52 protein-coding genes, 1 pseudogene and 1 riboswitch (2 of these 54 cut by a window edge) are annotated in these 55,904 nt (G+C 66.9%); of the genes and pseudogenes, 23 read left to right on the top strand and 30 right to left on the bottom strand.

Going from position 1 to position 55,904, the window contains the following annotated elements; translation table 11 throughout:
- A protein-coding gene (gene glnE / locus ABTV91_RS17560) for a bifunctional [glutamate--ammonia ligase]-adenylyl-L-tyrosine phosphorylase/[glutamate--ammonia-ligase] adenylyltransferase (RefSeq protein WP_433852593.1) crosses the window boundary here: on the top strand, positions 1–1,066 show its final stretch. It extends 1,724 nt beyond the left edge of the window; the window shows 1,066 of its 2,790 coding nt (coding positions 1,725–2,790); the start codon falls outside the window, past its left edge; its stop codon occupies positions 1,064–1,066.
- Positions 1,067–1,729: 663 nt separating this feature from the next.
- Here glnE and ABTV91_RS17555 read toward each other — a convergent pair.
- Positions 1,730–2,284, bottom strand: a complete 555-nt coding sequence (locus ABTV91_RS17555) for a queuosine precursor transporter (RefSeq protein ID WP_433852592.1) — start codon at positions 2,282–2,284, stop codon at positions 1,730–1,732.
- 218 nt (positions 2,285–2,502) lie between these two features.
- Positions 2,503–3,477 carry a mitochondrial fission ELM1 family protein gene (locus ABTV91_RS17550; RefSeq protein ID WP_433852591.1) on the bottom strand — a complete coding sequence of 325 codons (975 nt, stop codon included), beginning with the start codon at positions 3,475–3,477 and terminating at the stop codon, positions 2,503–2,505.
- Between the two features lie 130 nt (positions 3,478–3,607).
- Here ABTV91_RS17550 and ABTV91_RS17545 point away from each other — a divergent pair, with 130 nt between their 5' ends.
- Both ABTV91_RS17545 and ABTV91_RS17540 read left to right on the top strand, forming a co-directional pair.
- Positions 3,608–4,198, top strand: coding sequence for a malonic semialdehyde reductase (locus ABTV91_RS17545; protein WP_433852590.1), 591 nt, complete (start codon positions 3,608–3,610; stop codon positions 4,196–4,198).
- Positions 4,199–4,288: 90 nt separating this feature from the next.
- A complete protein-coding gene (locus ABTV91_RS17540; RefSeq protein WP_433852589.1) occupies positions 4,289–4,978 on the top strand; it encodes a YceI family protein in 690 nt (229 codons plus the stop codon).
- Between the two features lie 109 nt (positions 4,979–5,087).
- Here the strand turns inward: ABTV91_RS17540 and ABTV91_RS17535 are convergent, their stop codons facing one another.
- Positions 5,088–5,489 (bottom strand): hypothetical protein, encoded by a 402-nt coding sequence (locus tag ABTV91_RS17535; RefSeq protein ID WP_433852588.1) that lies wholly within the window; start codon positions 5,487–5,489, stop codon positions 5,088–5,090.
- A 103-nt stretch (positions 5,490–5,592) separates the two neighbouring features.
- Complete coding sequence (locus ABTV91_RS17530; RefSeq protein WP_433854219.1) at positions 5,593–5,901, bottom strand: I78 family peptidase inhibitor; 309 nt, start codon at positions 5,899–5,901, stop codon at positions 5,593–5,595.
- 178 nt (positions 5,902–6,079) lie between these two features.
- On the opposite strand from ABTV91_RS17530, the gene ABTV91_RS17525 reads away from it, so the two are divergent.
- Positions 6,080–7,144 carry a linear amide C-N hydrolase gene (locus ABTV91_RS17525; protein ID WP_433852587.1) on the top strand — a complete coding sequence of 355 codons (1,065 nt, stop codon included), beginning with the start codon at positions 6,080–6,082 and terminating at the stop codon, positions 7,142–7,144.
- A gap of 62 nt (positions 7,145–7,206) precedes the next feature.
- On the opposite strand, the gene ABTV91_RS17520 is transcribed toward ABTV91_RS17525, so the two are convergent.
- Both ABTV91_RS17520 and ABTV91_RS17515 read right to left on the bottom strand, forming a co-directional pair.
- Complete coding sequence (locus tag ABTV91_RS17520; RefSeq protein WP_433852586.1) at positions 7,207–7,995, bottom strand: siderophore-interacting protein; 789 nt, start codon at positions 7,993–7,995, stop codon at positions 7,207–7,209.
- Between the two features lie 118 nt (positions 7,996–8,113).
- Entirely contained in the window at positions 8,114–8,611 is a 498-nt protein-coding gene (locus tag ABTV91_RS17515) for a PadR family transcriptional regulator (RefSeq protein ID WP_433852585.1), read from the bottom strand.
- A gap of 651 nt (positions 8,612–9,262) precedes the next feature.
- Between ABTV91_RS17515 and aceE the strand changes: the two genes are divergently transcribed.
- From aceE to ABTV91_RS17495, 4 genes are all read left to right on the top strand, one after another.
- Complete coding sequence (aceE, locus tag ABTV91_RS17510; protein ID WP_433852584.1) at positions 9,263–11,950, top strand: pyruvate dehydrogenase (acetyl-transferring), homodimeric type; 2,688 nt, start codon at positions 9,263–9,265, stop codon at positions 11,948–11,950.
- Between the two features lie 159 nt (positions 11,951–12,109).
- Positions 12,110–15,181, top strand: coding sequence for a metallophosphoesterase (locus ABTV91_RS17505; RefSeq protein ID WP_433852583.1), 3,072 nt, complete (start codon positions 12,110–12,112; stop codon positions 15,179–15,181).
- Between the two features lie 363 nt (positions 15,182–15,544).
- Positions 15,545–15,817: an XAC0095 family protein gene (locus ABTV91_RS17500; protein WP_433852582.1), complete on the top strand. Its 273-nt coding sequence runs from the start codon at positions 15,545–15,547 to the stop codon at positions 15,815–15,817.
- Positions 15,814–16,170, top strand: a complete 357-nt coding sequence (locus tag ABTV91_RS17495; RefSeq protein WP_433852581.1) for a SymE family type I addiction module toxin — start codon at positions 15,814–15,816, stop codon at positions 16,168–16,170. Before ABTV91_RS17500 ends, ABTV91_RS17495 begins: the two co-directional genes overlap by 4 nt.
- Before the next feature lie 48 nt (positions 16,171–16,218).
- On the opposite strand, the gene ABTV91_RS17490 is transcribed toward ABTV91_RS17495, so the two are convergent.
- The 3 genes from ABTV91_RS17490 to yjjJ form a co-directional block, all read right to left on the bottom strand.
- Positions 16,219–17,130 (bottom strand): HNH endonuclease, encoded by a 912-nt coding sequence (locus ABTV91_RS17490; RefSeq protein WP_433852580.1) that lies wholly within the window; start codon positions 17,128–17,130, stop codon positions 16,219–16,221.
- 89 nt (positions 17,131–17,219) lie between these two features.
- Positions 17,220–17,429: a hypothetical protein gene (locus tag ABTV91_RS17485; protein WP_433852579.1), complete on the bottom strand. Its 210-nt coding sequence runs from the start codon at positions 17,427–17,429 to the stop codon at positions 17,220–17,222.
- Positions 17,430–17,498: 69 nt separating this feature from the next.
- Positions 17,499–18,893, bottom strand: coding sequence for a type II toxin-antitoxin system HipA family toxin YjjJ (gene yjjJ, locus ABTV91_RS17480; protein ID WP_433852578.1), 1,395 nt, complete (start codon positions 18,891–18,893; stop codon positions 17,499–17,501).
- A gap of 470 nt (positions 18,894–19,363) precedes the next feature.
- Here yjjJ and ABTV91_RS17475 point away from each other — a divergent pair, with 470 nt between their 5' ends.
- The gene (locus ABTV91_RS17475; RefSeq protein ID WP_433852577.1) at positions 19,364–20,521 is read left to right on the top strand and encodes a GGDEF domain-containing protein; all 1,158 of its coding nucleotides are present in this window, start codon (positions 19,364–19,366) and stop codon (positions 20,519–20,521) included.
- A 115-nt stretch (positions 20,522–20,636) separates the two neighbouring features.
- Here the strand turns inward: ABTV91_RS17475 and pnuC are convergent, their stop codons facing one another.
- From pnuC to ABTV91_RS17450, 5 genes are all read right to left on the bottom strand, one after another.
- Positions 20,637–21,230 carry a nicotinamide riboside transporter PnuC gene (gene pnuC, locus ABTV91_RS17470; protein WP_433852576.1) on the bottom strand — a complete coding sequence of 198 codons (594 nt, stop codon included), beginning with the start codon at positions 21,228–21,230 and terminating at the stop codon, positions 20,637–20,639.
- A complete protein-coding gene (locus tag ABTV91_RS17465; protein WP_433852575.1) occupies positions 21,227–23,395 on the bottom strand; it encodes a TonB-dependent siderophore receptor in 2,169 nt (722 codons plus the stop codon). Before ABTV91_RS17465 ends, pnuC begins: the two co-directional genes overlap by 4 nt.
- A 69-nt stretch (positions 23,396–23,464) precedes the next feature.
- Positions 23,465–23,561: riboswitch (TPP riboswitch) on the bottom strand.
- Positions 23,562–23,789: 228 nt separating this feature from the next.
- Positions 23,790–25,310, bottom strand: a complete 1,521-nt coding sequence (locus tag ABTV91_RS17460) for a hypothetical protein (protein WP_433852574.1) — start codon at positions 25,308–25,310, stop codon at positions 23,790–23,792.
- Between the two features lie 348 nt (positions 25,311–25,658).
- A complete protein-coding gene (locus tag ABTV91_RS17455) occupies positions 25,659–26,783 on the bottom strand; it encodes a phosphotransferase enzyme family protein (protein ID WP_433852573.1) in 1,125 nt (374 codons plus the stop codon).
- A 468-nt stretch (positions 26,784–27,251) separates the two neighbouring features.
- On the bottom strand, positions 27,252–27,536 hold the full coding sequence (locus ABTV91_RS17450; protein WP_433852572.1) for a helix-turn-helix domain-containing protein: 285 nt from the start codon (positions 27,534–27,536) through the stop codon (positions 27,252–27,254).
- 322 nt (positions 27,537–27,858) lie between these two features.
- Between ABTV91_RS17450 and ABTV91_RS17445 the strand changes: the two genes are divergently transcribed.
- Positions 27,859–30,282 carry a TonB-dependent receptor plug domain-containing protein gene (locus ABTV91_RS17445; RefSeq protein ID WP_433852571.1) on the top strand — a complete coding sequence of 808 codons (2,424 nt, stop codon included), beginning with the start codon at positions 27,859–27,861 and terminating at the stop codon, positions 30,280–30,282.
- Positions 30,283–30,292: 10 nt separating this feature from the next.
- Positions 30,293–32,467: an Atxe2 family lasso peptide isopeptidase gene (locus ABTV91_RS17440; protein ID WP_433852570.1), complete on the top strand. Its 2,175-nt coding sequence runs from the start codon at positions 30,293–30,295 to the stop codon at positions 32,465–32,467.
- Here the strand turns inward: ABTV91_RS17440 and ABTV91_RS17435 are convergent.
- The 4 genes from ABTV91_RS17435 to ABTV91_RS17420 all read right to left on the bottom strand — a co-directional run bounded on the left by ABTV91_RS17435 (position 32,464) and on the right by ABTV91_RS17420 (position 35,918).
- Positions 32,464–34,191 carry an asparagine synthase-related protein gene (locus ABTV91_RS17435; protein WP_433852569.1) on the bottom strand — a complete coding sequence of 576 codons (1,728 nt, stop codon included), beginning with the start codon at positions 34,189–34,191 and terminating at the stop codon, positions 32,464–32,466. The genes ABTV91_RS17440 and ABTV91_RS17435 overlap by 4 nt on opposite strands.
- The gene (locus tag ABTV91_RS17430; protein WP_433852568.1) at positions 34,191–34,862 is read right to left on the bottom strand and encodes a lasso peptide biosynthesis B2 protein; all 672 of its coding nucleotides are present in this window, start codon (positions 34,860–34,862) and stop codon (positions 34,191–34,193) included. Before ABTV91_RS17430 ends, ABTV91_RS17435 begins: the two co-directional genes overlap by 1 nt.
- Before the next feature lie 46 nt (positions 34,863–34,908).
- On the bottom strand, positions 34,909–35,052 hold the full coding sequence (locus ABTV91_RS17425) for a benenodin family lasso peptide (RefSeq protein WP_433852567.1): 144 nt from the start codon (positions 35,050–35,052) through the stop codon (positions 34,909–34,911).
- Positions 35,053–35,282: 230 nt separating this feature from the next.
- Positions 35,283–35,918, bottom strand: a complete 636-nt coding sequence (locus ABTV91_RS17420; RefSeq protein WP_433852566.1) for a GntR family transcriptional regulator — start codon at positions 35,916–35,918, stop codon at positions 35,283–35,285.
- A 238-nt stretch (positions 35,919–36,156) separates the two neighbouring features.
- Here ABTV91_RS17420 and ABTV91_RS17415 point away from each other — a divergent pair, with 238 nt between their 5' ends.
- The 5 genes from ABTV91_RS17415 to ABTV91_RS17395 all read left to right on the top strand — a co-directional run bounded on the left by ABTV91_RS17415 (position 36,157) and on the right by ABTV91_RS17395 (position 40,110).
- Positions 36,157–36,723: a hypothetical protein gene (locus ABTV91_RS17415; RefSeq protein WP_433852565.1), complete on the top strand. Its 567-nt coding sequence runs from the start codon at positions 36,157–36,159 to the stop codon at positions 36,721–36,723.
- 108 nt (positions 36,724–36,831) lie between these two features.
- Positions 36,832–37,923 (top strand): DNA glycosylase AlkZ-like family protein, encoded by a 1,092-nt coding sequence (locus ABTV91_RS17410; protein WP_433852564.1) that lies wholly within the window; start codon positions 36,832–36,834, stop codon positions 37,921–37,923.
- 121 nt (positions 37,924–38,044) lie between these two features.
- Positions 38,045–38,248 carry a hypothetical protein gene (locus tag ABTV91_RS17405; RefSeq protein WP_433852563.1) on the top strand — a complete coding sequence of 68 codons (204 nt, stop codon included), beginning with the start codon at positions 38,045–38,047 and terminating at the stop codon, positions 38,246–38,248.
- Between the two features lie 67 nt (positions 38,249–38,315).
- The gene (locus ABTV91_RS17400) at positions 38,316–38,813 is read left to right on the top strand and encodes a hypothetical protein (protein ID WP_433852562.1); all 498 of its coding nucleotides are present in this window, start codon (positions 38,316–38,318) and stop codon (positions 38,811–38,813) included.
- Positions 38,814–38,937: 124 nt separating this feature from the next.
- Positions 38,938–40,110: a serine hydrolase domain-containing protein gene (locus tag ABTV91_RS17395; protein WP_433852561.1), complete on the top strand. Its 1,173-nt coding sequence runs from the start codon at positions 38,938–38,940 to the stop codon at positions 40,108–40,110.
- Between the two features lie 126 nt (positions 40,111–40,236).
- Here ABTV91_RS17395 and ABTV91_RS17390 read toward each other — a convergent pair whose 3' ends face one another.
- Positions 40,237–40,554, bottom strand: coding sequence for a hypothetical protein (locus ABTV91_RS17390; protein ID WP_433852560.1), 318 nt, complete (start codon positions 40,552–40,554; stop codon positions 40,237–40,239).
- Between the two features lie 75 nt (positions 40,555–40,629).
- Complete coding sequence (locus ABTV91_RS17385; protein WP_433852559.1) at positions 40,630–41,061, bottom strand: helix-turn-helix domain-containing protein; 432 nt, start codon at positions 41,059–41,061, stop codon at positions 40,630–40,632.
- A gap of 89 nt (positions 41,062–41,150) precedes the next feature.
- Here ABTV91_RS17385 and ABTV91_RS17380 point away from each other — a divergent pair, with 89 nt between their 5' ends.
- The 3 genes from ABTV91_RS17380 (at position 41,151) to ABTV91_RS17370 (ending at position 42,863) form a co-directional block, all read left to right on the top strand.
- The gene (locus tag ABTV91_RS17380) at positions 41,151–41,624 is read left to right on the top strand and encodes a DUF2938 domain-containing protein (RefSeq protein WP_433852558.1); all 474 of its coding nucleotides are present in this window, start codon (positions 41,151–41,153) and stop codon (positions 41,622–41,624) included.
- Between the two features lie 68 nt (positions 41,625–41,692).
- A complete protein-coding gene (map, locus tag ABTV91_RS17375) occupies positions 41,693–42,439 on the top strand; it encodes a type I methionyl aminopeptidase (RefSeq protein WP_433852557.1) in 747 nt (248 codons plus the stop codon).
- Between the two features lie 91 nt (positions 42,440–42,530).
- The gene (locus ABTV91_RS17370) at positions 42,531–42,863 is read left to right on the top strand and encodes a hypothetical protein (protein WP_433852556.1); all 333 of its coding nucleotides are present in this window, start codon (positions 42,531–42,533) and stop codon (positions 42,861–42,863) included.
- A 92-nt stretch (positions 42,864–42,955) separates the two neighbouring features.
- Here ABTV91_RS17370 and ABTV91_RS17365 read toward each other — a convergent pair whose 3' ends face one another.
- The 5 genes from ABTV91_RS17365 to ABTV91_RS17345 form a co-directional block, all read right to left on the bottom strand.
- Positions 42,956–43,444 carry a hypothetical protein gene (locus tag ABTV91_RS17365; RefSeq protein WP_433852555.1) on the bottom strand — a complete coding sequence of 163 codons (489 nt, stop codon included), beginning with the start codon at positions 43,442–43,444 and terminating at the stop codon, positions 42,956–42,958.
- 64 nt (positions 43,445–43,508) lie between these two features.
- A complete protein-coding gene (locus ABTV91_RS17360) occupies positions 43,509–44,150 on the bottom strand; it encodes an ABC-type transport auxiliary lipoprotein family protein (RefSeq protein ID WP_433852554.1) in 642 nt (213 codons plus the stop codon).
- On the bottom strand, positions 44,147–45,073 hold the full coding sequence (locus tag ABTV91_RS17355) for an MlaD family protein (protein ID WP_433852553.1): 927 nt from the start codon (positions 45,071–45,073) through the stop codon (positions 44,147–44,149). The genes ABTV91_RS17360 and ABTV91_RS17355 overlap by 4 nt, the downstream gene beginning before the upstream one ends.
- A gap of 118 nt (positions 45,074–45,191) precedes the next feature.
- Positions 45,192–46,013 (bottom strand): ABC transporter ATP-binding protein, encoded by an 822-nt coding sequence (locus ABTV91_RS17350; RefSeq protein ID WP_433852552.1) that lies wholly within the window; start codon positions 46,011–46,013, stop codon positions 45,192–45,194.
- 12 nt (positions 46,014–46,025) lie between these two features.
- Positions 46,026–47,138 carry an MlaE family ABC transporter permease gene (locus tag ABTV91_RS17345; RefSeq protein ID WP_433852551.1) on the bottom strand — a complete coding sequence of 371 codons (1,113 nt, stop codon included), beginning with the start codon at positions 47,136–47,138 and terminating at the stop codon, positions 46,026–46,028.
- Positions 47,139–47,456: 318 nt separating this feature from the next.
- Here ABTV91_RS17345 and ABTV91_RS17340 point away from each other — a divergent pair, with 318 nt between their 5' ends.
- Entirely contained in the window at positions 47,457–48,716 is a 1,260-nt protein-coding gene (locus tag ABTV91_RS17340; protein WP_433852550.1) for a threonine/serine ThrE exporter family protein, read from the top strand.
- 181 nt (positions 48,717–48,897) lie between these two features.
- Here the strand turns inward: ABTV91_RS17340 and ABTV91_RS17335 are convergent.
- From ABTV91_RS17335 to ABTV91_RS17325, 3 genes and pseudogenes are all read right to left on the bottom strand, one after another.
- A pseudogene (locus tag ABTV91_RS17335) lies at positions 48,898–49,266 on the bottom strand (H-NS family nucleoid-associated regulatory protein); the annotation flags it as partial.
- Positions 49,267–49,422: 156 nt separating this feature from the next.
- Positions 49,423–51,117, bottom strand: coding sequence for a proline--tRNA ligase (locus ABTV91_RS17330; RefSeq protein ID WP_433852549.1), 1,695 nt, complete (start codon positions 51,115–51,117; stop codon positions 49,423–49,425).
- A 170-nt stretch (positions 51,118–51,287) separates the two neighbouring features.
- Positions 51,288–51,668, bottom strand: a complete 381-nt coding sequence (locus ABTV91_RS17325; RefSeq protein ID WP_433852548.1) for a DUF4124 domain-containing protein — start codon at positions 51,666–51,668, stop codon at positions 51,288–51,290.
- An 82-nt stretch (positions 51,669–51,750) separates the two neighbouring features.
- On the opposite strand from ABTV91_RS17325, the gene pssA reads away from it, so the two are divergent.
- The 3 genes from pssA to rimI are packed head-to-tail and all read left to right on the top strand — an operon-like array spanning position 51,751 to position 53,476.
- Positions 51,751–52,530, top strand: coding sequence for a CDP-diacylglycerol--serine O-phosphatidyltransferase (gene pssA, locus ABTV91_RS17320; RefSeq protein ID WP_433852547.1), 780 nt, complete (start codon positions 51,751–51,753; stop codon positions 52,528–52,530).
- A gap of 56 nt (positions 52,531–52,586) precedes the next feature.
- Entirely contained in the window at positions 52,587–52,982 is a 396-nt protein-coding gene (locus tag ABTV91_RS17315; RefSeq protein WP_433854218.1) for an alanine acetyltransferase, read from the top strand.
- Positions 52,979–53,476, top strand: coding sequence for a ribosomal protein S18-alanine N-acetyltransferase (gene rimI, locus ABTV91_RS17310; protein ID WP_433852546.1), 498 nt, complete (start codon positions 52,979–52,981; stop codon positions 53,474–53,476). The genes ABTV91_RS17315 and rimI overlap by 4 nt, the downstream gene beginning before the upstream one ends.
- A gap of 9 nt (positions 53,477–53,485) precedes the next feature.
- Here rimI and ABTV91_RS17305 read toward each other — a convergent pair whose 3' ends face one another.
- Together ABTV91_RS17305 and ABTV91_RS17300 are read right to left on the bottom strand one after the other, a co-directional pair.
- Positions 53,486–54,310, bottom strand: coding sequence for an EamA family transporter (locus tag ABTV91_RS17305; protein ID WP_433852545.1), 825 nt, complete (start codon positions 54,308–54,310; stop codon positions 53,486–53,488).
- 91 nt (positions 54,311–54,401) lie between these two features.
- Positions 54,402–55,904 carry the 3' portion of a valine--tRNA ligase gene (locus ABTV91_RS17300; protein WP_433852544.1) on the bottom strand. 1,323 nt of this gene lie beyond the right edge of the window, so 1,503 of the gene's 2,826 nt are visible here — the last part of the coding sequence; its start codon lies off the right edge, out of view; it ends in the stop codon at positions 54,402–54,404.

Genomic DNA, 55,904 nt, shown 5'->3' with positions numbered 1-55,904 from the left:
GGAGGCGCAGGAGATGCGCCAGGCCTGCGCCGCGGCGCTGGCCATCGACGATCCCGAAGCCGCGCTGCGCGCGCTCAACGAAGTGCGGCTGGCGCTGAGCTTCCGCATGGCGCTGGCCTTCCACGATGGCCGCCAGCGCGCGGTGGACTGCACGCGCCAGCTCGCGCAGCTGGCCGACGCGGTCGTGGACACCGTGCTGGCGATGGCGCACGCCGACCTGGCCGCCGCGCACGGGCAGGTGCCCGGCGGGCGCTTTGCCATCATCGGCTACGGCAGCCTGGGCGGGCTGGAACTGGGCTTCGGTTCGGACCTGGACCTGGTGTTCCTGTACGACCACCCGCGCGATGCCGAGGAAAGCGACGGCGCCCGCCCGCTGGAAAGCAGCCGCTGGTTCGCGCGCCTGGCGCAGAAGGTGATGGCGCTGCTGTCGGCGGTCACCGCCGCCGGCCGCCTGTACGACATCGACGTGCGCCTGCGTCCGGATGGCGGCAAGGGCGCGCTGGTGTCCTCGCTGGCCAGCTATACCGACTACCAGCGCGAGCGCGCCTGGACCTGGGAACACCAGGCGCTGGTGCGCGCCCGCGGCGTCGCCGGCGATGCCGGCCTGCTGGCCGGTTTCGAACAGGTGCGCGCCGCCACGCTGGGCCGCGCGCGCGACGCGGACACCCTGTTCGGCGACGTGCTGAAAATGCGCGCGCGCATGCGCGCCGAGCTGGACCGCAGCGATGCGGCGCGGCTGGATCTCAAGCAGGGCGCCGGCGGGCTGGTGGACCTGGAGTTCCTGCTGCAGACCGGCGTGCTGGCCGGCGCGGCGAGCGATCAGGCGCTATGCGGACCGCGCGAAACCCCGCGCCTGATCGACGCCCTGGCCGCCAGCGGCTGGCTGCCGGCCGCAACCACCAGCGCCCTGCACGCCGCCCATGCCACCCTGCTCGATGCCGGACTGTCCTGCACCCTGGACCGGCGCCCGCGCATCACCGTGCCCACCCCGGAAATCGAAACCGCCTGCGCGGCGATCACCGCCGCGGCGATAGCGCAGGGCCTGCCGTTCGAACCGGGAACCTGAGAGCCCCTCTCCCCATGGGAGAGGGGTTGGGGTGAGGGCAGGGGCGAAGCCCGGCAACACCAGGCCGCATGCGGCTTCGCCCTCGCCCTCATCCGGCGCTTCGCGCCACCTTCTCCCGCAGGGAGAAGGGCGCGGCGAAAGCGCAGTGCCTGCCGTTCGAGCCGGGACCTGAGAGCCCCTCTCCCGTCGGGAGAGGGGTTGGGGTGAGGGCAAGGGCGAAGCCCGGCAACACCAGGCCGCATGCGGCTTCGCCCTCGCCCTCATCCGGCGCTTCGCGCCACCTTCTCCCGCAGGGAGAAGGGCGTGGCGATAGCGCGGGCCTGCCGTTCGAGCCGGGAACCTGAGAGCCCCTCTCCCCACGGGAGAGGGGTTGGGGTGAGGGCAGGGGCGAAGCCCGGCAACACCAGGCCTCATGCGGCTTCGCCCTCGCCCTCATCCGGCGCTTCGCGCCACCTTCTCCCACAGGGAGAAGGGCGCGGCGATAGCGCAGGGCCTGTCGTTCGAGCCCGGAGCCTGAGAGCCCCTCTCCCCGCGGGAGAGGGGTTGGGGTGAGGGGACGGGCGAAGCCTGACGACAACCGGCCGCATGCGGCTCCGCCCTTGCCCTCATCCGGCGCTTCGCGCCACCTTCTCCCGCAGGGAGAAGGGATCATCACGCGCGGGCTTACGACCGCGCCGGCGCCATCTTCCACAGCAGCGCGCGGAACGGCACCAACAGGCACAGGCCGATGCCCAGCTTCACGAGCCAGTCGCCGACCGCCCAGCTCACCCACGGCAGCGACGAGCCGGCGAAGGCGATCGACCAGAAGATCGCCGTGTCCAGTGTCGCGCTGCAGGTGGTGGCCACCGACGGCGCGCGCCACCAGTTGCCGCTGCGCAACCGGTCGAACACGGTGATGTCCAGCAGCTGCGCGCAGATGAAGGCCATGCACGAGGCCACCGCGATGCGCGGCGTGGCGATCCACACCGACAGCACCACCGCCACCGCGAAACCGGCCCAGGCCACGCGCCGGGCGGCCTGCGGGCCGAAGCGGCGGTTGATCAGGTTGCTGACCAGGAACGCGACCGGGTAGCTGAAGGCGCCCCAGGTCAGCCAGTCGTTGATCGGGTACTGCACCAGCACGTTCGAGCCGAGCACCACCGCGCCCATGGCCAGCACGGCCAGCAGCAGCGACAGCGGGGTGAGCGGGGCGAAACGGATCGACGGATGCGGAGACATGGCGGACGGCGGGCGGCAACGCCGGAGGCGCTGCGGGGAGCGGGAAGGGAGGCGGCCCGGCCGGAACCGGCAGGCGCGACGGGCGGCCATTGTAAACGGCGGCCCTGTATGGGGCTTCACCGGCCTTGGCGTCCCCTGTAGGAGCGCACATTTGTGCGCGATGGAGCTTCACCGGGAAATCCCTCGCGCACAAATGTGTGCTTCTGCGGGGACGGGAACTACAGTCCCAGCCGCGCCTTCACCTCGGCGGCGATGCGCGGCGTCTCGCGCAGCGGTTCGATGGCCTGCGGCGGGTCGGCCTGCAGTGCGTCCAGCCCGTCCAGCAGGCGCCCGCGCTCGCGCAGCGCGCGCTGGAACCGCAGCATGCGTCCCTGCGCGCGGTGGCCGAGCAGCACGCCCACCGGCACCCGGGTGGCGCAGGCCTCGGACAGCAGGTTCACCGAATCCGGCGTGCACAGCACCCGGTCGGCCCAGCCCAGCAGGCCGGCGTAGGGGTTGCTGCCGTCGCCGCCGTCGCTCCAGATCACCCCGGGCACGTCGTCGAAGGCGCGCAGCAGCGCCTGCGTCACCGGCCGCGGCGTGCGCCGCGAGGTGGTGGCCAGCACGCTGCCGCCTTCGGCGCGGATGCGCGCGGCCAGTTCGGCCAGCAGCGGCACGATGTCCTCCTGCTGCCACGGCGCGTGGTCGGTGGGGCCGCCCACCAGCAGCGCGGTGCGCGGGCCGGGCAACTGCTCGAAGCTGGCGAAGGCGGCGCGGCCGCAGGCCAGCCAGTCGTCGGTCACCGGGTTCAGGCTGCCCAGCAGGGTCAGCACGTTGCCGCCACGCAGGCGGTCGTGTTCGGGCACCACCACCAGGTCCCAGTGGCGGGCGGCGATGCGCGGGTCGAGGATCTGCACCGTGCGCGTGCCCCGCCGGCCAAGCACGCGCAGCGCGCCGGCCGCCTGGCGGCCGCAGCCGATCGCCAGCGTCGGCGCCGGCCCGGTGGCCAGGCGCTCGAACGTCTCGCCGAAGCCGCGCGCGGCGCCGGGCAGGAGGCGTGGCGCCAGCCAGCGCCACGGCGCGCGCGGCTCCAGCTGCAGCCGCTGCTGCCCGCCCAGGCGCAGCGCCGATGCCAACGCCACGGCCTGGCGCACATTGCCGGCGCGGCCGTCGGTGATCGTCCAGGGAAGCGTCGATCGTTTCGCGTGTGGCATTAATTCGTTTCAGTGAGGCCTGGTGTTGCAACAGTCGCGACGCCCTACACTGCGCCCTCTGTTGCGGTGGCATTGTCCGGGGCTTTCCCGCACAAGGCCATGACCGTAGCCAATCCATCACGGAGTTTCCATGTCTGATGTTCTTGCCGATGCCGCGCTCGATCAGCTGTTCCGCACCGCACGCACCCAGAATGCCTTCCAGGACCGCCCGGTCGAGGACAGCCAGCTGCGCGCGCTGTACGACCTGCTGAAGTGGGGCCCGACCGCGGCCAACGCCACGCCGGCGCGCTTCGTGTTCGTGAAGTCGGCCGAGGCCAAGCAGAAGCTGGCCCCGGCGCTCTCCGAGGGCAACCTGGCCAAGACGATGGCCGCGCCGGTCACGGTGATCGTCGGCTACGACGAGGACTTCCACGAAAAGCTGCCGTACCTGTTCCCGCACACCGACGCCAAGTCCTGGTTCGACGGCCCGCGCGAAGGCCGCCACGAAGCTGCCTTCCGCAACGGCAGCCTGCAGGGCGCCTACCTGATGCTGGCCGCGCGCGCGCTGGGGCTGGATGCCGGCCCCATGTCCGGTTTCGACAACGCCAAGGTCGACGCGGCCTTCTTCGCCGGCACCGCCATCAAGTCCAACTTCCTCGTCAACCTGGGCTACGGCGACCCGGCCGGCGTGTTCCCGCGCCTGCCGCGCCTGTCCTTCGACGAAGCTGCGCGCATCGCCTGACCGTCGTTCCCACCCGGCGTCCGTTCTGCACCGGACGCCGGTAAGCTGAAACCGCTCCAGCCTTCTCATCCGCATCCACAGGAGACACCCATGTCCACCGTCACCAAGCTGCTGCTCCCGCTGGCCCTGGCCGCCGCCATCACCGCCTGCTCCAAGCCGGCCGATACCGCTGCCCCGGCCGCTCCGGCTGAAACCCCCGCCGCCGCCCCGGCCGAAGCCGCGGCCCCGGCCGCCCCGGAAGTGGCGCCGATCGAAGTCGCCTCCGGCACCTACAAGCTCGACCCGACCCACACCGACGTGCTGGTGCAGTGGAGCCACATGGGCTTCTCCAACCCGACCGCGCACTTCGGCCAGGCCGACGGCACCCTGGTCTACGACGCCGCCGACGTGACCAAGTCCAGCGTCGAAGTGACCCTGCCGCTGGCCGGCCTGAACAGCTTCACCGCCAAGTTCGACGAACACCTGCGCAGCGCCGATTTCTTCGACGCCGCCAAGTTCCCCACCGCCACCTTCAAGAGCACCAAGGTCGAAGCGGCCGGCACCAACAAGCTCACCGTCACCGGCGACCTGACCGTCAAGGGCACCACCAAGCCGGTCACCCTGGACGTCACCGTCAACGGCGCCGGCGAGCACCCGATGCTGAAGGTGCCGTCGGTGGGCTTCGACGCCACCACCACCCTCAAGCGCAGCGATTTCGGCGTGGGCGCCTACGCCCCGGCCGTGAGCGACGAGGTCAAGGTGCGCATCACCACCGAAGCCTCGATCCCGAAGGCCGAGTAATCCGCGCGCCGGGCACGCCGCCCGCACGCAACAAGCAGAAGGCCCGCCATTGGCGGGCCTTCTGCGTTTCGTTGGGACTGCGGCAAATCGGCCGTGCCGTGGTCCAGCCTCAGCGCAGCGCCTGCAGCCACGCCGCCACCGCCTCGCTGGGCGACTGTTTCGCCTTCACCGCCAGCCCGCTGGCCTGCACGAAGGTCTGCGCCACCTGCGCCAGCCGCTGCCGCGCGATCAGCATCACCTGCTTCGCCGCGGCCTGCTGCTTGCGCAGTTGCACGATATGGATCGACGGCCGCCCGGCCGGCGCGTACTTCTGGTCGCGGCGTAGCACGTCGGCCACCTGCGCCACCTCGTGCTCGGCCTGCAGCAGCTGCTGCTGCGCCTGCACCAGCGCACGCAGCGGCCCGCGCAGTGCCTGCGGCCGCTCGAAGCCCGCCAGCACCACATCGCAGCGGCCGTCGTCGGTCACGCGTTCGCGCAGGGTTTCCAGCATCGCCATCGTCAGTTTGGCCACGTTGCCGCCTGTTCCGTCTTGATCGGGGCGCGATTGTCGCATCGCCCATGCGCGAAAGCCCGCCATGGGCGGGCCTTCGTCATTCCTTATTGCTGCCGGCAGCTTATTCGCAGCGCACCGCGGTGATGATGTTGTGCGCGTCGAGGAACACACGCAGGCGGTCCTGGCGGATGTCCTGGGTGACGATCGTGGCCGGGCCGATCGGGTTCACCAGCCCCGCGCCGCTCTCGCGCGACAGCCGGCGCATGTTCGCTTCGTCGCCAGGCTGGCCCACCGCCCACTGCAGTTGCGAGGCATCGCAGCGGCCATCGCCGGACACCGTGGGCCCGGGCGTGGTCAGGCAGCCGCCCAGGCCGGTGGCGAGCAGCACGGCGGTGGCGGGAAGACGGAAACGGCGGAAAAGAGAAGGCATCATGGCAGGCGACCGGAGGGACCGCCGAAAGCATAGCAGCCACCATTGCCGGAGGCCGCGCGGGTGATACGGGTCACGTTGCGGGCGTGAGGCCGGCGTTTTCGTCACCGCGCGGCGCAAACGGATTGCTAGGCTTGGCCCGCCATCATCGGCAAGCGAACGGACAAGGAGTCTGGTCATGAACAATCCGGGGAAATCGCTCATCGCCGCCTGCATCGCTCTGGTTGTCGGCGGCCTGGGACTGGCGCGGGAGGCCGACGCCTGCACCCGCTTCGTCTACCACGGCGCCAACGGCGAGGTGATCACCGGCCGCTCGATGGACTACAAGGTCGACACCGGCACCCACCTGTGGATCTTTCCGCGCGGCATCGCGCGCACCGGCGAGGCCGGCCCGCACTCGCTGCAATGGACCTCGCGCTACGGCAGCGTGATCGCCAGCGCCTACGACATCGCCACCACCGACGGCATGAACGAGGCCGGCCTGGTCGCCAACCTGCTGTGGCTGGCCGAATCCGAATACCCCGACCGCGACAGCGGCAAACCGGGCCTGAGCATCTCGGCATGGACGCAGTACATGCTCGACAACTTCGCCAGCGTCGACGAAGCGGTGAAGGCGCTGGCGGAAGAACCGTTCACCCTGATCACCGACAGCCCGCCCGGCGAGCAGCGCCTGGCCACGTTGCACCTGTCGCTCTCCGACGCCAGCGGCGACAGCGCCATCATCGAGTACATCAAGGGCCGGCAGGTCATCCACCACAGCCGCGACTACCAGGTGATGACCAATTCGCCGGTCTTCGAGCAGCAGCTGGCGCTCAATGCGTACTGGCGCGAAATCGGCGGCACGGTGATGCTGCCGGGCACCAACCGCGCCGCCGACCGCTTCGCCCGCGCCTCGTTCTACGTCAGCGCCATCCCCAAGTCCGAGGACCCGGTCGAGGCCATCGCCTCGGCCTTCAGCGTGATCCGCAACGTGTCGGTGCCCTACGGCATCACCACCCCGGGCCAGCCCAATATTTCCTCCACGCGCTGGCGCACCGTGGCCGACCAGAAGCGCGGCCTGTACTTCTTCGAATCGGCGCTGGCGCCCAACGTATTCTGGGTGGACCTGAAGAAGATCGACTTCTCGCCGCAGGGCGGCACCACCCAACGGCTCGACCTGGGCCAGTACCAGCGCACGATCTACGCCGGCGAGGCCAACGCCCGGTTCAAGGCCGCCAAACCGTTCCGCTTCCTCGGCGTGTAGGACCGCGCCGGCCCAGGGGCCGCTTCACCGCATGGCGTTGAAGCGGCCCTCGCGGCCACGGCTCACTCGGCCTCGTCCGGATGCGCCTTCCAGTAACCGGTGGCGCGGATCCAGTCCTTCGGCACCTGCAGGTGGCCTTCGACGAACTTGCGCATCATGCGCGCGCGCCGCGATTCCAGCGCGATCCAGTAGTACGCATCGCCATCGGGCGTTTCGAAATCCACCAGCGCATCCTCCAGCAGCGTGCTGCTGGCCGCGTCGACGCCGTTGCGCTCCAGCCACGACACCCGCACCTGCGCGGCGCTGGGCAGCGGCTGGCGGTCGCCTTCCTCGGGAATCTCGATCAGCACCTCGGCTTGCGCATGTTCCGGCAGCTCGGCCAGGCGCCGCGCGATGGCCGGCAGCGCGGTCTCGTCGCCAATCAGCACGTACGCGTCGTAATCGTCGGCCACCAGATGCGAGCCGCGCGGCCCGGCCACCACCAGCGCATCGCCCACCTGCGCCCTGGCCGCCCAGCTCGAGGCCACGCCATGGCCGTGCAGCACGAAATCCAGCACCAGCTCGCCGGCTTCGGCGTCGTGGTGGCGTGGGGTGTAGTCGCGGGCGGGCGAGGGCGCCTGCCCTTCCGGGTAGCGCGGCCCCTGCTCGGTCAGCTCCGGCAGCACGAACGCGCCGTCGGCGTTGGGGAAGAACAGCTTGACGTGGTCGTCCGGCGACGGGCTTTCGAAGCCTTCCAGCTCGGCGCCGCCCACCACGATGCGCTGCATGTGCGGGGTCAGGCGCTCGCTGCGCAGTACCTGCAGCTGGCGGAAACGCGGGGTGAGGCGGAGGGTGCGGTTTTCATGTGGCATGGGGGACTCCAGGTGGGGGTATCCATCCGTAGGAGCGACTTCAGTCGCGATGTGGCTTTACCGGTGAAGCCCTTTCGCGACTGAAGTCACTCCTACACGACGGACATGGGAATACGGGTTACGTCGGCTGCCGGATCTGCGCCGTGGCCTGGTCCAGCAGGGCGGCGATGCGTTCGGCGTCGGCGTCCTCCCAGCGGCCGTTGCGCAGTACCAGCGCCTGCTTGAGCCGGTGCATGGCCTCCCGCACCGCCGGCGGCTGGTTGGCGCGGGCGATCACCCGCGCGCTGTGGCGGGCGCGCAGCTGCGCCGCTTCCACGTCGGCCTCGCGCAGCTTCAGCTGCGCCTGGCCGATCGCGGTGATGTGGTAGCGCTTGCGGCCGCCGTCCTCCTCGGCCGCCACCCAACGCTGCTTCTCGAAATCGGCCAGCAGCGGGTACACCGAGCCGGCGCTGGGCGTGTACACGCGCAGGAACATGTCGCTCACCAGCTGGATCAGCTCGTAGCCGTGGCGTGGCGCCTGCCCCAGCAGCGACAACAGCAGCAGGCGCAGGTCGCCGCGGCCGAGCGGGCGCGTGGCGGGGCGTTGACGGGAGGTCGGGGGCGGCGCGGGCGTCATGGTTTCGATATATCGAATGTGGGCGAAACGATATATCGAAAAAAGCGCAGGCGCAAACCGGTCAGGCGCCGCCGGGCCGTCATCGCGCTGATCCGCCGCGTTCACGGAGTACGGATGTGCGAGCGCACCCGTAGGTGCCGGGCTTGCCCGGCACGGCTTCGCCGGCAAGGCCTCATGCGGGGCGAGCCCCGCATCTACAAGATGGCTCCATGCGCGCGGCAAGCGCCGCATTCACGGGGTAATTGGGATCGGGTAAAGGCGCCGTAGGTGCCGGGCTTGCCCGGCACGGGCTTCACCGGGCGGCGCGAGTCCCGCATCTACGGCCTGCAGCGCTCCCTGGTGGCCCCCGCATCGGGGAACACGGTGTTCCGTGATGCGGGGTGTCACCGGTGGCGCTTGATCGGCAATGCCTCAACGGCGCGCAGCTCCGCTCCACGGACAGCGCTCCAGAGCAAGGGGGGCAGGGCGCCGCGCCTGTCCGCCGCTGTCCCGCCCGCGGCCATCGGGTTGTCGCGTCCTGTCCGCCAGACACCGCAATCCGCAAGGCCATACGCAGCCGTAGCCAGCTTCGCGGGCGGGCGGGTGCGCTACACTTTGCGGCTCAAAACTACTGAACAAGCGCGCGCGTGCGTGCCGTAACTGGGAGCGCCAATGAACTGGTTGAATGAAGTGCTGAACAACGACCCGAACCCCCTGGAAACCCAGGAGTGGATCGAGTCGTTGAAGGCCGTTATCGATGTCGAGGGCCCCGAGCGCGCGCATCAGTTGCTGGAAGGCATGGTGGAACTGACCCGTCGTTCGGGCGCGTTCCTGCCGTTCTCCCCCACCACCGAATACGTCAACACCATCGAGCCGCAGCTGGAGGCCAAGAGCCCCGGCAACGCCGAACTGGAATGGCGCATCCGTTCCATCATCCGCTGGAACGCCATGGCCACCGTGGTGCGCGCCAACCGCAAGCCGGGCGACCTGGGTGGCCACATCGCCTCCTTCGCCTCCGGCGCCACGCTCTATGACGTGGGCTTCAACCACTTCTGGCGCGCCCCCAGCGACACCCACCCCGGCGACCTGCTGTTCATCCAGGGCCACAGCGCCCCCGGCATCTACTCGCGCGCCTTCCTGGAAGGCCGCATCAGCGAGCAGCAGCTGGACAAGTTCCGCATGGAAGTGGACGGCGGCGGCCTGTCCTCCTACCCGCACCCGTGGCTGATGCCGGACTTCTGGCAGACCCCCACCGTGTCGATGGGCCTGGGCCCGCTGGCGGCCATCTACCAGGCGCAGTTCATGCGCTACCTGGAAAACCGCGGCCTCATCGAAAAGTCCGACCGCAAGGTGTGGTGCTTCATCGGCGACGGCGAGAGCGACGAGCCGGAAACCCTGGGCGCCATTGCCCTGGCCGGCCGCGAAGGTCTGGACAACCTGATCTTCGTGGTCAACTGCAACCTGCAGCGCCTGGACGGCCCGGTGCGCGGCAACGGCAAGATCATCCAGGAACTGGAAGGCGTGTTCCGCGGCGGCGGCTGGAACGTCATCAAGCTGCTGTGGGGCTCCTACTGGGATCCGCTCCTTGCCAAGGACACCAACGGCGTCCTCAAGAAGCTGATGATGGAAACCGTCGACGGCGAATACCAGAACTGCAAGGCCTTCGGCGGCGCGTACACGCGCGAGCATTTCTTCGGCAAGTACCCGGAAACCGCCGCCATGGTGGCCAGCCTGTCCGACGACGACATCTGGCGCCTGAACCGCGGCGGCCATGACCCGCACAAGGTGTACGCCGCCTACCACCAGGCCGTGAACACCAAGGGCATGCCCACCGTCATCCTGGCCAAGACGGTCAAGGGCTACGGCATGGGCAGCGCCGGCGAGGCGCTCAACCCCACCCACCAGACCAAGAAGCTGGACGACGAGGCGGTGCGCCACTTCCGCGACCGCTTCAACATCCCGGTCACCGACGAACAGCTCAAGGACGGCCAGGTGCCGTTCTACCACCCGGGCCCGGATTCGCCGGAAGTGCAGTACCTGCAGGAGCGCCGCGCCGCGCTCGGCGGCTACCTGCCGCAGCGCCGCCAGAAGGCCGACAAATCCTTCAACGCCCCCAAGCTGGAAACCTACGAGCGCCTGCTCAAGGATTCGGGCGAGCGCACCTATTCCACCACCATGGCCTTCGTGCAGACGCTGAACATCAGCCTGCGCGACAAGGAACTGGGCCCGCGCCTGGTGCCCATCGTCGCCGACGAAGCCCGCACCTTCGGCATGGAAGGCCTGTTCCGCCAGATCGGCATCTACGCCCCCTACGGCCAGAAGTACAAGCCGGTGGACGCCGACCAGCTCATGTACTACCGCGAAGACCAGAGCGGCCAGGTGCTGCAGCAGGGCATCAGCGAGCCGGGCGCCATCGCCTCGTGGATGGCCGCCGGCACCAGCTACTCGGTCAGCAACGTGCCCATGCTGCCGTTCTACATCTACTACTCGATGTTCGGCTTCCAGCGCGTGGGCGACCTGGCCTGGCAGGCGGCGGACATGCGTACCCGCGGCTTCCTGCTCGGCGGCACCGCTGGACGCACCACGCTCAACGGCGAAGGCCTGCAGCACGAGGACGGCTTCAGCCACCTGGTGGCCGGCGGCATTCCGAATGTGCGCAGCTATGACCCCACCTTCGGCTACGAGGTCACCGTGATCCTCCAGCATGGCACCAAGGCCATGATGGAAGACCAGATCGACGAGTACTACTACATCACCCTGATGAACGAAAACTACACCCACCCGGCCATGCCGGAAGGTGCAGCCGAGGGCATCATCAAGGGCATGTACCTGCTCACCGACGCCGGCAAGCCCAAGAAGGGCGAACTGCGCGTGCAGCTGCTGGGCAGCGGCACCATCCTGCGCGAAGCCATCGCCGCGGCCGAACTGCTGGACAAGGACTTCGGCGTCACCGCCGACATCTGGTCCTGCCCCAGCTTCAACGAACTGCGCCGCGACGGCTTCGACGCCGAGCGCTGGAACCGCCTCCACCCGGAAGCCGAACAGCGCAAGCCCTACGTCACCCAACTGCTGGAAGGCCGCCAGGGCCCGGCCATCGCCGCAACGGACTACGTGCGCGCCTACGCCGACCAGATCCGCGCCTTCGTGCCGATGACCTACTCGGTACTGGGCACCGACGGCTTCGGCCGCTCCGACACCCGCGCCAACCTGCGCCGCTTCTTCGAAGTGGACCGCTACTACATCGCCCACGCCGCCATCGCGGCGCTGGCGAAGGACGGCAAGATGACCGCGAAGGATGTGGCCCGGGCGATCAAGCAGTACAACATCGATCCGGAGAAGGCGAATCCTGTCGGGGTCTAGCGAATCGTGCTTTTGAGCTAAAGGCCCCGAAAGGGGCCTTTTTTTTAGGGATTTGCATGATAGGCGTCTTATGCAAGTATGTAATGGGGGTGGACGCCAGTCGCATCTCAAATTTAATTAAGTGCAAGAGATGTTCTGCTTTTATAACAGGGATGATATATGTCGCTTTTACTTGTTCATCTTTCAGATATTCATATAAAGACGGATTCCGATCCTATTCTGAAAAGAGGGGATGCGATCGCCGCTGCCCTAAACCCATATTTGCCTAGTGCCAGCCTTATTGTGATTGTCGTATCAGGAGATGTGGCGTTCTCCGGGGCTAAGAAGCAATATGCCGCAGCAAAGAAGTTCTTTGATGGGATTCGTAAAGCAGTTAGAAAAGAGGCTCGGTGTGATGTTGAGTTTCTCATTTGTCCTGGAAATCATGACTGCGACTTTGAAAAGAATAATCAGTCTAGAAAAAATAATATCCTCGGCGTTCAGGGCGGTGGTGGCGTCGACGATTCTGTAATAAAAAGCTGCACTCGAATTCAGGATGAGTTTTTTCGATTTCGCGATAGTTTAGAAACATGGAAAAGTCCGGCTGGGGATCGCCTTTGGCGCACGGTTTCAGTTGAGGCAGAAGGACGAAAAATTGTCTTTGATGCTCTAAATGTTTCTTGGGTTTCAAATATTAAAGAAGACAAAAACCTTTTCTTCCCTTTTTCGCGCTATCAAGATCAGGTGTTGGAGGAAAGTTCGGATATTAGGTTTATTGCGTTTCACCATCCTTTGAATTGGTTCTCGTCTTCTATATATAGGCCGTTCCGCAAATTTTTAAGAGACGTGGGGAGCGTTCTTATCAGCGGGCACGAGCATGAGGGGAATGTGGGACAGTTGGATGAAACGGAATCCGGGAAAAGTATCTATGTTGAGGGTCGTGTTCTTCAGGAAGGGTCCAGCGATCTAAGTGGGACTGGTTTTTTCATCTTGGAAGTCGATCTGCAAGAGATGGTAGTTAGGCACTCGGGATTTGAGTACTTCGCCGATCTCTATCGTCCGCAAGAGGGAGGGCGCACGTGGCAGATGCCAAGCGGAAAAAGCGGGAAGCTGGCGGTTTCACCCGATTTTCGTCGACTGCTGGAAGACGCTGGTGCAATATCTCACCCTGATGCAACCTCACAGATTACCCTTCAGGATATCTACGTTTATCCTGATCTTCGTAAGGTTCATGAAAGAGGGAAGACTCGCAAGTTTGTTGACTCTAAGATTCTCTTGAGTCCCTCGGAAACTCGAGATGGGGTAATACTAAAGGCAGATGAACGGACAGGTAGTACAAGCTTGTTGTACCAGCTGTTCATGTCTTATCTGGAGCAGGGTTTTGTGCCCATTCTTATTCGAGGGAACGAGATAAAGCGAGCCTCGAGTGGTCATATTGATGACCTCGTTTCTTCGGCGATTCGCGCGCAATATATGGACGAGGATCGTTTATCGGTTGCTCAGCGCTCGAGAAGCGAGAAGATCGTGCTGGTAGACGATATAGATGAGTCTAAGGTCTTAGATGCAGCTGGTCGAGCTCAGGTGCTCGGATATTTGCGTAAGATCGCGGATCATATGGTAGTGGTCGTTTCTGGTAATTTTGGTATCGAGGAAATACTAGAGGAAGATAATTCGGAAGAGCTGGTAAGCTTGGAGCACTACGAGATCCAGCCGTTCGGCTATAGCAAGCGGTCTGAGCTTGTTAAGAGGTGGATCGGCATAGGCCACAGTATAAGTGGGGCGGATCTAATTAGTGAATGCGATAAGGCCGAAAGACTAATCGCCTCTGCGATGCATAAGTCGCTAATTCCATCGGCTCCTCTATATCTGCTAACTCTTTTGCAGAGTATAAATGCTGGTAAAAGTGCAGATCTTAAAGAGAGTTCGCTGGGGCACTATTACGAGTTCCTCCTGACGGAGGCGCTTCTGAATGCAGGGGTGAGTCGCGCAAAGCTAACGGAGCATTATCAGTATGCGACTTATTTGGCTTGGGAATTTGGTAGCAGGGGTGTTCAGCGTCTAGAAAAGGCGGATTTGCGTGATTTTAATAAAAGATTCAGTGCGGAATTTTTCAGCATAGAGTTTGAGTCTGAAGTTAGACTTCTATTGAATGCAAGAATACTTATTGAATCGGGTGGGGAGTATGAGTTTAGATACCCGTACATGTATTATCACTTGAAGGGTAGGTACTTAAGCGCCAATCTGCATGAGCCTCATATACGGGACTATGTATCCAGATGCTGTGGGCACCTTTATGTAAGGGATTATGCAAATACAATCCTCTTTCTTGCCCATCATTCCAATAGTGATTGGCTGTTGGATGCAATTAAAGGCTCTATGGCTAAGTTGTTTGATAGCGTTAGCCCGGTGCGGTTCAATGGGGATACGGTAAAAGTTAATGAGCTGATCTCAGATGCACCGGCGTTGGTTTACAAAGGGGGTACCCCTGAGCAGCATCGCGAGAAAAAAAATAAGGACTTGGATGAGTTGGATGAATCTGAGGGTGATAGCGATGGCCTTATGGACAAAGAGGAGTCGTCCGACCACCTAAGCCTTTCTTCTCAGATTGTCATGCTTTTTAAGACTACTGAAATTCTGGGTCAAATACTTAAGAATCAGTATTCCACTATCAGGCGTCCGATGAAACGGGCGTTGTTACAGGCACTTTTTGATGGATCCCTTAGGTCTCTTAGTAGGTTTTATAGTGATATAGGGAGTAATTCGGATAAGTTGGTTGCAAGAGTGAGAAAGGCTATTGTTGATTCGGGCAAGAGTGCTGATCACGCTCAGAGAGATAAATTGGCCAGAAGGTTTCTGGCTGAAATCGTGCAGTCTATTTCTGTTAGCATAATTGGTCATGCGGCTCTCAGTATCAATTCGGATGAACTGTCTGCTGATATTTCTGATGCTGTAAGAGAGGTCCGAGGCGGGGGAGATGTTGGTAGTGAAGGGGCGTTTTCTTACAGGATTATTGAGCTTGCCGTTGTCTTGGATTCTGCAAAACCGATTCCTCGCGCATTGCTGGCTGATCTGTATGCGGAAAAGCGAGCGGACCTTATAGCGAACAGAATTATAAAGCTTCTTGTCTTGACGAGGCTTTATATGTTCCGAACTACAGAGTCTGATATGCAGTGGATAGCATCGACTCTAGATATCCCGCTCAGTCAGCAGCACCAGATTACTTACAGTCACGCAGGAAAGAAGGTCAAGTAAAAAAAGGAGGCCGGAACCGTTATTTCGGGTCCCGGCCTTTTCTTTTTCCTTTACATGGTTGGGGATGTAGGATTTTCCTTACTCCTGGGGATGGTTTATCTCTCTTGACATCGCTTTGCAGCAGTAGCACTCTCGCCCCAAGGAGCGTCGAAACTCCTCTAACAGCGGTACCCACCTCCGACAAACCGGTGGATTTTTTGTGCCCATCCCTGGGCGCAAGCCGACGCGATGCCTGCGTCGGGAGGGCGGCTAATACAACACCCTTCGGGGAAATACGCCCGCCGTCTGTTAGCGGTTTCGAACCTCCCGACATCCCGTCGCCTTCGGGCGGCGGTACTTGGCGTATTCCAGGAGGGCGTTGCCATGTACACCGCACCATCCCCGCCGGCCCACGCGCCGGGCTACCTGTTGCCCGAGGGCGCGCACGCCCTGCTGCTTGAAGTAGGCGACGTCATGCAGCGGCTGGCCGCACTGGCGGCCACCGAGCAGGGCAACCACGATCTCACCGCGCACCTGCTGTGCCAGCCCGGCGTGCTGGCGCAATGCCTGCGCAGCCTGTCCCTGCGTATCAACGTCGCCCTGCGCGAGTGCCGCTGCCCGGCCCAATCCACCTGCGACGCGCAGGAGGCCCCATGAGCCGCCGCCGCGCCTCCGGCGCATCAGCCGGCGAGCAGTCCGTCTGTTACTCGTGGCAGGCAACCGCTCAAGCGCTCCTCGACGCCTTGCCGCCCCTGCCGCCACCCGATCTCCAACCCGATCCGCTCCCCTCCCGCCCCGGCAGCCTGAGTGCACCCCGCCGCCCACGCAGGCCCCGGCAATGCACGGTCAGTTATACCCACTACGCTGGTGCCTACGACCACGGCGGCGACCAGGCCGTGCCGCATCTGCGGCTGAGTGGCCTGTGGCTGGAGCAGCTTGGCTTCGCCATCGGCAGCAAGCTACGGATCACCGCGCAGGAAGGGCGTTTGGTGATTGAGTTACCGGCGTGAGGAGAGGGAAAGCGGAGCGGGAGCCGAAGGTAGGTCGCGCTCCCGCTTTCAGGCCTTGAATCGTTCCCGACGGTGCCACTGGAGATAGATGGGGTGGGGCCGCCATGCGGGGTTGTCGGGAAGGATGAGCTTCTTTTCGGGGCGGATCAGCTTGTCCAGCCCGTCGGGCACACCGTGCGGCGAGAGCAGAATGTCGTAGTTATCGGAGAAGCTCATCAGCCCACGATCAAACAGCCAGTGCGCCGTTCCCGTCAGCGCAATGCCGTTACGCACGGTATCTGGCCCATCGCTCTCGACGGGGCGGATATGCGCGGCCTCCACTTCGGGGCGGCCGCCGCCGTTGATCAGGCGCAGGCCAGTGACCGCGCAGGTCTTGTCATAGGCGCCCCGCACGTGGCGCCTGAAGCGCGCATCGCGGAACTTCCGGTTGATGACGTGTTGGACGATGGCGCGGGGCACGTACTCTGGCGGCGCTTCCTCCGCTAGGTCCACGTCGAACATCGGCTCGTCCGGTGTAGCGGCTTCCCACGGTTCCAACTCGCTCGCGAACCCGGCCTGCACGATGGCGGCGAACTCGTTGAGTGGAATGTTGCGCACGGAGCGCCCGAACGCTCCCTTGTTGGTACTCCCATCCTCCTTCTTGAGCATGGATTCGTAGTAGTGGCCGTTCTCCTTGAAGGGGACGGCACGGTCGAACTCCATGAACTCGGAGATACGCGCGTAGTAGTGGTCAGGTGAGCGCGGATCCGCCTCAACGGCCGTGAGCCGTGCCATGGCGAAGTAGGCTTGGCGCCCCGTGGCGCTCTGCGGCCCCGTGGTTCGGCGTGGTTCGTAGTAGAGAACGAAGTCACCTACCGCGGCTTGTGCCTGCTTCAGGTAAGTGGCCGGGAAGTGGTAACGCTCTTCGATCTGGTCGTCGTAGGCAGAGCTTTCGGATGTGGTGAGTACCGCGTTGGTCATGCCTGCCTCCAATCATTTTGCCCATTCAGGGTAGCAGGCAGGCGTCGCGCCAGACCATCGTGCTATGGCAAGAAATGTTGGCCGGCGCATCACCGCCGCATAGGTGACATCCAGTCAATGTCTATTCGTTGCAGGTCGTAGTCTTCCCCGTACTGCAGAGCGGCATCGTGCGGACGAAGGTCTGCATAGCGGGCTAACTCTGTCTCACCCATGCCAGCTTTTGCATGGTCAATCAGAAAGTAACGCTTCAACGCGGTATCAAAGTCCTGCAGCCAATTTGGATCAACGTTGCATTGCATGTCGGCTTTCCTGTCGGCGATGCAACGATTGTGTCCGTCGTCATCTCGTTGGCTGCGACGCGCTGCAGGCTAGCCGGCAAACCTGCGCGCAAACGTCTCCACGACGGCATGGTTCTCACGCGCGAGCTGGTTGAATTCCGGCGAGGTGATGCGGTCGCTGTCGGCCACGGCACGCCAGAAGTGCAGTGCGGCGTCTGCGGCCCATGCAATGTGGGGCAATTGGCCGCTGTGGGCCGGTGCGGCCAGTGGCAGTGGGCTGGCCGGGCGCACGATGCCGGTGCGCGAAGGGGCCAGGTACATGGGCAGCATGTCGTAGGCGGGGCATAGAGGCAGCGGGCCGTTGTCGGTCAGGTGGAAGCCGAGGTTGCCCAGGTGCATGTCGCTGTTGCCGATGAAGCGGCCAAACCAGTGCAGGCGGGCCATGTCGTCGGCGGTGCTGCGTTCTATCCAGCGTTGTGCCAGCAATTGTTCGCCGGCCGGGCCCCAGTCGCGCGGGCCTTCGCCGATGAACGCGGCGTCCAGTGCCAGCAGCGAGACGAAGCCGCGCCGGCCCAGCGTGCCGGGCATGCGGTCGAAGCGACGCACTTCGAGGAAGGTGTGGCCGTCGGTTTCGATCAGCTCCGATTCGGCGGCATCGAGGCCGGCGGCGCGCAGGCAGTGCAGGGCGAGGTGTTCGCAGGCCAGCAGTTCGGCCCAGCGCCGTGCGGCCTGGCCTTCATCGGGCGGGGCGAACTTCACCAGCGCGGCGTAGCGGCCGTGCCCGGTGCCCACCGTGGCGGTGAACTTGGGTTGCTCGCCGCCCGGGGACGAGCCGATTTCCTCGCCCGCCAGCGCTTCCCGCGCCCACGCCGGGTAGCGCTGGGCGCGTTGCGCGGGGGTAACCGCATCGCTGGGGGCATCTAGCTCGGCAAGGGCGCGCTCGACGGCGAACTGCCCCAGCAACAGGTCGCCCATGCCGGTGCCGCCGTGGAGGATGGCGGTGAGGGTGTCGCGTACCTGCCAGCGGGCCAGGTCTTCCGGCACACCCAGTTGCCGGCCCAGGCGATGGGCGAGGGTGCGGCCAAGGAAGCCCTGCGGGCGCAGGTCGTCGAGGAACCATGGCAGGCCCGGGAAGTGCCCGCCGACGGCATTCACCGGCCGCGTCAGGTTGGGGCACTTGCCCGAGGGCTGGAAGTGGAAGCGGTCGCCGCGCAGGGCGTGCAGCGTGCCGAGTTCTTCCAGCGTCGCATCGGCGCGCATGCGGAACAGCGGCCATGCGTTGGTGTTGCCAGTGGCGCGGGCCACGTAGCTGGTGGCGCGGGCATTGCCGATGCGCAGCACCTGGTTGCCGGCTTCGGCTACCAGTCGGGCCAGCACCGGGCGGGTGATGCCGAGTCGCTCGGTCAGTACGCCTGCGGGCACCGGGTCGCCTTCCCGCAGCAGGGCAAGCAGATCGACGAATGTGGCGGCTGGGGGACGGGGCATGGGATGGGTTTGTTTCTTTACGATTTTCAGACGATAGTGAAGCGTTGGTTGGTTTTCAAGTTATTGTTCTGAAAAAGAATGCTGGTGGGTATCAGGGGTTTAGGTGGGTGGGTTTCTTTACGATTCCTGGGTTGATTCAGAAGCAACGACACCCCTTCTGGCGATTCGGGACCGGCCGGCTGGCGTGGTCACCGGCGTTCCAGCGTGTGTGAACCCGTGATGCCCGCGTCCATGCCCAGCTCGCATGTCGGTGTTCGCAGAAACCCGCCTCTGACCCGGTTTTTCCCGCGGGCGTTCAAAAGATGCCTGCGCGCGCCGATAACGATTGCGGCGCTGCATACATTGCGTCCGCCATCATGGCGTGCGGCCTGTGTGCGCATATATCCAATACGGCAAACGGAGATGCCTCACCCGGGCAATCCGAAATTCGCCTCTGACTCCGGTTTCGCCCTCCAACTTCGAACTGCCTGATGATCGCAACTCTCCTGGTCGGCATGCTCTGCGTCCACCTGCTGTGCTTTGCCGTGATGTTCCTGCTCATCAGCCGGCGCCTGGAGGGCGACCGGATGGGGATGGAGGTGTTCGCGCTGGGCAACCTCATGCTGGGCGGGGCGTATGTGCTGCAGCTGCTGGAGGGTGCGCCGGGCTGGGGCTGGATGAGTGTGGCCAACCACACGCTAACGCTGTGCGCGCCGGTGGCGTATTGCGTGGGTGGGGTACGCTTCTTCGGGCGTTCGGCGCCGCTGCTGCGGCCGCTGCTGGCCGTGGCGCTGGGTTACGGCGCCCTGCAGGTGCTGGCGCAGTGGGTCTGGGGGCCGGTAGGGCGCTATGCCCTGCTCGCGGCCACCTGCGCGGTGCTGTTCGCCGGCATGGTGCTGGTGCTGGTCCGTGGCATGCGCAACTTCGCGCGGGATCTGCGCGGCGAGATGGTGTTGTTCGTCTGCCTGATCAGCGGCATCAGCATGCTCAACGCCATGAAGTTCGCCAAGCTGCTCGGCGGCGGGCTGGAGGCGCTGAGCATGGACAGCCAGTTCCAGATGGTCTTCTACGTCTACATGTGTTCGCTGGCGACGATTCTGCCGCCATTGATTGTGTGGCTGGTACTGCGGCGCATGAGCGATGCGCTGCGTTCCACGGCGGCGCGCGACCCGTTGACGCAGTTGCTCAACCGCCGCGGCCTGGATGCGGCGCTGAACACTCACTTCCGGCGCCGGGCCGGTACCGCGCATCTGCTGCTGATCGATATCGACCACTTCAAGCGCATCAACGACACCCACGGCCACCACATCGGCGATGCCGTGCTGTGCGGCGTCGCCGATGCCCTGCGCGGGGCGGTGCGCAAGGGCGACCTGGTGTGCCGGCTGGGGGGCGAGGAGTTCGTCGCCATCTGCGTGGAGTCCGACGGCGCGTCTGCGCTGCATGTGGCCGAGCGTGTGCGCAGCACCATCGCCGGGCAGGCCATGCTGCAGGAAACCCGGGGCGACGGGGTGTACTGCACGGTGACCATCGGTGTTTCGCATGGCTTCAACAAACAGGCCGCCCTCGAACACGCCATGCAGCAGGCCGATGCCGCGCTGTACCGCGGCAAGGACGCCGGCCGCAATCGCATCGAGCTGCACCGCGGGTAGGAGCGCCGGTTGTCGGGGCTCAGGAACACCTCTGTGCCGCTCACCGCTGTCTGTGCATCAACCGCCAGCCATCCGCACCTCGATGGCCGCTGGGAAATGAGTGCGACCGGCGGAGTCAGGGAAGCGGTGCGGGCGTCTGGCCCTGCTCCTGCCTCTGTACCTTCCTCCACGCACGCAGGCCGCTGACCGCCAGCGCCACGAACACCAGGTACAGCGCCGCGGTGGCGTGCAGCGCCTTCACCGCGTACATGCCCACGTAGACCACGTCCACCACGATCCACAGCCACCACGCGGCGGCGTGGCGGCGCGCCTGCCACCACTGCGCCACCAGGCTGAGCGCGGCGAGCATGGCGTCCAGCCAGGGCAGGGCGGCGTTGGTCCAGGTGTGCATGGCCGCGCCCAGGGCCAGGCCGAAGGCCACGCCCAGGCCCAGGTCGCGCGCGCAGGCCTCCATTGCCAGCGGGGCGATGGCGACGCGGCCGTCGGGTTTGTCCTGCCGGTGCCAGGTGGCCCAGCCGTAGGCCAGGAACGCGGCGAAGGCGCCCTGCAGCAGCATGTCCGAGTACAGCCGCGCCTCGAAGAACACCAGCGCGTACAGGCCCACGGATACCAGCCCCACCGGCCAGGCGAGCATGCGCCGCTGCGCCATCAGCCAGACGCCGAGGGCGCTGGCGATGACGGCCGACCATTCCAGCAGTGCGGGGTTCATAGCGCGAGGGTGACCGTCAGCCGCGCCTGGCGCGGGGCGCCGGGGAACAGGTAGTAGTCGCCGGAGCTGCTGCCCGTGTCGCGCCAGTAGAAGCGGTTGAACACGTTGTCAACCGACAGGTTCCAGTCCAGCGCGTGGCCGCGCAGTTCATGCCGGAAGCGCAGGCCGGCATCCACCACGCTGTATCCGGGCGCGCGCACGCGGCCGTCGGCGGTGGCCACGTTGGAGGAGGCGTAACGCCAGCCACCGGTGAGGCCCAGCCCGGCGACGAACGGCAGCGCGTAGTCGGCATGCACGCTGGCGCGGGTGGTGGGCACGTTGATCAGCGGGTGGCCTTCGTAGGCCGGGGTGCCGGTGTGGCGCGCGCGCGCCTGCAGCACGCTGGCGCTGGCGGTGAGCTGCAGGTTCTCGCCCACGCGGCCGCGCGCGCTCAGTTCCAGACCGGTGTGCACCTGCTGGCCTTCCTGCACGAAGGTGTAGCCGTAGTCGCTGTCGTCCGGTTTGGCGTACTGGAACGGCCGGCTGATGCGGAACAGCGCCGCGCCCAGGGTCAGCGCGTCGCTGGGCATGTACTTGGCGCCCACTTCCACCTGGCGCGACAGCACCGACGGCAGGAAGTCGCCTTCGTTGCTGGTCCAGAACGGCGCCTCCTGGCCCAGCGCGATGCCGCGCACGTAGCTGGCGTACAGGTTGAGCTGCGCGTTGGCGCTCCAGATCAGCGCGGTCTGCGGCAGGAAGTGCGACACGCGGCTCTCGCGCTCGGGGTTGCCGCGTTTGTCCCAGGCGCGCTCGTCCAGGCGCACGAAGCGGCCGCCGGCCAGCCACTGCCAGTCGTCGGCGAAACGCACGCGGTCAAGCACGAACAGCGCCTTCTGGCGGCTGTCCAGGCGGCGCACCGACGGGCCGGGCTGCAGCGGCGAGGGCTCGAACTGCGGCACCTCGCGGTCGTGGATGTTGCCGCTGCCGACGTATTCGTTGACGTTGCGGCGCTTGTCCACGCTGCGGCGGAAATAGTCCGCGCCCAGCACGAGCTGGTGCTCCACCGCGCCGGTGGAGAAGCGGCCGCGCAGTTCGGCGCGCAGCTGCTGGTTGCGGCGGGTGTCGTCCGGGCTGCGGTAGTCGTAGATGTCGTAGTCGCCGTTGGGCGCGAAGTAGTTGCCCGGCACGCTGCCGTCGGCGCAGCCGGCGGTGTAGTAGCAGCCGTAGGCGAAGGCGACGTTGTCGTCGATGACCGAGCGGCTGTGGCTGGCCGACACGCGCGACTGCCACGCGGGGCTGAAATCGTAGGTGTGCAGCGCGGTGAGGTTTGTGCTGTCGATGCCCACCGGCCGCTGCCAGCGCTGGTAGCCCAGCATCTGCCTGCGGTCCACGTTGCGCGGCAGCGTGCTGGCGCCCAGCAGCTGGTAGCCCGAGGCCGAGCGCTGCGCGCTGGTCTGGTAGTTGGCATCCACTTCGAGCTTGCCGCGCTCGCCGATCAGCCAGTCGGAGGCCAGCGCGTAGAAGTTGCGGCGGCCGTCGGCGTGGTCGATGTAGGAGCGGCTGCTGTCCCACGCGGCGTTGAAGCGCACGCCGAAACGCGGCGTCAGCCAGTGGCCCACGTCCACGGCGGCATAGCGCGAACCTTCGGCATCGGTGCCGAGGGTGACGGTGCGCACCTCGGCCGGGCGCTTGCCCACGTAGTTGATGACGCCGCCCGGCGCGATCACCCCGGCGGCCAGGCCGGCCTCGCCCTTGAGGATTTCCACCTGCTGCACGTTCTCCAGCGCCAGGCGCTGCTCGCCGGCCACGGTGAGGCCGTTGAAGCGGTAGCCGGTGGCGGTGTCCAGCGCGAAACCGCGGATGGCGATGTTCTGGTAGTAGCCCACCGGCGCGTAGCTGTCGCCCAGCGAGGCATCGTTGCTGGCCAGTTCGGACAGCGTGCGCACCACGCGCTGGTCGAGCAGGGCGCGGTCCAGCACGCTGATCGAGGCCGGGGTGTTCTTCCAGTCGCCGCTGCCGAAGCTGTTGGACTGGGTGTCCTTGGCGTCGGGCTGTTTGGCCTGCACGCGCACGGCGGCCAGCTCGGTGGGCGAGCGGTCGGTGGCGGTGTCGAAGGCACTGGCGTGCAGCGGCAGGGCCGCGCCCAGCGCGGCGGTCAACAGCGAAATTCGGTGGCAGCGGTTCATTCGTTTCGTCATCAGCCGTGGGGGAGACGAAGCGAAGGCGCGCACGCGCGACCGGCCACGAAGGCGGTGTGCCTGCTGCTCAAAGCTCCCTACGCCGGTGCAAACCGGATCAGGTTCCAAGGGACTCTCTCAGCCTGGACAAGCCCAGGCACCCCCGCTTCAGGGGCGTATTTGACCACAAATGTTGCGGTTTGGCCCGTGGGTGGGGGGAGTGGGGCTTGGCGCGCAGGGAGCCTGACATTTCGTGGATGCGGGGCTTGCGCCGCAATGGTGCCCCTTCCAGCGAAGCCCGTGCATACCGCCAAGGAGTCGGATGGCTCTGCCAGCCGGACTTTCCAAGAGGCCTCCGGAGACGGAGGCCCTTTGGTTTAACGTAGCGACTTAGATCGACAGACTAGGCGTCAGAGAATGGCTTTCCAGTACTCACCTGATCGTCCTCTTGGCTGGCTGCCTGTACAGCCTCGTCGATGATCTCGGCTACAACTTCGTCCAGCTCGGTCGGAGCAGGCAGGGCGATCCGCTCACGCCGCTTTGCCAGCTCTCCGCAGAACGGAGTAAAGCGGGTGTCGAAGAACTCTGCCGGTTTCTTGGAGGCGTACATCTCGCGCAGCAAGCCGTTGCGGATCTCGGCTTTCAGAAACTCGACGATCTGCTCGAATTCGTTCTCGGTCACGAGGTATTCGGAGGCGATCTCCGACAGGCGCTCATTGAGCACCCCCATCATTTCGACCGCATCATCGTCCACAAACTGGTCCATCGCTTTCTTGGCGCCGTAGCCGGCGAGAGTGCCGATCCCAAGCGAGCCAATGATGCCGCCCGCAATTCCACCAATCGTCGTGCCCACACCCGGGAAAACGGCCGTTCCAATCGTGGCTCCAGCGGCGGCGCCCCCCATCCAGCCGCCGATGCCACCAGCGACGCCTGCGCCGTTGCTGGCGAGGTTCTTACCGAACTGCTTCCAAGAGATCGAGCCGGCGAAGGCGGCCCGATAGAAGTCAGGCGTTGCCATGACGGCTGTGACGACCACGCCGGACACCGCATTGCTGCGGGCCAGCTTAGCCACATGGTTGATGGCTGCGCCACCGTAAACGGCCTTACCGAGGCTGGCTTGGGCAATCTTGGTGACCACCGCTCGGCCGAACTGGGTCGAACTGATGGTGCGCACCGCGTCGCGGGCGAAGACCACGCCGATTGCCGCGGCCTTCGTGCGCAGAGCCTGAGATGTGATGACGCCGGCCGTCAGGGTAAGGGCTCCGGTTCCCAAGGCTGTCAGGGAAGCCTCGCGCAAGGCTTCCTTGGTGCTGACACCGTTCCACTTCAACTGTGCAAACTGGATAGCGAACGAAAGGCCCCCCACAAACGCTGCGCCTACCGCGTGCGTCTTGGCGTCGTAGATCAGGCCATCGATGGTGCCGGCACGGGCGATGTTCCGCGCCTGCTGGTAGGTTATGTTGCCTTTCTGGACGATCTCCGTAGCCTTGTTCGGGTCGGTCACCCCCGGCACCTTTCCGTTGGCGATCTTCTCCCGCATCTGCTGCACGCAGGCTTCGTACTGGTCGGCTGGGACTTCCAGCCGCTGGTTGGTGTAGCGATAGCTCCCATCGGCACCGAAAGCCGACTCCATTGTCGCCTTAGCCGTCGGGTAATACTTGGTTTGGATCGGCACACCATCAACGATGCGGTCAGCACCATTCAAGGTGTTGTTGGTACCTATCTGCTCGACCTTTCGGCCAGCGAACTTGTCGGTCAGCGCGTTGGCTTCTTCAGCCGCGAAGCCGGTGCCGCCCTTCGTGTGGAACTTGTTGATTTGGGTCAGCTCGACGCCGTGCGCCACATGCGGCGCCACGATGGCTTCCGGCTTGACCGAGCATTGCGCCGCGAGCTGCAGGCCCGCGTCGTTCTTCTCGCCTTCCATAAATCCCCCTGTTGAGGCTGTTGTGTTGCCGGCCAGTGTTTGACGCGGCCGTCTCACAGGTGGCGACAGGTTTCCCGTCCACCTGGGCGGCAATCCTATCTGGACCGGCCAGCCTCTTGTAGGTACCAGTGTCCGCAATGGGTCGATTGCCGCCGGAGTAGAGGAAAGGAAGCCGTGTTCAATTCTTTGGTACTGCTGTCTACTCCAACATTGGTGATCGACTAGCTGACTGAGAATGTCCACCTGACCGGCGTTCCGTAGTTCCCTTGCCGGGCAAGCCCGGCACCTACGGGAGCATGCCCGCAACCCAGCACTCCGCAGATGCGAGGTATTGCCCCGCCTGCGCGCTCAGGCGGCAGCGTGCAGCCCGGCCAGCAGCGCTTGGCCGTCACGGCTGCCGAACCACTGTGCGTGGCCGAGCAGGAAAGGTTGCCAGGCCACGTCCGCGTTGGTGGTGGAGTGGGTGATGCCTTCGAAGTACTCCACTTCGGACAGGGCGAAATCCAGGTGCACCACCGGCAGCAGGTCGGCCAGCAGGTGCACGCGCGCGGGCGATAGCGGCAGCTGCCGGCGGTAGCCGTCGAGCAGGGCCAGGGCGATGTCGATGCGCACGGCCTGCGCGCCGCGCTGCAGTTCCAGCCAGGCGACGGCGTTGCGTTCGATGGCGGTGGCCAGATCGAACAGCGCGCTGGTGGGCGAGGCCAGGCCGAAGTCGAGCACGGTGCTCACCGTGTCGCCCTGCCAGAGCAGGTTGGAAACATGCCAGTCGTTGTGCGCCCACAGCCGCGGCTCTGCCTGCAGGCGGTCGGCCAGGCCCGCGTGCCACGGCAGCACGGTGTGGCGCAGTTGTTCCTCCCACGGAATGCGCGCCAGGTAGCGGGCGAGGCCGGGGCGGTTGCCCAGGTCGGCCTTGAGCGCGGCGATGGGGTCGTGGCTGCGGATCAGGTCGTCGCGCGCCACCAGCAGGTGGGTACCGCGCTGCGGGGCGTGGTAGCTGGCGGCGGCCTGGTGCAGGCGCGCCAGCATGCGCCCGGCATCGCGTGCCTGGGCGACGTCGGTGAGCGGCGACCACGACACCGCGTCGCGGTACAGGTCCTCGCCGATGCCCAGCGTGTGCAGTTCGTAGGTCCAGCCGTCGTGTTCGACCGCGGTGGCACCGTCGCGATCGCGCAGCACCTGCACCACCGGCACGCCGGCAGCGGCCAGGTGCGCGATGAAGCGGTGTTCCTCGCCCAGCGTGGCCGCGTTGCGCACGCTGTGGTGGTGGCGCTTGACGAACAAGCGCCCCGCCACGCCTTCGACGATGGCCGCCGCCGACATCGGCCGCGGGCTGTGCCACAGCGCTTCCTCCGTGCTGCCCAACTGCGGGTAGCGCCCGCGCAGCCACGCGATCTCGCGCCCGCTGATGGCGGGCCAGTCGGCGGGCACCTCGTCGTTGTTGAGGCCCTGGACGCGGTGGTAAGAGGCGGTCATGGAGGGAAGAGCAGGCAGTGCGCGTGGTGCGGGGGCGACAGGGTAACGCGCGGCGTCCAGGGACGCGTTGGCACGTAGGCTCGGCAGGAGGGGCTTTGGCCAGGGGAGCTGCGCCATTTGATGTGGCGATCTACCGCACGTGGCTATAGGAAAACTACCCAAGGAGCTTCGGTCAGGAGAACTGCATCATTCGATGTGGCAGTCCGCCGCAGGCGGCTGTGGGAAAACTTCCCAAAGGGCGTCGAATAGGAAAACTGCGTCATTTGGCGTAGCGATCTACCGCATGCGGCTACAGGAAAACCACCCGAGCGGCTTCGGCCAGGAGAACGGCATCATTCGATGTGGCAGTCCGCCGCAGGCGATTGTAGGAAAACTTCCCAAGGAGCTTTGGTCAGGAGAACTGCGCCATCTGGTGTCGCGGTCTGCCGCAGGCGGCCGTAGGAAAACTGCGCGCCGCAGTGTCGGCGATCAGCTTTTGCGCTGCTTGCCGCGGTGGAAGTTCAAGATCACTTCCGCCAGTCCGTCGTCCTCGGCGAAGAAGTAGGCCACCGGCAGGTCGAAGACCTTGGCGATCCGCTGCAGCGTCTGCAGGTCGGGCTGGTGCACGCCGGTTTCGTAGCGGTTGACGCGGGTGCTGGCGACGAATTCGTCCAGCCCGGCCTGGATGCCGAGATTGCGCTGCGAAATGCCATAGGTCTCCCGCGCTTCGCGCAGACGCACGCTGTAGACGGGGAGATCTTTCTTTGCTGACAAGGCCGTGCACGTCCCGGGCTTCGGTGGACAGAAGCTTCCGGATGGGCGCTTGACATCGATACTACGTTAAACGTAGTGTGCGCACCGGGTTAATAAGTGAACGCATCACGTGCATCAACTCCAGCCCGTCGGGTGGAGCGCGAGGCGGCACGGCAGGGCGGCGGCGCCGGGGTATCGCACAGGCCGCGCCCGGACAGGGCACCGGAAACACCACAGGGAATCGCCAGCACGGCCGACGGGCTCCGTTGCCATGGAGCGCTGTTGCCCGCGGCCGGCCCCGCGTACCGGCGCCCGTCCATCACCGCAGGACGAAGTACCCACCATGGAAACCAAAGGACGCAGCATGAAGACCAGCGCTTTACGCAACGCCATTTCCATCGCCCTGTTCGCCACGCTTTCCGGCCATGCCGGCATCGCCCTGGCCGGGGAATCCACAACGGACGCAACCCGCGCGGACGCAGAACAGGACGGCGGGGCAGGGCAGGGGAGCACCGCCGCATCGACGTCGGAGCCCGCCTCGCGGAAAGAGCCGGCCGCCACCGAACTCGAAACGGTGACCGTCACCGGCACCCGCATCCGCGGCGGCACGACGCCGTCGCCGGTGATCGCCATTGGCAGTGAGCAGATCCGGCAGGAGGGTTTCGCCGATCTGGGCGAGGTGGTGAGGAGTCTGCCGCAGAACTTCGGTGGTGGGCAGAACCCGGGCGTCATTGGTGCCGCGAGCGGTGTCGGCAACCAGGACCTTACGGGCGGCTCCTCGTTGAACCTGCGCGGCTTGGGCGCGGATGCCTCGCTGACGCTGCTCAATGGCCGCAGGCTCGCGTACGACGGGTTCTCGCAGGCGGTGGACATCAGTGCCATTCCCGTGGAAGCGGTCGAGCGCCTCGAGATCGTTCCCGATGGTGCGTCCGCGATCTACGGCTCGGATGCCGTCGGTGGCGTGGCCAATGTGATCCTGAAGCGCGACTTCGATGGCGTGGCGTTCGGCATGCGCCATGCAGGCACGGCGGATGGCGGATTGGCGACACAGGAATACAGCGCTACCGCCGGTGCGCAGTGGCTTGGCGGGGGAATGATAGCCACCTTCAAGGACACTGCCTCCGATCCCATCCATGCGCGCCAGCGCAGCTATACCCGCCATCTGGCCGAGCCCTACACCATTTACGGCGGGAGCGATACGCGCAGCGGGCTGGTCAGCCTCCACCAGGCGCTTGGCGAGGTGGCCGAACTGCGCTTCGATGCGTTACGGACCAAACGCGACATGGAGCGGTATGTCAGTCAGGGTACCGCCTATTACCGCTATACCCCGGACACTTCCATAACGCTCATTTCGCCCAGCATCGCCTTTTTCCTGGGCAGGGACTGGTCGCTCACCCTGGGAGGAACGCACGGCAGGAACGAAAACATCGATGAGCGCTACTACGTTTCGGCGACGGACAGCCGCCTGGTTACGCAGACCTGTAGCTGCAATCGAAGCCGTTCCTACGAGGTCGGTGCGGAAGGTCCGCTGTTTGCACTCGAGGGAGGGGAGGCACGTCTTGCGGTCGGTGCCGGCTCGCGCGAGGACGCGTTCATGAGCCGCCCTCGTGTTGCAGGTACTTCATACGGCGGGAACGAGCGCGCGCGCTCGGCCTATGCCGAGCTCAGTGTTCCGATCGTCGCGCCGTCGATGGGCATGGGCGGCATCCGTCGACTGGAATTCAGCACGGCCCTGCGCGGCGAGGACTACGCCAGCTTCGGTGCCGTGACCACGCCAAAGCTCGGCGTCATCTACGATCCAAACGCGCACCTTACTTTCAAGGCGTCATGGGGGCGTTCGTTCAAGGCGCCGACACTGCTGCAGCGTCACCAGAACCGTATGGCTTACCTATGGAGCGCATCGGCGGTGGGAGCCGCCGGGAGTCCAGCGGGCGCGACCGTGCTGATGTCCTACGGCGGCAATGCCGACCTGCAGGCAGAGCGGGCGCGTACGTGGACCGCATCGCTGGCCGTCCATCCGGAGGCGCTGCCAGGCCTGGAGGCCGAACTGACCTGGTTCGACGTCGACTACGTCGACCGTGTCGTGGAACCGGTCAGCTATGCGCATGCGCTATCCAATCCTGCATACGCGGAATTCGTGGATCTTGCGCCAACACGGGAAGAGATGGAGCGCCTGCTGGCGGTCTACAACAGCGCCTTCTACAACCTGTCGGGTGCTCCCTACGACCCGGCCAAGGTAGTGGCGATCATCCGCGACCAGTACGTCAATGCCGCGCGGCAGCGCATCCAGGGTGTCGATCTGTCTGCTTCGTACCGGTTCGATCTGGGGCACGGCCAACTGGCTATCCGCGGATCATCCAGCTGGCTCGACAGCGAGCAGCGGACCAGTGCCGGTCAACCGGTGAATCCACTGGCCGGCACCATCGCCAATCCGGCACGGTTCAACGGCCGCATCGGTGCGGTGTGGACATCGGGGGGATTCACTGCTTCCGCCTTCGCCAACCATACCGGCGGCGTGACCAGTCGCCGCGGTGGGGTGCCGGACAAGGGGGCATCGTTCACCACGCTGGATACTACCCTGGGCTACGAGCTCGCCGCGCGTGGCGGCAGGTTCCCGGCATTGTCGTTCGGCCTCTCGATACAGAACCTGCTGGATCGTGCGCCCCCGCTGTACGCGCCCGCGGTGGCGACCTACGTGCCATACGACGCCACCAACTATTCGGCCATCGGAAGGTTCGCCAGCGCTTCGGTTTCGATGCGCTGGTAGGAGGAGGACCATGCATAGCCACAATTTCCATGCATCGCGGCGGAATCGATGCGCACGGTTGCGGCGATTCGTGATGGGCCGGACATCCCTGGTTTGTGCAACGCTGTCCTTCCTGCTGGCGGCTGCGATCGCCGCGCCACCGGTCTGCGCAGCGACGGTCTCGCCACGTCGACTCCTGGAAGTGAATGACCTGGGAAATCCGGTGGTGTCGCCCGATGGCCGGCATGTGGCGTTCCGCATGGAACAGGCGTCCATAGAGCGCAATACCTACGACAGTGTCTGGTATGTACAGAACTTGGATGGACGTTCGCCGCCGCTGCGGATCGGGGAGGGCGGCGAACCTCTGCGTAAACATGCGACTGGCTTGGTACTGCCATCGCCAGCGCTTTGGTCAAGCGATGGACGTTGGCTGCACTATCGTGCGCGGATCGACGGCCGCGTCTCCATCTGGCGCGCGGCTGCGGACGGCTCGCAGGCGAAGGAAGTGGTGAAGGATGCGGCTGACGTACGTGATTTCGCCCTCGGCAAGGACGGAAACAGCGTGCTCTACAGCATCGGCGCCATGCGCGATGCCGTACTCGATGCCGAGCAGGGGGAGTATGAACGGGGAATACGCATCGATGAATCTGTAGTGCTCGCTGGTAGCCTGCACCGTTCTGGTAGGGTCGAAGGGCGGCCGGCGACGCAACGGTTCCTGGGGGACTGGTTCTCGACCGGCCCACTGCTGGCCAATGTGTCCGACCGGTGGAGGGAAGCCGATACGGGCACTCTGGCCACACGGGATGCGACGGTTTCGGAAGTGCCCGCTGTGCTGCCGACGGCCACCGATATTCCAGGCATCCTGCCGGCGCCGACGAAGCTTGTTCCGCATCCGGATGACCTGCGCATCGCCCTCCTCCTGCCCACACAGGAGGCGGAGGCCGGCATGTTGCAATCGGTAGCCTCCACCTTGGCGATGTTGCCTGATAGACGGTCCGCGAAGCTGGTGCGTTGTACCGATACGCGGTGCACGCATCGCGCCGTAGGCGATGTGCAATGGCGGCCAGGAAGCGACGAGGTTCTGTTCACCACTACCGACTACGAAAAGGGACGCGCGCAGTCGATCCACCGCTGGAATGTAGCCACCGGTACCGTGCAGACCATCGTGGTGTCGGATGGGTTGGTAAGCGGCAGCCAGTGGCACCCGGACGTTCCATGTGGGGTATCGGCCAAGGCGCTGGTGTGCGTCGCCGCCGAGGCGGATCGCCCACCCCGACTGGAAGCGATCGATATCGACAGTGGTGAACGCCGGATACTGTTCGAGCCGAACAAAGGGCTGGAGGCGGATATCGGCGCCACGACACCCGCGCGCATGATCCGCTGGAAGGACGCGCAAGGCCGTGAGTTCACCGGTCAGCTTTTCGAGGCGAGGAACGTTGACCACCCGCCACCGCTGTTCATTACGTTCTATACCTGCCAGGGGTTCCTGCGAGGGGGATTGGGTGATGAATGGCCGTTGGCTTCGCTGGCCGGGCACGGGATCTCGGCGTTGTGCATCAACGCTCTGCCTGGCTTCCGCCTGGATTACGTCGAACGTCATGACCAGGGGCGGGCCGCCGTGGAGAGTGTGGTCGCCCTGCTGGCCGCCCATGGAAAGGCCGACCCCGGGCGCGTAGGCATGGGCGGGCTCAGCTTCGGCAGCGAGGTGACCTTATGGACGCTCATGCATTCGAATGCTATCGCCGCTGCCTCTGTCAGCAGTATCTCGCCGACTCCGAGCTACTACCTGTTAAACAGCCTGCGTGAGGCATTCCGTACCAACCTGCGCCTGATGTGGCAGCTGGGGGCGCCAGATGAAACACCGGAGCGATGGAGGGAAATATCACCGGCGTTCCAGCTTGACCGGATCCGCGCGCCGATCCTGTTCCAGCTGCCGGAGCAGGAGTACCGGATGCTGCTGGACTATGCATTGCCGCTGTTGCGCAGGAAGCAGGGCGATCTCTATGTTTTTCCTGAAGAAGCGCATATCAAGTTCCAGCCGCGGCACAAGCTGGCTGCCTACGAACGCAATATCGACTGGTTCCGCTTCTGGTTGCAGGAATACGAGGATCCGGATCCCGCGAAGGCTGGGCAATACCGTATCTGGCGGCAGATGCGTGCCGGCAACCGGGAGGAGAGGGGCGAACGCCGCCGTGAGGAAGGCTAGGCTTGCTGCCGTGCCCAGTTTTCTGCCGCACACAGGTCGAAGATGCGCAGGAAGGAAAGGTCGCGCGGCGCCAGTTCACGGGCAAGGAAGTCCGCGAGCGCGTTGCGGTCCAGCAGGCCGTGTGCTGCGAGCTGGCCATCTTCCAGGAATTTGTGCATGCCATCTTTGTTGCGCGTGTAGACGGCCGCCATGTAGCCGGTATACGAGCCCTTGCTGCGGCGGTCGAGAATCCCCGGTGGCAAGCGATCGGCGAAGGCATCGCGGGCGACCGCGCGGTTGCGCCCGCCCTCGATCCACATCCATGTCGGTACACGCAGGCACGCTTCCATGACGGGTTGGGACAGCAGTGGAAAGCGCATGGAACGCCCCGCCCTACGCGGGGCCGTGTCCCGGAACAACTGTGTGCCGATGAGATCCTGGATTTTCTCGCGATCCCCCGGAAGCGCATCGGTCGGCATGTCCAGCCAAGGGTGATACTCCGGCGTGTCGGGCGTATGGGCTGGGGAAAGAAAGCGGCTGTCCTTCTTCCAGGTACCGGACGGTGGGAGCCGGAGCTTGCGCAGCGTCAGCCGTGCCGCTTTCCAGAACGTGCATTGGTGGAGCGCCGAGAGATCGCGGAGAGACACAACGCCGGCCTTGAGTCCGTTCTCGCGGAACGCGTCGGCTGACGGCGCCGCCGTCTTCAGGTAGCAGAAAACGGTGTCGCCACCACCGCCGGACAGGTAGCTATCCGCATCGCAGTCCGCGCCAGCTTTCTCCCATGCTTCGTTGACTGCATTCTGCAGGATGCCCATGGCTGGCAGGAATGCCGAGGGCGACAAGGGGAAATCGAAGCGCACATTCTCGAAGCCGACCTGCTGGGTGGCGAGCCCGCATCCCAGGGTGTCCGTAACCAGTCGAGCATAGGGACGTTCATCCGTGCCAGCCACTGGCATCACCAGCGTGTAGAACGTGGCGCGCGCGATATCCCCTTGGAGGCATGCCGCGACGATGGAGGAATCCAGCCCACCTGACAGCTCAACCACCAGCCTGTGATCGGCCGCCGACAATGAGCAAACCGCCGTGGAGACCGCGGAGCGCACATCGGCGATGGCTGCTTCGCGGTCCCTGTGGCGAATGCCACGGGATACGAAGCTCCAAGGCGACCAGGGCGCGTGCGTGGAAAGGCTACCGTCGTGGCAGGTGAGGGTACTCCCGGGAAGAAGCTCGCGGATGCCTTTCAACGTGGTGTGGCCCGTCCGGAGGTAGGGGTACGCGAGGCTGTGCGCCATGGCCCCCCAATCCACCTCCTTGCGGTAGAGACCGAGGTGGGTTGCAAGGGCGATGTTGGATGTCGCGAATCCATGGTCCCCCATGAAGCCGTAGATGCACGGGACGGCACCCGATGGATCGCGCAGAACTCGTACTACCTGCTCTTCGTCATTGTCGGCCACATGCAGCAGGAGATATTCGCCCCACGTTTCGCGCAACAGGCGATGCTCGCGCTCCTCAACAGTCCCTGCAAGCCCGGATAGTTCTCCAACTGCCTTGCCGCCATGGTCGAAAAGCCTCCCTATGAGCAATCCATGGCCAGGCAATCGAAGCAGGGGCGTTGCGGCGGAAACGAACAGCCGTGCGTGGCGGGTACGCAGCTCGCACTGCATTCCACGGGCATGCAGTGCGTCTTCCAATCGCGCGGAGCCGCTGAGTTCTTCGCCAAGCAGGAGGATGAAGTCGTGTTCCATCAGATGATCCTGATCGGGGTATGTGCAGCTGCGTCGGACAGCGTCTCGTTCAGCACGATGCCTCCGGCCTGCACCCAGCAGTGGGCTGCGAAAGGAACCAGGTTCACGCCAAAGACGATCCGCGCGTGCAGCCGCCGTCGCGAAAGGAAGCGGAGCAAGGCCAGCGAATCCAGCAGACAGCAGGGGTCAACAGGCACGTAGCGGCGTACCCGCATGAACTGCGTTGCCGCATCCTGCAGAGGTTCAATGGTCATGGAAGCATGAGCACGAGGTGGGGCTTTCGCATCTCTGTGTATGGCGATGCCTTCGATGACCGCCTTGAGCGGCCGACGCCGCAGCTGTCGTCGTGCCCACCAGATGGTCGCGGCGACCTCGGGCAGTACGGCAGGCCGACAGCCCGCTGCAGGTGATGATTCGATGGCGCTGACCGTGGGACTGGGTAGGCCCGGGATGGAGGAGTGCAGACCGAGCGCACGCGCGATCACGATCCCCGCCTTGCCTTCCAGATCCTCACGTTGTCGCCGGGAAAGCGTTCCAGACGACAGATAGCTGCGCATGACCGACTCCAGCGGAGCGGTCAGCGTGAAATATCGGTCGAGTGCGAGATCGAGGAAGACCAAACGGCCATCGATATCGCAACAGGACAGATCCTGGTTGATCAGCCAATGCATCCATTCCTCCAGGCAGGACGCGCACCGAAGTGCGCGTCCTGGTGACTCACTCCTCGGAAATGCCCGGGATCATCGGCAGCCCAGGGCCGGTCGGTTCACCGGGGCCGGCGCCCCCCTGCGTCTCCACACTGGCGACGCCAAGCACGATCACGTCGTCCGCGTTGTCACGGTTGTTGTCGTTGCTGTTCATCTTTGCTCTCCTGCGGTTGCGTCATGGCGGTTTCCATGACGCACGCAGCGTAGGAGGCGGAAAATTTGATTTTCAAATGATTATTGCGTTGCTAAACGATGATTATCCAAAGGCGCGCAGGTCGTCATGAAATGCGAGGCCCCGAGGCATCGTGATGACTGTCACCGGCGCCCGGTCCGATACACCCAGGCAATCGCGCTGTTGCTTCCGATAGGAAGAAGCCAGCCCGGTTACGTGTGCTGGTCGCGTCGGTCGACGAGCAGGGCCACGATCCGGGGCACCAGCAGTTTGCGGCGCGCGTGGTAGTCGCGCAGGCCGGCTTTCAACGCCGGGATGTCGCGGCTCTGCCAATGGCCGTCGAGTTCGGCCAGTTCGTCGTCGGCGTGATCGATCAGGCCGCGCTTTGCCCATCGCACCGGGGCGAGTCTGTCGTTGGCCTGTTTGACTGCCTGGTGCAATGGACGAAAAGCGGTGGCAGCCGCGATCGCATCGAACAGCGTCCAGGTTCGTTTGATCGTGTCGCCGCCATTGCTGGACGCGATGTCGTTGCCGTTGGCGGCCGGTATGCCTCCAAGGTCGCCACGCATATCGCATGCCATCAGCAGCAGCCGTTCCATCCAGTCATAAAGTTCGCGCAGGGCGACCTCGGTGAGCAGAGGGACATGCAGCCCGTTGCGTGCGTGGTCGTCGATCAGCCCTTCGCCGACCAGGCGGTAGAGGGCGGAACGCACGGGCGTGGGGCTGGTGTTGAATTCCGCGGCCAGGGTGCCCGGGTCGATCCGTTGTCCGGGCAGGTACAGTCCTGATCGCAGCCCTCGCCGGACCTGGCGGTAGACGAGCGCGCTTTTGGAGTGGTTCGCACGCATGGCGGAACTCCCTGTCTGCGTATGGCGTCCTTTTCCGTGTCGATGTTACAAGAAGGGCCTACGCGTACAGCAGCCAATCGCCGCCGTCCGTCGGCTCGTGGCGGGTATGCTTCACCTACTAATCAGGGGATATGAAGCGCATGGCATCGCATCGGTTTTCTGTAGCGGCACCGGTTGGGGCATGCGCATGAGTGCACACGTCACGCCGCCCCGGGCGCGGAGTTCATGGTGGAAGCCGTTGCTGATCCTGTTCGGCGTGTTGCTGCTGCTGGTCGTGCTGGGAGTGGCCGCGGTGCTGGGGCTCGGCTGGTTCGGCTGGAAGGCGCTGAGGAATACGATCGACGAAGCGCAGGTGCTGAGCCAGCCGCGGCGGGCGCCATCGCGCGCGCTGTCGGCCGACGAGCAGGCCATCGTCGACATGGTGCTGGAGCGCGACGATCCCGTGCTGCATGAAGGCAGCGCCGGCACGGACAGGCTGGAGCGGTTGCTGGCCGGCTACTACCAGCGCTCCTTGAACGAACATGCCAACGGCGGCCAGGGCACCGGCGAGCAGGGAGCCACGCAGAAGATGCTGGTCACGCTCCTGTCGGCGCTGGAGGAGAACCGGCGCAACGGCGGCGCCGCGCCGGAGTTGTCGCCCGAGCTGTCCGTCATGCTGGAGGCGCTGGCGGCCCAGTACGACCATGGGCAGAACACGAAGGAAGGTACAGCGCCGCTGCCGACCGGAGATCGTCCGCTGACGGCCGAAGAGCGTGCGCTGGTCGAGATGATCGTGGAGAGGGAACAGCGCTCTCGCGCGCGCTGAGCGGCCAGGCGGGCGATGCGCCCGCATCCGCTGCGGCAACCACGGGTGGCGGGATGCCGCCTGCCGGTGGCGGCACTCCGGAATGCCGGCAGCTGGCATCATGCGCCCATGCCGCCCACCCTCGATCAACTCCGCCGTTACGCCGTCGCCCGGACGCTGTTCAAGCCGACCACGCTGATGCGGGCGATCGAAAAACTCGGTTTCGTCCAGGCCGACCCCATCCGCGCGCCGGCGCGGGCGCAGGACCTCACCCTGCGCCACCGGGTCAGGGACTACCGTGCCGGCGAACTGGAGCGGCGTTATCCGCGCCTGCCGCTGGAAGAGGATTTCTTCGTCAACTACGGCTTCCTGCCGCGCGCGCACCAGGCGCTGATGCACCCGCGGCAGGCGCGCGCGGTGTGGACGCCGGCGCGCTGGAAACAGGCGCAGGCGGTGCGCGAGTTCGTCGCCGGCCGTGGCGTGGCGCATCCGCGTGAGGTCGAGGCGCATTTCGCCCATGGCAAGACCACCAACTGGTTCGGTGGCTCGTCCAACGCCAGCACCCAGCTGCTCGATGGCATGCATTACCGCGGGCTGCTGCGGGTGGCGCGGCGCGAAGGCGGCACCCGCGTCTACGCCGTGCGCGAGGACGTCGCGCCGGTGCAGGCGCACGAGGTCGGAATGCGCCTGGATGCGTTGATCGATCTGATCGTGGGCAAGTACGCGCCGCTGCCGGCGGCCAGCCTGCGGCAACTGGTAGGTTACCTCGGCAATGGCGTTCCACAGTGGCGTGATGCCTGCAGGCCGGCGCTGCTGCGCGCACGGCAGCGCCTGCGGTGCGCGCGCGTGGACGGCGTGGACTGGCTGTGGCCCGACGGCGAGCGCGCGGAAAGCCGCCGCTGGCAGGCCGACGGGCAGGTGCGCCTGCTCACGCCGTTCGATCCGGTGGTGTGGGACCGCCGCCGCTTCGAGCTGCTGTGGGGCTGGACCTACCGCTTCGAGGCCTACACCCCGGCGGCGAAGCGCAGGCTCGGTTATTACGCGATGCCGCTGCTGTGGCGCGAGCAGGTGATCGGCTGGGGCAACCTGTCGGTCGTGGCGGGCGCGCTGGACGCGCAGCTGCGGTATGTCGCCGGCCGGCCTCCGAAGGATGCCGCATTCCACATCGCGCTCGACGAGGAGCTGGCGCGGATGCGAATGTTCCTTGGACTCGGGGACTGAGCGGCATCCGTTATCCCTCCGGTCACGTTTGTGCCCGCTCGCATCACGCATCGGCACGCGGCCCTAATCGGCGGCGGCGCAGGGTGGGCGCGCGGCAGGTGCCGCCGTGGAGGTGTCCGTTATGACCAGCAACCAGAGCCGGCAGAAGACAGACCAGGTGCAGCAGCAACCGCGTCCCGGTACCGAGGACCCGCGCAGGACCAACCCCGCGCGCCAGGCGACGCGCACCGAGCCCAGCCACCAGAAGGACATGCACGACCAGCGCATGCTGGACCGGGAAGAAGGCGAGGCGGAAGAGGGCGATACGAAGGATGCCCGCCGCTGATCGCGGCGAAGACGGCCCGACAGCGTATGCGTGCCTGCGCACGTGATCGCGCAAGGAGGTAACGGCCATGAAGAAACGCCATGTATTCAGTGCGACCGGGCTGCCGCTGGCCGAGCAGGCGATGGCGGCGGCGCGCCGCGCCGGTGTGGACAACGACGACATCCTGCTGGTCGCGCGTTCCGACATCGAGAAGCGCGAGATTCCGGACAAACGCAAGATGGCCGATACCGACCTGATGGCCGCGGTCGGCCGTGGCGCGGGGTACGGCGCCGCCACCGGCCTGCTCGCCGGCCTGGTCGCCGTCGCCGTGCCGCCGTTGGGCATCACCCTGGCCGGCGCCGCGGCGGTGGGGCTGGCCGGCGCGATGGTCGGCAGCCTGGGGTCGGCGCTGCTCGGCGCGACCGTGCCGGATCCGGTGCGGCAGGCGTTCGACGACGAGATCGAGGCCGGCAACATCCTGGTGGTGATCGACGGCGAGCAGGAAGTGCTCGACGCCGCCGCCCCGGCCATCATCGCGCTGGGCCTGCGCCCGCTGCCTTACGAATCCACCTCGGCCCTTACCTGACGCACACTGCCCACGCGCCCTCGCGCGTGGGCCGATCCGCACTCGACGTTGCCGGCATTCTTGCCTAAGGTCGGTGCTTCGCCAATCGCGGGGAACGGGAATGCGCATCGGATGTGTGCTGGGGATGTGTCTGGTCGCAGGCAGCCTGCAGGCGGCCGAGCCGGTGGCGACGGTGCGGGTGGCATTCGACCGCGACGGTGTCACCTCCACCGAAGCGCACGGCATGGCCGACATCGCCGCCGGGCGCGTGCTGGGCGCCGACGATCCGGTGCGGATCGCTTCGATTTCCAAGCTGGTCACCGCGCTGGGCGTGATGCGCATGGTCGAGGCCGGGCAGCTGGACCTGGACGCGGATGTGTCGCGCTGGCTCGGCTGGACGCTGCGCCACCCGCAGTTCCCTGATACGCCGATCACCCTGCGCCTGCTGCTCTCGCACCGCGCCGGCCTCACCGATGCCGCCGGTTATTACGCCGTGCCGCTGGGCGGGCAGCTGCGCGACGTGCTGGACGACCCGCGCGCTTGGGACAAGGCGCATGCGCCGGGCACCTTCTTCCGCTACGCCAACATCGATTTCCCGCTCATCGCCTCGGTGATGGAGAAAGCCAGCGGCGAGCGCTTCGACCGGCTGATGCAGCGGCTGGTGCTGGGGCCGCTCGGCGTCGCGGCCTGCTTCAACTGGGCCAGCTGCGATGACGCCACCGTGGCGCGCGCGGTGGTGCTGTACGACGAGGCGCACCGGCCCGTGCGCGACGACAACCAGGGCCGTCGCCCCGATTGCCCGGTGGTGGCCGCCGCCGATGGCAGCTGCGATCTCGGCCGCTGGCGTGCCGGCGACAACGGCGCGCTGTTCGCGCCGCAGGGCGGCCTGCGCATTTCCGCCAACGGCCTGGCGAAGATCGGTCGCCTGCTGCTGGGCGGGGGCGAGGTGGACGGCGTGCGCCTGTTGCGCGCGGAATCCGTGCGCGAACTGGCGCGCCCGCAGTGGACCTGGGCGCCGGGCGCGGGCATGACCTCGGAAGAGGACGACAGCGGGCAAGGCGGCGATGGCTTCTTCTGCCGTTATGGGCTGGCGATGCAGACCCTGGCCACGCCGGTGAAGGGCTGCCGCGACGACCCGTTCGGCGATGGCGTGGCGCGCTTTGGCCATTCCGGTTCGGCGTACGGCCTGTTGTCGGGGCTGTGGGTCGACCCGGCCAGCGGCACCGGCGTGGCGTATTTCGCCACCGGCCTGCCGGACGCGCGCAAGGGCGAGCGTTCGGCGTTTTCCGCCGTCGAGGAACGGTTGGCCAGGCCATGACAAGGGCGCCGTAACGGGCGCAGTGCGTTGCGTGGGTCGGCTCCACGCAACGCTGCTCCAGTGTCGTGCGGGCAATCGGCGACGGGAGGGACTCAAGCAAAGCAGATCGTGGGCCGGTGCCGTGGTTCAGGCGCCGCCGAAGCTGGGCAGATGGCCGGCCAGCTGGCTGATGCCACCCACCGCCAGTTCCACCCAGATCGCGAGCACCGCGCACAGCAGGGCGGCGCCCAGCAGCACCCGGTGCCGCCTGTCGCCAAGGCGCGAGGCGAAGTATTCGTACGCCAGCCCGGCGCCGAACAGCAGCAAGCCCATCACCACGAAGTCCATCGGGCCCCAGTGCCAGCCGTCGCCGGCGGGCTTGTGGCGGTCCAGCGTGGACATGACCAGGGGGATGAGAAGCAGCAGGCCGGTTCCGATGGCCGGGCGGATCGCAAGGCTTTTCACGGCGGTACTCCAGGGTGGCGGGTGAGCGTGGAGCATCGACCTGGTGCGCGGAGCCTGGATGGGGCCGCGGTGAAGTCACGGTGAAGCCGGGTTGCCGGTATCGCCCTGCCTGCCCTGCCGGCGCAACGCGGCGCGCATCAGGCGCTGGAAGGTGGGGCAGTGCAGGTGGTCGGCATGGCGGCAGCGGGCGGCGTGGCGCAGTCCATCGCGCAGCGCCTGCAGGCGGGCGATGCGTCGCTCCAGCTGGTCGGCCTTGTGCAGCAGCAGCGGACGGTCGATGTCGGGAGTGGCGCCCTCGCCGAGCATGGCGCCGATCTCCTCCAGCGAGAACCCCGCCGCGCGGCCCAGCGCGATCAGCGACAGGCGCTGCATCACCGAGGCCGCATAGACGCGGCGCAGGCCGTTGCGCCCGATCGGCCGGATCAGGCCGCGGGTTTCGTAATAGCGCAGGGTGGAAGCGGCCACGCCGCTTTGCCGCACCACCTGGCCGATGTCGATCTCCTGCACGCTTGACCTCAAGCCGGCTTCAACGTCGAGACTGATGGAAACAGGTTTCCTGGCAGGCGGGAAGAGCGATGGACGATGGCGGAATCATCATGCGGGTCGTGGTCATGGGCATTGTCGCCACCGCGGCGACTGATCTGTGGGCGCTGCTGCTGCGCCGGCTCGGGCGGCCCACGCTGGACTACGCGCTGCTGGGCCGCTGGATCGGGCATTGGCGCGCAGGGCGCTGGCGGCATGACGTCATCCGCGATGCCGCGCCGGTCAGGCATGAGCGCGTGCTGGGCTGGTGCGCGCACTACGCCATCGGCATCGGCATGGCCGGGATGATGGTGGCGATGACGGGCAGTGGCTGGCTGCGGCAGCCGACGTTGGGCATGGCGCTGGGCTTCGGCGTCGCGACGGTGCTGCTGCCCTTCCTGGTGATGCAGCCGGCGTTCGGCGCCGGCATCGCGGCCGCCCGCACGCCGCAGCCTTGGCCGGCGCGGCTGCAGAGCCTGGCCACGCATGCGGTGTTCGGCGCGGGCCTGTTCGCCGGGGCTGCGATATGCGCCGTTTTTCCGCTTTGACATCAAGGGCTTGAAGGAATGGGCCGGAACGCTGCTAGCCTTTCCCGGCCCATCGCCCGGAGAACGCCATGACCATCGGATCGCAGTCGGACATCGACGGCCTGCAACGCATCGGCCGGCTGGTCGCGCAGGTGCGCGAGGCGATGCTCGCCGCCGCCTGCCCGGGCATGACCACCGGCGAACTCGACCTGATCGGTGAACGCCTGCTCGCCGCGCAGGGCGCGCAGCCGGCGCCGCGCCTGGTCTACGGCTTCCCGGGCGCGACCTGCATCAGCGTCAACGAGGAAGCCGCCCACGGCGTGCCGGGCGCGCGCGTCCTCGCGGCGGGCGACGTGTTGAACGTCGATGTGTCGGCCGAACTGGACGGCTACTTCGCCGATACCGGCGGCACGCGTGTGCTGCCCGATGCCGCGCCGCGCGACCTGCGCCTGTGCCATGCCGCGCGCAGCGCGCTGGCCAACGCGCTGAAGGTGGCGCGCGCCGGGCAGCCGCTCAACCTGATCGGTGCGGCAATCGAACGCACCGCGCGCCAAGCCGGCTTCCGTGTGATCGAGAACCTGGGCAGCCACGGCGTCGGCCGCGCGCTGCACGAGGAGCCGGACCACATCCCCGGCTACTACGACCCGCACGACACGCGCCTGCTGCACGAGGGCATGGTCATCACCATCGAGCCGTTCCTGTCCACGCGCAGTCGCCAGGTCGAGGAAGGCGACGACGGCTGGACCCTGCTGGGCGCGCGCGGCAACCGCTCGGCGCAGTACGAGCACACGCTGATCGTCACCCGCGGCGAGCCGATCGTGGTGACGCTGCACTGACCTGCATGCCGCACCGGCGGCGCGAGGCATCGACACCGCATGCACGCGGCGACGGCGATGGTGACGGCGTTCCCTTCCACCTCTGCCACGCATGGCCGATCCACCGCTGCTTACGCCTGATGGCCGCTATCTGGTGGTGCGCGGCCGCCTGTGGCGCGCGACCAATCCACACCTGCCGGAGGAACAGCGGCAGGCGGCGGTGCGTCAACTGATGGCCGCGCGCCGCGAAGTCGGCCGCGCGCGACGACAGGCCGACCCACAGGCGCTGGCGCGTGCAGGCGCGGCGGTGGATACGGCCAAGCGCGCGCTCGGCGAACGCGGGCCGGTGTGGTGGAGCGATGGCGCGCCGGACTACAACCGCCATCTGGCGAAGAACACGCCGTACGCGGCATGGCATGCGCGGATGACCGGCGCGGACGATTGAGTGGCCTGGATGCGGTGCCGGCTCGTTGCCGTGACACGAATGAAGGAACGCGTGACCCGCCCGGCCGCGAGCCCGACTCCGCAGGTGCCGGGCTAGCGCGGCACGGCGCCATGCAGCAAAGCATGCGGGGCAAGCCCCCGCATCCACGGAATGGGGTGAGCCATGAAGCTGCGCGAGGCTACGCGTTGGTCGAGACGGTACACCGTGTAGGTGCCGGGCTCGCCCGGCACGGCGCCATGCAGCAAAGCATGCGGAGCAAGCCCCCGCATCCACGGGATGGGGCGAGCCTTGAAGCCGCGCGAGGCCACGCATTGGTCGAGGCGGTACACCGCGCAGGTGCCGGGCTCGCCCGGCATGGCGCCACGCAGCGAAGCATGCGGGGCAAGCCCCCGCATCCACGGAATGGGACGAGCCCTGAAGCTGCGCGAGGCCACGCATTGGTCGAGGCGGTACACCGCGCAGGTGCCGGGCTCGCCCGGTATGGCGCCACGCAGCAAAGCATGCGGGGCAAGCTCTCGCATCCACGGGATGGGGCGAGCCTTGAAGCCGCGCGAGGCCACGCATTGGTCGAGACGATACACCGTGTAGGTGCCGGGCTCGCCCGGCACGGTGCTACGCAGCAAAGCATGCGGGGCAAGCCCCGTGTTACGGCACCGGGTGGGCCTGCCGGTCCGCCTGGCCCGAGGCCAGCGTCCAGCCGATCAGCTCGGTGGTGGTCCTGCCCAGCGCGGTTTCGAAGGCGGCGGTCACGCTGCCCAGGTCGGTGCCGGCGGCGGGCTCGGCGACGCGGAAGGTGCGCGAGGCCACCACGCGCTGGTCGAGGCTGTGGATCAGTTTGGCGTTGAGCTCGATGGTCGCCGCGGGGCGTTCATTGCCGGCGTAGTCCGATTCGAAGCGGCGCAGGTCGATGGTGAGCTTGTAGTCCGAGCGGATGCCGGTGGCGATGCGCGCCACCGCGTTGATCCGGCCGGTGTCTTCGAAGCCGCGCAGCAGGGCATCTTCGAGCATGTCGGTGGCCGGCTGCGACCAGGTGGCGCCGCGGTAGACCTCCAGTTCGCCGGGCGTGGGCCGCACGTTGATGCGCGGGCTGTCCACCAGGCGCGAGGCGGCGGGCTTGGCCACGGCCAGCTGCCAATCCACCTGCGGCCACGCCGGGTCGGCGGACACGCGCGCCTGCGGCGCGTAGATGGTGATCGGATGGCGGTCGCCGCTGGCCAGCACCGAGCAGCCGGCCAGGGCCAGGAGGCAGAAGGGAGCGAGCAGTCGCATCGGCAGGGAGCGCTTCATTTCGGTTCGAACTCCTTCGGGGCATCGCGGCCAAGCAGGTAGCGTGCCGGGTTGTTCTCGAGGCGGTCGCTGACCCGGCGCAGGTCGCGGATCAGCCCGCGCAGTTCGGTCAGGGTCGGGCCGAGCTGGGCCAGGCCGTCGTTGGCGAAGCTGTTGATGGCGGCGCGGTTCTCGCCAAGGATCGCATTGGCGTTGCCGGCGGCCGAGTCCAGCTTGGACAGGCTGGCGTCGAGCTTGTCCAGCGTGGCCGGCAGCTGGCGCACGACGTTCTCGTCCAGGTGCCGGATCGTGCCGTTGGCGGTGGTGAGGGTGGCGTTGAGGTTGCGCGCGGCGTCGCGCGCCTCCACCAGCAGCGCCTGGGTGCCCTGGTCGCGGTCGGCCAGGCCGCCGCTGACGGTCTCCAGGTGCGCCAGGGTGTTGGAGATGCGCTCCACGTTCTGGTCGCTGAGCAGCTGGTCCATGCGCTCGACCACGCGGTTGGCGACGTCGGTGATGTTCTGCAGCGCCGAGGGCGAGGTCTGGATGGTGGGGATCGGTTCGCGGCTGACCGTGGTCAGCGCCGCCGCCTGCGGGCTGCCGCCGCTGAGCTGGATGATGGCCGGGCCGGTGATGCTGGTGATGGCCAGCTTGGCGCGGGTATCGGTCTTGACCGGCGTGGTCGAGTTCAGGCGCACCCTGGCGATCACCTTGCGCGGGTCGTCCGGCGCCAGCGACAGGTCGGTGATCGAGCCCACCGAGATGCCGTTGTACTGCACCGGGCTGCCGACTGACAGGCCGGTCACCGCCTCGTCGAACACCACCCTGTACTCCTGCCAGGTGCGGTCGGAGGAGTACTTCGCCGCCCACAGGCCGAAGGCGAGCAGGGCCAGCGACACGATGAGGGTGAAGGCGCCGATCAGGACGTAATGGGCTTTGGTTTCCATGGGGTCACGGCCGGGAAGGGGGGAGCGGGGAACAGGGGGCGGCGGTGGACAGCCGCGCCCGGCTTGTCCGGGGGGAGAGACTGCAGCAGGGCGGTGAAGACGAGGCGACGGAAACGGTTCATTGCCGCATCTCCGTTTCCCGTTCCCCGGCGCCGCGCGCGGCGCGCGCGCGCGGCCCGTGGAAGTACTCGCGGATCCACGGATGGTCGAGGCGTTCGATTTCCGGCAGCGGCGCGGTGGCGACCACCTTCTGGTCGGCCAGCACCGCGACCCGGTCGCAGATGGCGTAGAGCGTGTCCAGGTCGTGGGTGATCAGGAACACGGTCAGGCCCAGCGCTTCCTGCAGGGTCTTGATCAGGCGGTCGAAGGCGGCCGCGCCGATCGGGTCCAGGCCGGCGGTGGGTTCGTCCAGGAACAGCAGCGGCGGGTCCAGCGCCAGCGCGCGCGCCAGGCCGGCGCGCTTGCGCATGCCGCCGGACAGCTGCGAGGGCAGCTTGTTGATGGCGTCGGCGGGCAGGCCGGCGAGCTTGACCTTCAGCAGCGCCAGTTCGTAGTGCCAGCGCTCGGGCAGTTCCGGGTGGTGTTCCTTCAGCGGCACCTGCACGTTCTCGCCGACGGTGAGCGAGGAGAACAGCGCGCCGTCCTGGAACAGCACGCCGGTGTTGCGTTCGATGTGCAGGCGCGCGGCCGCGTCGTCCGCGCGCGCGTCCACGCCCAGCACTTCGATCTGCCCGGCGTCGGGCGTGCGCAGGCCGAGGATGGAGCGCATCAGCACCGACTTGCCGGTGCCCGAGCCGCCGACCACGCCCAGGATCTCGCCGCGGCGCACGTCCAGGTCCAGGCCGTCGTGCACGGTCTGGCTGCCGAAGCGGTTGACCAGCCCGCGCACGCGGATGGCCAGTTCGTCGCCGCCGTTGTCGCTCCTGGAGCGGATCGCCATCGCGCGGGTCCCTTACCAGTCCATGTGCATGAACCACAACGCGGCCAGCGCGTCGAGGATGATGACCAGCGAGATCGTCTGCACCACGCTGGAGGTGGTGCGCTCGCCCACCGACTGCGCGGTGCCTTCCACCTTCAGCCCTTCCAGGCAGCCGATCAGGGCGATGATCAGCGCGAACACCGGCGCCTTGGACAGGCCCACCAGGAAATGGCGCAGTTCCATGGTCTCGTGCATGCGCGCGATGTACATCTGCGGCGGGATGCCCAGGTCGAACGCGCCCACGGTGACGCCGCCGGCAAGGCCGGCGACCATGGCGATGAAGGTCAGCAGCGGCAGCATCAGCATCAGCGCCAGCACCCGCGGCAGCACCAGCAGGTCGATCGGGTCCAGGCCCAGGGTCTGGATGGCGTCGATCTCCTCGCGCGCCTTCATCGCGCCGATCTGCGCGGTGAAGGCGCTGGCGGTGCGCCCGGCCAGCACGATGGCGGTCAGCAGCACGCCGAACTCGCGCAGGAAGGCGATGTTGACCAGTTCGACCACGTAAATTTCCGCGCCGAAGTCGCGCAGGATGGTCGAGCCGAGGAAGGCGATCACCGCGCCGACCAGGTAGGACAGCAGCGCGATCAACGGCACCGCGTCCAGCCCGACCTCTTCCATCTGGTGCACGGTGGCGGTCAGGCGCAGGCGCCGCGGCTGCCGCACCAGCCGCGCCAGCTTGGCCAGGTTTTCGCCGAAGAAGCCCAGCAGCACCACGATGTTGCCGCCGATGGCATGCACCGAGCGGCCGAGCCGCTCCAGCGCCGCGGCCACGCCGTAGTCGCGCTGCGGCTTGGGGCGCTCGTCGGCGACTTCGTCGATGGTGCAGACCAGGGCGTGGTGTTCGTCGCGGAAGCGCAGCGCGTCGTCGGCCAGGCCCGCGCCGCGCGAGAAACGCAGCAGCTGCAGCACGCCGGCCGAATCCAGCTGGTCGATGCCGCGCGCATCCAGCCCGCGCACCGGCGCGTCGATGCCGCGCAGCGCCTCGGCCGATTGCAGGGCGGTGGACAACGTCCAGCTGCCCGACAGCCTCAGTTGGCCGTCGACGTCCGGATCCATCGCGCAGTGGGGCGGTTCGGCGTTGTTCATGGGCAGCGTCCGGCGCCGAGCATACCTTGTCGTCCGTCGCGCGCCCATGACGGGCTTGGCGTCCATGCGCGGACCGCCGCGCCATCGGGTGCGGCCGGTCGCCGGCGCCTTCCGCGCACCGTGGGGCGATGCACGCGGACCCACCGGCGATCGCGGCGCCGAAGTCGCGCGACGCGGAAGGCGATGCGGGTGCAGGACCCTAGGGTCGTGCGCATCGCACCGCGGCCATGCGGCCATCGGCGGGTGCGCGATCCCGCAGGCGCGTGGCGCGTACGCGCCGGTTCTGTGGCGACCTGCTTCCGGGTGATACTAGCGCGCATGTCCGCCGAAACCATCGCACCCCTCTCCAACCGGGCCACCTATGCGCAGCGCGTGGCTTTCGTCACGGAGATCGCAGGCCGCCTGCACAGCTACGGCACCACGGCGCAGCGGCTGGAGGCGGCGGTGGTCGCGCTGGCGCAGCGGCTGGACCTGGACTGCGAGCCCTGGTCCAACCCCACCGGCATCATCCTCAGTTTCAGCGACCCGACCCAGGCGATCGGCTCCAGCGACATCACCCGCGTGATCCGCCTCGATCCGGGCAGCAACGACCTGCACAAGCTGACCCTGGCCGACCAGATCGCCGACGCGGTGGCCGGCGGGCAGATGAGCATCGCCCAGGGCCATACCGCGCTGCGCCAGCTCGACAAGGCGCCCACCTGGCGCGACAACGCGCAGATGCTGCTGTCCTTCTGCCTGGGCTCGGCGGGCGTGGCCGGCATGTGGCGGCTGCCGTGGCTGGACGTGGTCACCGCCGGCGTCACCGGCCTGCTGATCGGGCTGATGCTGTTCTATACCGACCGGCGCGTGGCCACCCGCGAGGCCAGCGACGCGCTGGCCGCGCTGCTGGCCGGTTTCGTCGCGGTACTGGTGGCCAGCTTCATCGGCCCGTTGAACCAGAACTCGGTGATCATCGCCTCGCTGGTGGTGCTGCTGCCGGGCATGGCGTTGACCAACGCGGTCAACGAACTGGCCAGCCAGCACTGGGTGTCGGGCACGGCGCGTTTCGCCGGCGCGCTGACCACCATCATGAAACTGACGGTGGGCGCAATGATCGCGGTGACCGTCACCGACCTGATCGGCCTCGAACCGCTGGTGCGCGCCTCGCGCCCGCAGCCGGAATGGGTGGAATGGGGTTCGGTGATGCTGGCCGCGTTCGCCTTCGCGATGCTGTTCCGCGCCTCGCGCCGGGATTATCCGTGGGTGATGGCCGCTTCGCTGGCCGGTTATGCCATTTCCCGTTATGGCGGGCAGCAGTGGGGCGGCCCGGCGGGGATATTCCTGGCGGCGATGATGCTGACCGCCGCCGGCAACCTGTTCGGCCGGGTGGCGCAGCGGCCGGGCGCGATCATCCGCCTGCCCGGCATCATCATGCTGGTGCCCGGCAGCATCAGCCTGCGCGGGGTATTGAGCCTGATCCAGCAGCAGAACGTGGGGGCCGGCGAATCGGCGCTGCTGACTGTGGTCAACGTGGTGATGGCGCTGGTGGCGGGCCTGCTGTTCGGCAACCTGCTGGTGCCGGCGCGGAAGAATCTTTGAGCGAGGAGTGAGTGAAGAGGAGTGAGGAGTGAGAAGAAGCAAGGGCGATCTCCGCCTTCGCGGAGAGGCCGGCTTTTGCTCCTGCCTTTTCTCACTCCTCACTCCTCTTCACTCACTCCTTGCCAATTAAAAACGCCGGCATATGCCGGCGTTTTTAATTGGCATCTTCCCGCCCCGATCACTTCTGGATCAGGAAATCCTCGACCTTGCGGCCGCCGGCGGTGTATTCGGCCAGCCAGCGCGGCTGCTTGCCGCGGCCGGTCCAGGTGTTGGCGGCGTTGGCCGGGTCGCGGTACTTCGGCGCGACCTTCACGCCCTTGGTGGCGCTCTTGGTCGGGGCCTTGGCGGCGCGCGGCGCGCGGGCGGCCCGGGGGGCGCCGGTGCCGAACAGTTCCTCGATGGTGTAACCGGCCTTCTGCGCGGCCTTGACCAGCTGGGTGCGGACCTTGGTGATGGGCTGGCGCTTGGCGACGACGCTCTTGCGCTTCTGCGCGTCGCGGATCAGGGAGGCCAGTTCTTTGGCCGACAGGCCGCTCAGGTCAATACTCATCGAATAGCTACTCCGGATAATGGGGTCGGGTATCGCCATTCCGTGGCAGCGCGGCAAAGCATACCGGCTGTTTCACGGAAACGGCAAACGATAATGTGCACCCGATATTGTTTCCAATAAGAAAAGGCCGGGATTTCGCTCCGGCCTTTCCGATCCTCATCCGGCGATCCTGCGCAGCAGGCCGTCCTTGTCCAGGCTTTCGGCCTCGCTGGCCGAACGCGCCCGGTATTCGTAGGTGCCCGCGGCCAGGCCGCGTTCGGACACCACGATGCGGTGCGGGATGCCGATCAGCTCCATGTCGGCGAACATCGCGCCCGGGCGCAGCCCGCGATCGTCCAGCGCGGCATCGACGCCGGCGGCCTGCAGGTCGGCCAGCAGCGCTTCGGCGGCGGCGGTGACGGCCGCGTCCTGCTTCGGGTTGATCATGCACACCACCGCCTGCCACGGCGCCATGGCTACCGGCCAGACGATGCCGGCCTCGTCGTGGTTCTGCTCGATGGCGGCGGCGACGATGCGCGACACGCCGATGCCGTAGCAGCCCATCGCCATCACCGCGGCCTTGCCGTTCTCGTCCAGCACCGTGGCCTTGAGCGCCTCGGCGTACTTGCGGCCGAGCTGGAACACATGGCCGACCTCGATGCCGCGCGCGATCTTCAGTTCGCCGCCGTCGCGGGCGCGGTCGCCGGCCACCACGTTGCGGATGTCGGCCACTTCCGGCTCGGCCAGGTCGCGGCCCCAGTTCACGCCGGCGATGTGGAAGCCCTTCTCGTTGGCGCCGACGACGAAGTCGGACATCGCCGCCACCTCGCGGTCGGCGACGATGCGGATGGCCTTGCGCGGGTTGAGCGGGCCGAGGAAGCCCGGCTCGCTGCCCAGGTGCTCGGCGATCTCGGCCTCGCTGGCCATGCGGTGGTCGGCCAGGCCCGGCACCTTGCCCAGCTTGATCTCGTTGACCTCGTGGTCGCCGCGCACCAGCGCCAGCACGAAGTCGCCGTCGGCGGTCATCACCGCGATCGACTTGACGGTGCGCGCCAGGGCGATGCCCATCAGCGCGGCCACGTCCTCGCAGGTTTTCTGGGTCGGGGTATCGACCTTGCGCAGTTCCTCGGCCGCGGCGCCGCGCGGCGCCGGATCGGCGGCGATGGCGGCCTCGACGTTGGCGGCGTAGTCCGAACCGGTGGAGAACACCAGCGCGTCCTCGCCCGAATCGGCGATCACGTGGAATTCCTGCGAGGCGTCGCCGCCGATGGCGCCGGAATCGGCCTGCACCGCGCGGAACTCCAGGCCCAGGCGGGTGAAGATGCGGGTGTAGGCGGCCTTCATGTTCTCGTACTCGGCCACCAGGCTGGCGTCGTCCAGATGGAAGGAATAGGCGTCCTTCATCAGGAACTCGCGCGCGCGCATCACGCCGAAGCGCGGGCGGATCTCGTCGCGGAACTTGGTCTGCACCTGGTAGAAATTGACCGGCAGCTGCTTGTAGCTGGACAGCTCCTGGCGCGCGAAGTCGGTGATCGCTTCCTCGGCGGTGGGGCTGTAGCAGTATTCCTGCTCCTTGCGGTCCTTGATCTTCAGCAGCTGGCCGCCGAACTTCTCCCAGCGCCCGGTCTCTTCCCACAGCTCCTTCGGCTGGATGGTCGGCAGCTGCAGTTCCACCGCGCCGGCGCGGTTCATTTCCTCGCGCACGATGCCTTCCACCTTGCGCAGCACGCGCAGGCCCAGCGGCGACCAGGTGTACAGGCCGGAGGCCAGCTTGCGGATCATGCCCGCGCGCAGCATCAGCTTGTGGCTGACCAGCTCGGCGTCGGCGGGGGTTTCCTTGGTGGTGTGCAGGTGGAAGCGGGACAGGCGCATGGGGGGATCGCGAAACGGCGGGCTGGTCATTCTGCCAGAAGCCCCGGCCGGACATGGCGCCCCGCAGCTGCCGGGCTTGCCCGGCAGGCCCGAGGCAGGTTCCCTGGCGGGCTCCCCGATATGCCTGCCGATATGCCTGCGGCGCAATGCCGGCGGGACAAGACCCGCCGTTACTTGCAGTACACCGCCGCGGCGGCCTCGGCGAGCTGCTTCTGCGCGCTGCGCTGGGCGTCGTCCAGCCGCGTGTCCGGCTTGCCGTCGCCGTCGGTGTCCTGCATCACCGGGCCGCTGCCCTGCAGCAGGTCCAGGTTGCGCCGCGCCGCGGTGCATTCGGGCGCCTCGCCGGCCTTGGCCGGTTCGGCCGCGGCCACCGGCGCGCCGGAGGTGGTGATGCGGCGGGTCTCGTACGTCTGCCCGGTCGGCGGCCGTTCCGAATACTGGGTCACGCCGTTGGCGTCCTTCCACTTGTACAGGTTGCCGTTGCCGGCGAGGGCGCCGTGGGCGGCACTGGCCAGTACCAGCAGGCAGCAGAGGCGGGGCAGGGCGCGCATGGCGACTCCGGTCGCTTGGACGGGGTGAAGGGCCGATTGCAGCACCCGGTGACGCGGCTGGCAAGTCGATTAAACTGGCCGCATGGACGAAACGAGACCTCCGCCGCGTTCGCGCAGCATCTACCTGCTGCCGAACCTGTTCACCACCGCCGGGCTGTTCGCCGGCTTCTACGCCATCATCGCCGCGTCCAACGGCGATTTCGTCAACGCCAGCATCGCGGTGTTCGTGGCCGGGGTCATGGACGGGCTGGACGGGCGCGTGGCGCGCCTGACCGGCACCAGCAGCGAATTCGGCGTGCAGTACGACTCGCTGGCCGACCTGGTGAGCTTCGGCATGGCGCCGGCGCTGGTGATGTACCACTGGTCGCTGTCCTCGCTGAAATTCGACGGCGACGTGCTGGGGCGCGTCGGCTGGCTGGCCGCGTTCCTGTACGCGGCCTGCGCGGCGCTGCGCCTGGCGCGGTTCAACACCCAGGTGGGAACGGTGGACAAGCGCTGGTTCGTGGGCCTGGCCAGTCCCGCCGCCGCCGGGCTGATGATGTCCTTCGTCTGGGCCTTCGCCGACGGCAGCCTGGGCTGGAGCGGCGAGGAGCTGCGTTACGTGGCGCTGGCGGTGTCCATCGCCGCCGGCCTGCTGATGGTCAGCCGCATCCGTTTCTGGAGCTTCAAGGGCGGCGGCGAGAAGGGCCCGCGTTCGGAGCGCGTGCCGTTCATGGTGCTGGCGCTGGTGCCGATCGTCATCGCCATCATGGTGGTGGACCTGCCGCGCACCCTGTTCGTGGTCGGTGTGCTGTACGCGCTGTCCGGCCCGGCGATGTGGCTGTGGCAGCGCTGGCGCCAGCCGGCAAGCAAGGTGCAGTGAACGCAGCCGCGCCCGCTTCGCCGTGGTCCGCCCAGCAGCAGGCCTGGCTGCAGGCGATGGGCTATGCGGTCTACGTGGAGGGCGGCGCGCTGGATGCGCCGCTGCCGCAGGCCGAGCGCCCGCTGGCGCCGGCCGCTGTGGACGTGGTGCCCGCTCCCGCGCCTGTCGCCCCGCGCGCGGCCCCGCCTCCGCGCCGCGAGGCGCCCGTGCGCACGCCGCCCGAAGCGCCGGCTACCGCGCCGGAAGCCCGGCCGCCACGCCGTGGCGGTGGGCTGCGCATGCCCGACCGCCTGCAGATCGCGCTGCTGCGCGCGTCCGGCTGTAATCCCAACGATCCGCAGACCCGCGCGCTGATGGACAGCTGGCCGCTGGCCGAGCTGCGCGCCAACCCGGCGGCCAAGCGCGCGCTGTGGCCGCAACTGCGCGCGCTGCGGCGGAAGCAGCGGCAATGAACGCGGTGGCGGCGACGCCGGCGCCGTTGCTGCGCCCGATGCACGAAGGCGACCTGGACGCGGTGATGGAGATCGAGCTGCGCGCCTATCCGTTTCCCTGGACCCGCGGCATCTTCCAGGACTGCCTGCGCGCCGGTTACCCGGGCCGCGTGCTGGTCGCCGCCGACGGCCTGGTCGGTTACGGCCTGCTGAGCATCGCCGCCGACGAGGCGCACGTGCTCAACGTCTGCGTCGATCCGCACCGCCAGTCGCACGGGTTCGGCCGGCGCCTGCTGCGCGACCTGGTGCGGGTGGCGCGCCAGAACGGCGCGGCGCGCGTATTCCTGGAGGTGCGGCCGTCCAACACGTCCGCCATCGCGCTGTACCACAGCGAGGGATTCAACGAGATCGGCCGGCGCCCGCGTTACTACCCGGCCGCGGCCGGGCGCGAGGACGCGCTGGTGATGGCGATGGAACTGGTGGACGAGGACATCGTGCGCATGCCGCCGTTGTAGGCGGCCTGTTCACCCCAGCCGCAGCAGGACCACGCCGGCCACGATGAGCGCCGCGGCGAGCACACGCGCGCGGCCGATGCGTTCCTTCAGCACCAGGGCCGAGATCAGCAGCGCGAACAGGATCGAGGTCTCGCGCAGCGCGGCGACGACCGCCACCGGCGCCTGGGTCATCGCCCACAGCGCGATGCCGTAGGACGCGCTGGTGCCAAAGCCGCCCATCAGCCCACGCCCCCAGTTGTCGCGCAGGTGCCGGCACAGCCGGGCACGGCGGGTGGCCAGCGCCCACAGCGGCAGCGGCAGTCCCGACAGCAGGAACAGCCACAGCGTATAGCTGGGCGCGTTGCCGGACAGGCGCGCGCCCCGCGCGTCGACCACGGTGTAGGTGGCGATCAGCACGGCGACCAGCAGCGGCAGCCGCAGGTCCCCGCGCAGGCCGCCGCCGGCCATGCCGACGACGCCGGCGCCGACCAGGGCGATGCCGAGCCACCCGCCCGGCGGCAGGACCTCGCCGAACGCCAGGCCGCCGGCCAGCGCCACCAGCAGCGGCGCGCAGCCGCGCATCAGCGGGTAGGACAGGCTCATGTCGGCGGCCTGGTAGGCGCGCGCGACCAGGACGTAGTAGCCGACCTGCAGCAGCACGGACGCGGCCAGCCACGGCCAGCTGGCCGGCGCCGGAAGCGGCAGCCATGGCAGGGCCAGCGCCGACAGGACGGCGGCCCAGCCGGTGACCAGGATCGTGGTCAGCAGCGTGTCGCCGCCGCGCTTGACGATGGCGTTCCAGCCGGCATGCAGCAGGGCGGCGAACAGCACCGCGCAGAAGATCGCCAGCGACATCGCATGCCCGTGGTGCGGTGGAAGCGCGCAGGATAGCCGCAAACGGAAACGCCGCCCGCAGGCGGCGTTTCCCTGGTCGCAGCGGCGCTGCCTACAGCTTGGCGCGCTGTTCCTGCAGGCCGGCCAGTTGGCTGTTCCAGTCGGCCAGGCGCACGCGCTCCTGCTCGACCACCGCCGCCGGCACCTTGTCGGTGAACCTGGACAGCTTGGTCTCGCTCTTTTCCTTCTCCGCCGACACGCGGGCGATTTCCTTGTCCAGGCGCGCACGCTCGGCGTCCAGGTCGACCAGGCCTTCCAGCGGCACCAGCAGCTTCAGTTCGCCGACGATGGCCGCCGCCGCCGGCGGGGTCTGCGCATCGGCAGCCAGCCAGTCGATGCTTTCCAGCTTGAGCAGGAAGCGCAGCTGCGAGGCGAAGCGTTCGACGCGGGCGCGGTCGGCGTCCTGGCCGCCCTGCAGCAGCAGGCGCACCTGCCTGGACGGCGGCACGTTCAATTCGCTGCGCACGCGGCGCAACGCGCTGACCATGGTCTTGAACCATTCCACGTCGGCCTCGGCCTGCGCGTAGTCGCCGGCGAACTCGGCCGCCGTCGGGTAGGCGCGCAGCGACAGCGTGTCGGCGGCGATACCCAGGCGCGGCGCCACCTGCTGCCACAGCTGTTCGGTGACGAACGGGATCAGCGGGTGCAGCAGGCGCAGCACCGCTTCCAGCACGTACAACAGGGTGTGGCGGGTGCTGGCCGCGTCCCCGGCGTTGTCGCCATTGAGCGCCGGCTTGGTCAGTTCCAGGAACCAGTCGCAGAACTCGTTCCAGACGAACTCGTACAGGCACTGCGCCAGCAGGTCGAAGCGGTAGTCGGCGAAGTTCTGCTGCGCCTCGGCCGAGACCTTGGCCAGCCGCGACAGGATCCACTTCTCGGCATCGGTACGCGGTTGCGGTGCGCCGTTGAAGCTGGACCCCTCGGTGTTCATCAGGGTGAAGCGGCTGGCGTTCCACAGCTTGTTGCAGAAGTTCTTGTAGCCCTCGGCGCGGCCCATGTCGAACTTGATGTCGCGGCCGTGGGTGGCCAGCGCGGCGATGGTGAAGCGCAGCGCGTCGGCGCCGTGGGCGATGATGCCGTCCGGGAACTCCTTGCGGGTGGCCTTCTCGATCTTCTCGGCCATCTTCGGTTGCATCAGGCCGTGGGTGCGCTTGGCGACCAGGTCGTCGATGCTGATGCCGTCGATGATGTCCAGCGGGTCGAGCACGTTGCCCTTGGACTTGGACATCTTCTGGCCCTGCGCGTCGCGGATCAGGCCGGTGATGTAGACGTCCTTGAACGGGATGTGCCCGGTGAAGCTGTCGGTGGCCATGATCATGCGCGCCACCCAGAAGAAGATGATGTCGAAGCCGGTGATCAGCACGTTCGATGGCAGGTAGCGCTCGAAACCGCGCTGCGCCATGGCTGCTTCATCCGGCCAGCCCAGCGTGGAGAACGGCCACAGCTGCGAGGAGAACCAGGTCTCCAGCACGTCGCTGTCCTGGGTGAGCGCCACGTCATCGGCCAGACCGGCCTTGGCGCGGGCTTCGGCTTCGTTGCGGCCCACGTAGCAGTT

Origin of the sequence: Stenotrophomonas nitritireducens (assembly GCF_050984405.1) — a bacterium.
GTDB lineage: Bacteria > Pseudomonadota > Gammaproteobacteria > Xanthomonadales > Xanthomonadaceae > Stenotrophomonas > Stenotrophomonas nitritireducens_B.
Note: the sequence above shows the minus strand (reverse complement) of the source record. Positions and strands in the feature narration are given on the sequence as shown.

Coding starts and splice junctions, on each gene's coding strand:
- ABTV91_RS17555 (WP_433852592.1), bottom strand. CDS start 2,284: ATGTCTCCGCATCCGTCGATCCGTTTCGCCCCGCTCACCCCGCTGTCG.
- ABTV91_RS17550 (WP_433852591.1), bottom strand. CDS start 3,477: ATGCCACACGCGAAACGATCGACGCTTCCCTGGACGATCACCGACGGC.
- ABTV91_RS17545 (WP_433852590.1), top strand. CDS start 3,608: ATGTCTGATGTTCTTGCCGATGCCGCGCTCGATCAGCTGTTCCGCACC.
- ABTV91_RS17540 (WP_433852589.1), top strand. CDS start 4,289: ATGTCCACCGTCACCAAGCTGCTGCTCCCGCTGGCCCTGGCCGCCGCC.
- ABTV91_RS17530 (WP_433854219.1), bottom strand. CDS start 5,901: ATGCCTTCTCTTTTCCGCCGTTTCCGTCTTCCCGCCACCGCCGTGCTG.
- ABTV91_RS17525 (WP_433852587.1), top strand. CDS start 6,080: ATGAACAATCCGGGGAAATCGCTCATCGCCGCCTGCATCGCTCTGGTT.
- ABTV91_RS17520 (WP_433852586.1), bottom strand. CDS start 7,995: ATGCCACATGAAAACCGCACCCTCCGCCTCACCCCGCGTTTCCGCCAG.
- ABTV91_RS17515 (WP_433852585.1), bottom strand. CDS start 8,611: ATGACGCCCGCGCCGCCCCCGACCTCCCGTCAACGCCCCGCCACGCGC.
- aceE (WP_433852584.1), top strand. CDS start 9,263: ATGAACTGGTTGAATGAAGTGCTGAACAACGACCCGAACCCCCTGGAA.
- ABTV91_RS17505 (WP_433852583.1), top strand. CDS start 12,110: ATGTCGCTTTTACTTGTTCATCTTTCAGATATTCATATAAAGACGGAT.
- ABTV91_RS17500 (WP_433852582.1), top strand. CDS start 15,545: ATGTACACCGCACCATCCCCGCCGGCCCACGCGCCGGGCTACCTGTTG.
- ABTV91_RS17495 (WP_433852581.1), top strand. CDS start 15,814: ATGAGCCGCCGCCGCGCCTCCGGCGCATCAGCCGGCGAGCAGTCCGTC.
- ABTV91_RS17490 (WP_433852580.1), bottom strand. CDS start 17,130: ATGACCAACGCGGTACTCACCACATCCGAAAGCTCTGCCTACGACGAC.
- ABTV91_RS17485 (WP_433852579.1), bottom strand. CDS start 17,429: ATGCAATGCAACGTTGATCCAAATTGGCTGCAGGACTTTGATACCGCG.
- yjjJ (WP_433852578.1), bottom strand. CDS start 18,893: ATGCCCCGTCCCCCAGCCGCCACATTCGTCGATCTGCTTGCCCTGCTG.
- ABTV91_RS17475 (WP_433852577.1), top strand. CDS start 19,364: ATGATCGCAACTCTCCTGGTCGGCATGCTCTGCGTCCACCTGCTGTGC.
- pnuC (WP_433852576.1), bottom strand. CDS start 21,230: ATGAACCCCGCACTGCTGGAATGGTCGGCCGTCATCGCCAGCGCCCTC.
- ABTV91_RS17465 (WP_433852575.1), bottom strand. CDS start 23,395: ATGAACCGCTGCCACCGAATTTCGCTGTTGACCGCCGCGCTGGGCGCG.
- ABTV91_RS17460 (WP_433852574.1), bottom strand. CDS start 25,310: ATGGAAGGCGAGAAGAACGACGCGGGCCTGCAGCTCGCGGCGCAATGC.
- ABTV91_RS17455 (WP_433852573.1), bottom strand. CDS start 26,783: ATGACCGCCTCTTACCACCGCGTCCAGGGCCTCAACAACGACGAGGTG.
- ABTV91_RS17445 (WP_433852571.1), top strand. CDS start 27,859: ATGGAAACCAAAGGACGCAGCATGAAGACCAGCGCTTTACGCAACGCC.
- ABTV91_RS17440 (WP_433852570.1), top strand. CDS start 30,293: ATGCATAGCCACAATTTCCATGCATCGCGGCGGAATCGATGCGCACGG.
- ABTV91_RS17435 (WP_433852569.1), bottom strand. CDS start 34,191: ATGGAACACGACTTCATCCTCCTGCTTGGCGAAGAACTCAGCGGCTCC.
- ABTV91_RS17430 (WP_433852568.1), bottom strand. CDS start 34,862: ATGCATTGGCTGATCAACCAGGATCTGTCCTGTTGCGATATCGATGGC.
- ABTV91_RS17425 (WP_433852567.1), bottom strand. CDS start 35,052: ATGAACAGCAACGACAACAACCGTGACAACGCGGACGACGTGATCGTG.
- ABTV91_RS17420 (WP_433852566.1), bottom strand. CDS start 35,918: ATGCGTGCGAACCACTCCAAAAGCGCGCTCGTCTACCGCCAGGTCCGG.
- ABTV91_RS17410 (WP_433852564.1), top strand. CDS start 36,832: ATGCCGCCCACCCTCGATCAACTCCGCCGTTACGCCGTCGCCCGGACG.
- ABTV91_RS17405 (WP_433852563.1), top strand. CDS start 38,045: ATGACCAGCAACCAGAGCCGGCAGAAGACAGACCAGGTGCAGCAGCAA.
- ABTV91_RS17400 (WP_433852562.1), top strand. CDS start 38,316: ATGAAGAAACGCCATGTATTCAGTGCGACCGGGCTGCCGCTGGCCGAG.
- ABTV91_RS17395 (WP_433852561.1), top strand. CDS start 38,938: ATGTGTCTGGTCGCAGGCAGCCTGCAGGCGGCCGAGCCGGTGGCGACG.
- ABTV91_RS17380 (WP_433852558.1), top strand. CDS start 41,151: ATGCGGGTCGTGGTCATGGGCATTGTCGCCACCGCGGCGACTGATCTG.
- map (WP_433852557.1), top strand. CDS start 41,693: ATGACCATCGGATCGCAGTCGGACATCGACGGCCTGCAACGCATCGGC.
- ABTV91_RS17370 (WP_433852556.1), top strand. CDS start 42,531: ATGGCCGATCCACCGCTGCTTACGCCTGATGGCCGCTATCTGGTGGTG.
- ABTV91_RS17360 (WP_433852554.1), bottom strand. CDS start 44,150: ATGAAGCGCTCCCTGCCGATGCGACTGCTCGCTCCCTTCTGCCTCCTG.
- ABTV91_RS17355 (WP_433852553.1), bottom strand. CDS start 45,073: ATGGAAACCAAAGCCCATTACGTCCTGATCGGCGCCTTCACCCTCATC.
- ABTV91_RS17350 (WP_433852552.1), bottom strand. CDS start 46,013: ATGGCGATCCGCTCCAGGAGCGACAACGGCGGCGACGAACTGGCCATC.
- ABTV91_RS17345 (WP_433852551.1), bottom strand. CDS start 47,138: ATGAACAACGCCGAACCGCCCCACTGCGCGATGGATCCGGACGTCGAC.
- ABTV91_RS17340 (WP_433852550.1), top strand. CDS start 47,457: ATGTCCGCCGAAACCATCGCACCCCTCTCCAACCGGGCCACCTATGCG.
- ABTV91_RS17330 (WP_433852549.1), bottom strand. CDS start 51,117: ATGCGCCTGTCCCGCTTCCACCTGCACACCACCAAGGAAACCCCCGCC.
- ABTV91_RS17325 (WP_433852548.1), bottom strand. CDS start 51,668: ATGCGCGCCCTGCCCCGCCTCTGCTGCCTGCTGGTACTGGCCAGTGCC.
- pssA (WP_433852547.1), top strand. CDS start 51,751: ATGGACGAAACGAGACCTCCGCCGCGTTCGCGCAGCATCTACCTGCTG.
- ABTV91_RS17315 (WP_433854218.1), top strand. CDS start 52,587: ATGGGCTATGCGGTCTACGTGGAGGGCGGCGCGCTGGATGCGCCGCTG.
- rimI (WP_433852546.1), top strand. CDS start 52,979: ATGAACGCGGTGGCGGCGACGCCGGCGCCGTTGCTGCGCCCGATGCAC.
- ABTV91_RS17305 (WP_433852545.1), bottom strand. CDS start 54,310: ATGTCGCTGGCGATCTTCTGCGCGGTGCTGTTCGCCGCCCTGCTGCAT.